Source organism: Paenibacillus sp. UNC496MF, from assembly GCF_900113915.1.
GTDB classification, from domain to species: domain Bacteria; phylum Bacillota; class Bacilli; order Paenibacillales; family Paenibacillaceae; genus Paenibacillus_Z; species Paenibacillus_Z artemisiicola.
The window spans coordinates 944693-1001203 of sequence record NZ_FORE01000004.1; the positions used below are offsets into that span (position 1 = coordinate 944693).

Below are 56511 nucleotides of genomic sequence, written 5' to 3' on the forward strand. Positions count from 1 at the left end.
GTTCGCTGGACGAACGGGAGCGGCGAGCCGCGAAGCTGCTCGCGGAGTAATCTTCTCGATCCTTGCGGTCCTGAAACGCAGCGCATGGCGCTTCGCGTTAACCGGCTGCGTCCGGCTTGCAGCCGGTTTGCGCGTTGTCGGGCCTTTCGATCCCGGCATCGGATTACCCAAGATTTTATTTCGTATTTTCTTCCATTCGGGGCCGCCGTCGTTTCCGGATGAATGGTACAATGTGATGGACCCGACAAAAACCAAGCGAAAGGAACGAAGCATGAGCGAATCCAATCAGGAGTATATCGTCATCTCCGGCGCGAGGGAAAACAATCTCAAAAACGTCTCCTTGCGCATCCCGAAGCGGCAAATTTCCATTTTCACCGGCGTATCCGGCTCCGGCAAGTCGTCGATCGTCTTCGATACGATCGCCGCGGAATCCACGCGCCTGCTGAACGAGAACTTCAGCATGTTCGTGCGCACGTTCCTGCCCCGCGTTCCGCAGCCGGATACGGACGCGATCGAGAACCTGAGCATGGCCGTCATCGTCGACCAGAAACGGCTCGGCGGCGGATCCCACTCCACGATGGGCACGATTACCGACATTTCGCCCATCCTCCGCCTGCTCTTCTCCCGCGTGGGCCAGCCCCGCGTGGGACCGGTGAATCTGTTCTCGTTCAACGATCCCCAAGGCATGTGCCCCGAGTGCAACGGCCTCGGACGCCGGCTCGGCGTCGACCTGGACAAGGCGGTGGACCTGTCCAAGTCGCTCAGCGAAGGCGCGCTCCTGCTGCCGGGCTATACGGTGGACGGCTGGGATTGGAACATGATCGTGCAGTCGGGCTTCGATCCCGCCAAGAAGCTGAGCGACTATTCGGAAGCGGAAATGGATGAGCTGCTCTACGCCAAAGCGAAAAAAGTCGAGACGCAGTTCGCCGGGAAACCCGTCAACATCACGGTGGAAGGCATCATCGAGAAGTTTACCAACAAGTACATCAAGCAGGACGTGAAGACGAAATCCGAGCGCACCCAGCAAACCGTGGCGCCGTTCATCTCCGAGGGCCCCTGCGCGAGCTGCCGCGGCGCGCGGCTCAGCCAGGCGGCGCTCGGCTGCCGAATCAACGGCTTGAACATCGCGGAGATGTCCGCCATGGAAGTCGGCCGGCTCATCCGCGCCGTGCGGGAAATCGCGGACCCGGTCGCCGCGCCGATCGTGAAATCGCTGGCGGAGCGCTTGCAGCATCTCGTCGACATCGGCCTCGATTATTTGACGCTGGACCGCGAGACGGACACGCTATCCGGCGGCGAGTCGCAGCGCGTCAAGATGGTGAAGCATCTGAGCGGCAGTCTCGTGGACGTGACGTACATCTTCGACGAGCCGAGCGTCGGCCTGCATCCCCGCGACGTGCACCGGCTGAACGACCTGCTGCGCAAGCTGCGCGACAAGGGCAACACCGTCATCGTCGTCGAGCACGATCCCGACGTCATCAAGGTGGCGGACCATATCGTCGACGTCGGGCCGCACGCCGGCAGCCGCGGCGGCAATATCGTGTACGAAGGGAGCCTCCAGGGCTTATTGGAGGCGGATACGCTGACGGGCACCCACATGAAGCGGCCGCTTCGGCTGAAGCAGGATTGCAGGCGGCCGGCCGGCAAGCTGTCCGTCAAGGACGCCCGGCTGCATAACCTCCGGAACGTCAGCGTGGACATCCCGACGGGCGTGCTGACCGTCGTGACGGGCGTCGCGGGCTCGGGCAAGAGCACGCTGATCAACGACGTGTTCCTCGGCCAGCACCCGGACGCCATCGTCATCGACCAATCGGCGATCGGCGTGTCGACGCGCTCGAATCCGGCAACCTATACGGGCATCATGGACGACGTGCGCAAGGCGTTCGCTTCCGCGAACAAGGTGAACCAAGGCTTGTTCAGCTTCAATTCCAAGGGCGCCTGCGAGAACTGCCAAGGGCTCGGCGTGGTGTACACGGACCTTGCGTTCCTCGACAGCGTGAAGCTGCCGTGCGAAGCATGCGGAGGCAGACGGTTCAAGGAAGAGGTGCTCGCGTACAAGCTGAACGGCAAGTCCATCGCCGACGTGCTGGAAATGACGGTGGAGCAGGCGCGCGAGTTCTTCCAGCTGAAAGAAGTCGTGCGCAAGCTTCAGGCGATGAGCGACGTGGGGCTGAACTACATCACGCTCGGCCAGCCGCTCAGCACGCTCTCGGGCGGGGAATGCCAGCGCATCAAGCTCGCGAGCGAGCTGCACAAGAAGGGCAGCATCTACGTGATGGACGAGCCGACGACCGGCTTGCACATGTCGGATATCGGGCTGCTGCAGGCCATCATGGACCGGCTCGTCGACGCCGGCAATACGGTCATCGTCATCGAGCACAACCTCGACGTGATCAGCCAAGCGGATTGGATCATCGACATGGGTCCGGACGGCGGCAGCAGGGGCGGCCAGGTCGTGTTCGAGGGCCCGCCGTCCGAGATCGTCCGCGCGGAGCATTCAATCACGGGACGTTACTTAAGCGCAGAATAAGCTTCATCCGAAGTTCCTCCGAACGCCATAGCAGCATACGCCAAAGAGCCCGCGACCGGAAGGAAGCTGGGCTCTTTGGCGTTGTCGCCGGGAGGCCGGCACGACCCTTTTCTCCGCTAAGCGCAAGTTCTAACCGCCTGTGATGGCCCCTTTAAGAGCTCGTCAAATTTCCCTCGTTCTGAATGATCGGATGCACGCGCACGTCGACCTGCAGCCGGGGCAAATAGTCGGTGCGCCAATGCTTGAGGCGATCCCGGGGGATGAGATTGCGGAATTCCTGGCCGATGCCCAGAATGTCCGATTCGCTCTTGCGCAGCTTCGCGAACATCCGCTGCATGCGTTCGGCCGTCTGCCGTTCGAGCTCCCTCCCGATGAGCGCCGCCGAAGAATCGCCTTTCTTCTCCAGCACCGACACCCGGATCGTCATGTCGAGGATCACGCCGGGCTGGCCGTTGACGAACGTACCCTTCATGCGAACGGCGTCCTGCAGGATCAGGACGCTGGCGCTGTTCATGACCTCGATGCGGCCTTGCGCGCTTTCTTCGTTGAACATATTGGCGAGCAGCGTCTCGTCCAGATCGATGCGGCCGACCATTTTGCCGCTGCATAAGATGGCGGAGCCGTCATAGTCGAACGTGCCGCTCTCGCCGCTTTTGAAGATGGGAATCGCCACGTCGCGGGTGTACGAGTGGATGCTGCGGTACACCTCCCATACGCGCGTCAAGGCCATCTGCGGATTCCATCCCGCGTTCTTCTCGATGCTGTCGTAGATGGCCGTCGCCGTCGGCTTGAACGAATTCACCATGAACGCGAACAGGGACTCGAGCGGTTCGTCGCTGATGACGAGCAGCGCCTTGGCCGATATGTGGTCGTTGCGCATAAAGTTGTCAATGCTCTCCTTCATGCCCGCTTCCGCGTAGCTTCGTTCCATGATGATCACCTTGACCTCGGGCAAGTCGACGTCGCTCGTCATCTTGGCGCTGATCGCATCCACGGCCTCCGTGATCGTATGCCCGTAATCCGACACGACTTTGAGCTGGAGCCCGTCCTTGACCGGATCGGGGAATTGCAAATACACATGGTAGAGACCTGCTTGCTTCGCAATGCCCATGCAGACGGGCAGCGCCCGATGATTGATGTCCCGGGTATCCCAGCAGCCCGTCAACAGGCCGAGGACGAGCAGCGGGACGGCGACGGCCGGCAGGAGACGCGGCGCGATCGGCTTCATGCGGGCACCTTCGCCCGGAATCGGAGGCCCAGCAGCAAGGTCGAGAGCGGCAGCAGGATCAGGACGTAGAACCGGAGGAACGCGTTCCAGGCGAAAATATTTTGTACGGTGCGCCAATCCGGAATGCAGAGGCACGAGACGAACGCAGCCGCCAGCAGCGCAAGCAAAATATAGACCGGCTTGAAGGCGGGGAACCAGCGATGCACGATCCGAACCGGTTGCCAGAGCGATACGGCGACGTAGAGCATCGTGAAATTCGCGAGGCCGAACAAGAAGAAGATCGTCACCTTGTCGAAGACCAGCCAGCTGTAATAGATCGAATCCAGCGCGACGGAATACGGGAAATCGAACGTCGACGACGTGGCTTGGCCGAACGTCAGGAGGGGAATGTACACCGCGAAAAAAAAGAACGGGAACAGCAGGGCGGACGCCAAGTAAATCCGGCTTTTCTTGAAGGTCGAATGGGGCTTCACGAAGCCCAGGAACGAAAAGCCGGCGGCGACCGGGTGCAGGCTTTGCCAATAATGCATGTCGGAGACGAAGGAGAAATCGTTCCGGAGCGGGAACATGTACCGCCAGTCGACGTTCTGAAACGACACCGCGAAGATGAACAGGATGACCGGCAGGCAGAAGAAGCTTAACAGGATGCCGGTCCGCAGCAGCGTTTCCAGTCCCTTGGACGCGATATAGCCGGAGACGGCCAAAAAGAGCGCCGCCAGCGCCCAGATCGGGGTCTTCGACAAAAAGACGACGATGACGACTTCGGCCAGAATCCGCACGACCAGCACGACGGTGACGGACAAGTAGAGGGCGAGCGGCACCAGGATCAGGAAAGCCACGGGTTTGCCCGCGCGGAAGAAGAGGCCGACGATGTCCTTGTCTCCCGAATAGCCGAGCCCTTTCATATAGACCGCGATCGCCAGCAGATGGATCCCGTAATTCAAGAGGATCTCCACCCAATGGCCTTCGCCCGCGCTGACGATGATGTCGCGGGGATACAGAAAGAAAATCAGGCCCAGATGAATGAGGATATACAACACGAAGATTTGCCAGCTTCTATCCATGATCGGTTGCGTTCCTTGTTTTATACAGGCTGACGTAAGGGACCCCGTACGTCGTCAAGCTCGCCAAGTAGGCGCAAACCAAAGCCAAGCCTTCCAGAATGCCCATCACGCCGAACAGCGCGGCCAGCACCACGATCATATACTTGGCGCTGCGCAGCGCGATCGTTTGCGGCAGCCCGACGATGGTCGAATTCGCGATCGTAACCGCCGCCAGAATGATGATGAGAATGTTGCTGACCAGCTTGGCCTGCACCACCGCCTGGCCCAGGATGATGCCGCCGACCATCGTGATCGTCGGCCCGATGCGCTGCGGCAAGCGGGCGCTGGCTTCGATGATGAGCTCGAGAATGATGAGCATCAGCACGATCTCGAGGAAGACCGGGTACGGGATGCCTTCCCGGGATTGCGCGATGGATACGGCCAGCTCGATGCGAAGCACCTCGGGGTTCACGGAGACGAGCGCGACGTACAGCGCCGGCAGGATCAGCGTGGCCATGACGCCGACGAATCGCACGCTGCGCATGAACACCATGAGCGGCACGGTCATGTTCCGGTCGCTCTCCAGAAAGAAGGCGTCGAGGATCAGCCCGGGAAGCACGAACGCGATCGGGAACTGGTCCAGCAGCAGGACGGCTCTTCCATCCCGCAAGTAACGGGCCGTCTCCTCCGGAAGCTCGGTTTGGGTGAAATTCGATAGCGTTCGCCACGCATTGAAGCCCATGTACCTCGCCAGACCTTGCAAGTTGCGAACGCAGCGGTTCCGGTTGGATTCGATTTGATGCTTGACCTTGGCGATGAAGGCCGGGTCGGCCTTGCCGTCGTAATAGAGCAGCGACAGCGACGTCGTCTCTTCGCTTCCGATGACGTACGTATGGACCCGAAGCTTCTCCGATTGCACTTGCTTGCGAAGAATGCCGATATTGGCGTGCGAATCTTCGATGAACGCGTTAAACGAGCCGTGCAGCACGTTCTCGGTCGTCGGCTGATCGACCTGGCGGTCCAGCTTCTTCGGAACCGGATCCGCGATGACGCAAGCGGCGTCGTCTTCGAAGCAGATGAGCAGCTTGCCCTTCAGGATGGCGCCGATCGCTTCGCCTTCGTCCGCGAGACCGGGCTTGACGTCCCCGAGCGAGGCTTTGAGCCGGTCCAGGCTCATTCGGGCGAGGGAGGCGGATTCGCAGTGCTGCTGCAGGCCGATTTTCGTGCTCGGCACGTCGATGAGGGACTTGAACCCGACGAGCACGGCGGGAGCATCCGACAAATAGGCGGGAATCGCGAAAAAGTCATTGTCGTGCTCGAACGTTTTGCTTAGCCGTTGCACCAGGCTTGTCATGATCCGTTCCTCCCGGCTGGATGAATATCCCTTATCTTCGCCATCGCGGAATGGGAATATGCAATGCCGGCAGTCGGGGGAATGCCGGACGTCAAGAGGCCGACGGTTTGTCCGCCCGGTTCATCCGGCTTCGCACGCTGCCGATCGTCCACAGCAGGAGCGGAATCCCGAACAAAAACACCGGGTAGGCGACGGTCTTCCAGAAGTGCGGGAAATTCACTTGGGACTCGTCGACGCTGCGCGGAAACAGGGCGACGGCCAGGACGAGCGCGGCGACGATCCCGAGCAGGCGGCGACGCTTCTTGATCCGGAACAACTGCGCCGTCCCGTAGCTCGTGATGAACAGGTAGAGGCCGAGCTTGACGAAGACCGTGAAGCTCATGCCGACGACCAGGAAGATGTCGAGATTCTGCACGAATTCCATCACGGAGATGTACTGGCTGAGCGAGTAGACGGGATATTGCAGCTTGGCCGGGACGCTGCTGCCGAGCATCATGATCGTATCCATCACGGTGTTCAGCAGCACGAGCGCCGCGAGTCCCACGCCCCACAAGCCGGAGGCGACCGCCTTCCGTTTATTGCCGATGAACGCGATCAGCATCACGATCATGACCGATTCGCACATGAAGGAGGCCGCGGGCGAGATGCCGGCTAGCACCGGCATCAGCCCTTCGGCGGGCATAAGCGGCAGCAGGCGGTCCGCGTGGAGATCCTTCAGGGAAAGGATGCGGAACAGAATGACGTTGAAGACGATGATGGGACCGATGACTTCGCTGCACCGCCCGACGATCTGGATGCCGCCGTCCACCGCATAGACAATGACGAGCAGCATGAGCAAGAGGATGACCCATAACGGCGTCTTGTCGAACAAAGCCGTATGCACGAAATCGCCGTATTCGCGCAGCACGATGCCGGTGACGGCGATCCACAACAGCAGATAGGCGAAGACGATCGCTTTGCCGAGCCACCTGCCGATGATTTTCGGTACGTATTCGACGAACGTGTCGTTCGGATAGAGCAGACTCAGCTTGGCCGCGACGAAGGTAGCGAGCAGGGCCGCGCCCCCCGCCAGCAGGGCGGCCAGCGGGGAGCCTTGACGGGCGGCCCGGAACGTCGGGGAGATCACGAGCATGACCGTCATCCCGGACTCCATCGAAAACAACAGCCAAAATAATTGATAATTCGTCAGCTTCATTTCGAGCTCCTTACGGTTTATTCGGAGGCGGCCCTTGCAAGCCGATGCGCCGGATCTTGACGCGCGAATGAACGGTGATTTTCGCGTGTGCGAACGCTTGCTCCCAATGCGCGTCCAGCCGTTCCCACGCCTCGGGATGCTGACGGTTCACGGCTTGCCCGAAGTGAAACACATCGACGCCCAGCTCCTTTTGCGCTTTCCGGATGACGGCAGCTTGGTCCTCTTCGACGCGGCGGTTCAATTGGGCTTCGAAGGCGCGCAACGCCTCGGGTTTGCGGAGATCCGCTTCCGGAAGACTTTCCAGAATGACGCCGCTGCCCTTCAAGGTGACGTCGATGTCGACTCGATCGTCATGGACCGCGGTCCGGATGTCGCTGCCCAGCCGAGTGATGTTCGTATTGAACGCGCCTTGTCCGATCGGCGCGCTTGCCGTAATCGGGATTCGCTCCGTTTCGCCCGTGATCCATAACCGATAGGCGGACTCCATCCGGTTAAGATAGCCGGCCAGCCCCTGTTTTCGGTTCAGCACGGCCCTGCCGTAGATTTGCATCGTTTTTTTGCGCAGCTTCGCATCGTAGACGACTTCGACGGCAGGCAGCGTGGGTCCGCTGCCCGGGACGTTCTCCTCGATCAGAATCTCCAGGAGCGAATTGCCGGTCGTCTTGCCGATGATATGGCGGATCTTGGACAGCGCGATCGCGGGCATGTTCTCGAGCGGATAGGATACCTGCATGAAGTCGAGCGCGGTTCCGCCCTTCACGACCCAAATATCGGATTTGAGCCGGCTGTCGGGATCCCGGGTGACCGAGTCCATGAGATCGGCGATCCCGGACTTCGCCATCTTCTCGCCGAAGTAGATATTATTGCGATGTCCGCGGGTGATTCTTCGGGACAGCTTCAACTGTTGGTCCAGGAGGCATTCGGACACCGTTTTTCCGGTGCCCGTCTCGACCAAGTAGGACGGCTTGTTTCCGCCTCCGGCATCCCCGGACTGCTTCGGAAGCATGAATTGCCCGATGAGCAGCAGCGATCCGTCCTCCAGCCGGTCGACGCCGGACCCGAGCTCGAACAAGCGGTCGTTCAGTTCGCGGCGATCCCAGCATCCCGTCAGCGGAAGCAGAAGAAGAACCGCCAGCCAGCCGAATCGTAAACGTCGCATATTACCTCCTTAGGGGCTTGCCGCGGAGAATCGCCTTGAACGAATTCAGCTTCAACCTGGGCGCCCGAATGAGCACGTCTTTGATTTGGTCCGGCCGGAACGGGGCGATGGGGGACAGATAGGGAACGCCGAACGATTCCAATCGGGCCATGTGGACCAAGATGACGAGCGTGCCCAAGGCGATGCCGTACAGCCCGAGCGCCCCGGAAATGATGAGCAGCGGAAACCGAAGGATCCGGAACGGGATGCTCATGTTGTACCGGGGTATGGCGAAGGACGCGATGCCGGTAATCGAGACGATGATGACCATCGGCGCGGACACGATGCCCGCCTTGACCGCGGCTTCCCCGATGACGAGGGCGCCGACGATGCTGACGGCGGAGCCGACGGCTTTGGGCAGCCGGACGCCGGCTTCGCGCAAGCCCTCGAACAGGAATTCCATCAGCAGCGCTTCGATGACGCCGGGAAACGGCACGCCTTCGCGCGCGGAGGTAATGTTCGGCAAGAAGTTCGTCGGCAGCAGCTGCGGATGGAACGTCGTCACGGCTACGTACAGGGACGGCAAGTACAAGGACACGACGAACAGGATGTACCGGGTCCAGCGCACGAGCGTCGCGTACAGAAACCGTTCATAGTAATCCTCGGCCGCTTGAAAGGCCGTCCAGAACGTAATCGGCAAAATCAAGACTTGCGGCGCCCCGTCGGTCAGGATCGCGATCTTGCCTTCCATCAGATTCGCCGCCACGATATCCGGGCGTTCCGTGTTGATGGTCTGCGGAAAGGGGCTGAACGATTGGTCCTCGATGAATTCTTCGATATAGCCGGTTTCCAGCACGGCTTCCGTCCGCACGCCGTCCAAGCGCCGCATGACGAGCTCGAGCAGCTCCGGACGGACTTGTCCTTCCACGTACGCGATCACGACGTTCGTCTTGGTCATCGTGCCGAACTTGATCGGTTTCAGCTTGAGCTGCGGCGTTTGGATCCGTCTGCGGATCAGGCTCGTATTGACTTGAAGCGTCTCGGTGAAGCTCTCCCGCGGGCCGCGAATGGCCATCTCGCTGGCCGGCTCGTCGACGGCGCGGTGCTCCCAGCCGGACGAATCGAGCAGGAGCGCTTCGGACTCCCCTTGGATGAACACGGCCAGATGCGCCTGCAGAATCGATTCGGTAATTTCCCGCAGGCTGCTCTCGCCGCGAATCGGCCGCACGACGGAGAAATGCTCCTTCACGGTCGGATGATCGACCGCCGGTTTGGCGCCGGAATGCGCCTTCTCCAAGACCCAGGATTGAAACAGCGGCGATTGGAAGACGTTCTTGTCGATCAGGCCGTCAACATAGACCATCAGAATCGCGCAAGCGTCCGACAGCTCGACCCGTTGATAGACGATATCGTAGCAATGCGCGAAGAGCTGCCGCAGCAGCGCCTCGTTCTCGTCCAAGCCGGCGCCGATCGTTTCCCGAGGATAGACGACGGGATTCCGCGAAGCGCGCATGTCCGCACGACCCCCTTAACCTTTTCCATATAATCCTTCCTTCCGCCAAATTTATGCAACGCGCATCGCCGCCCGTCCCGCGGCTTCGGCGGCGTATATTTCCGGAAGATCGAAGTCATGATACAGGCGAATAAGCGGTACGATATCGGAAGGCAAAGGAGAAGGAAGCATGGGAAAACTCGACGGAAAAGCAGCGCTCATTACGGGGGGCAGCAGCGGCATCGGATTGACGACCGCCAAATTGTTCATCGCGGAAGGCGCGAAGGTCGCGATCACGGGACGGAACCCGGCGACGCTGAGCGCGGCGGCGGCGGAGCTCGGCCCGAACGCCCTCGCGGTGCAGGCGGAGGCGGCCGATCCCGCCGGCATGGAACGGGCGGCGGCCCAAACCGTCGAAGCGTTCGGCCGCTTGGACATCGTCTACGCGAATGCCGGCATCTCTTCGGCTACCCCGCTCGGAGGCACGGAGGTATCGGTATTCGAGAACGTGCTCCGGATCAACGTGACCGGGAGCTTCGTTACGGTGCAGGCGGCGCTGCCGCATCTGAAGGAAGGCGCGTCGGTCATCTTGACCGGCTCCACGCGCGCGACGGACGGCACGCCGACGCGCGCCGCCTACGCGGCGAGCAAAGGGGCCATCAGCAGCATGGCGCGCGTGTTCGTCGCCGAGCTGTCGCCGCGGGGCATCCGCGTGAACACGGTGGTGCCGGGGGCGACGCGCACCCCGATCTGGAACAAGTCGACGGCCGAAGAGACCGCCCGGCTGGAAGCCGCGCAGGCGCGCACCATTCCGCTGAACCGGATGGGCGACCCGGACGAAATCGCGCTCGCCGTCCTGTTCCTGGCGTCCGACGATTCCTCCTTCGTTCAAGGCGCGGAGATCACCGTCGACGGAGGAGCCCGTTCGGCGCCGCTCGGAGCGCCGGTCTATCGGCAGTGAGCGGATCGTAAAAAACGGCTATAATCGTTCTTTCGCTTGCCGCCGAGCATCCGCGCATGCGTTAATATAGATGTCGGCCGACGAAATCTTCGCGAAAGGAGATGATCCCATTGATCACGCATACGGAGGTGATTTCCGCCTAACGGCGGAAGTCGCCATCAGGAGGGAGGCCATGCGGCCTCCCTTTTATTGCATCGCCTAGTCGACGGATGGATCCGTTTTCATTTATAGTAAGCATAGGCGCGCGTTTGCGCGATAAAGCATGAATCACGATGACGACGAGAGGGGGAAGGAAACGTGAACAACTTGTTTTCCGGCGGCGGTACGACGGGCGAAACGATGAAGGAGGTTTACGTTGACCTACAAAAACGGAAAAGATGTGCTTCCCCCTAATCTATTGGAGGAGCTTCAGCGCTATATTCAAGGCGAACTGCTGTATATCCCGAAGCCGGACAACGAGCGCGCGGCATGGGGAGAGAAGAGCGGCTCGCGCGTGCTGATCGCGCGGCGCAACGAGGAAATCTACCGGTGCTACAGGGACGGCAGCACCGTGCGCGAACTTGAACGGCGGTATCACTTGTCCGGCGAAAGCATTCGCAAAATCATCTCCGCGATGCGATAGCTCGTCGCGAGATAGGCGCAGAACGGCAGCCCGAGACGGGCTGCCGTTTTTTTGCATGCAGGGGCCGTTAACGCGCCGTTCGTCAAGCGGCGCTTGCGGACACGAATGCCGCGGCCGCATGCCGGCTAACCTTCGTTTCGAATCGGTCTGCCGCTCCCGCGCAACCGGTTTCCTGAATAAGGGCGGAACCGCAAGCAAATACTGCGTAGAGTTCCTAAAAATGGATTGGCGTCTGGAGGTAAGGATGGAACAGCGGAAGATACGGCTCGCGCCTTCGGTTACCCGGAACGTGGACGCGCTGCGCCGCGAGTTTGCGGATAACGACCATATCAGCTTCCACTTGTTCGAGTCCGGCGCGGGCGAAGCCTCGGCCGCCTTGGCGTACTTGAGCGTCTTGGTCGATCAATCAAGGCTGCATCAGCATATCCTTCCTTGGCTCAGCGAGCGCGCGGGCGCGGCCGGAGCGTCCGCCGCCTCGCTGGCCGAGTCGGCCCGCGCGCAAGGCATCGAAGGAACGGTATCGGATCTGACGGAAGCCGTGCGCTTCATCGCGAATGCCGGCATCGTGCTGTTCATCGAGGGCAGGACGGACGCGCTCGGGATGGCATTGCCGGGGTACGGGAAGCGGGCGCTCGAGGAGCCGGTGCTGGAAGTGAACGTGCGGGGACCACGGACCGGCTTCATCGAGGACCTCGATACGAATCTGGGCTTGGTGTACCGCCGGCTGAAGACGCCGAAGCTGAAGGCCAAATCGTTCGTCGTCGGGGAGGAAAGCCGGACGGACGTCGCGGTGCTGTATCTTGCGGACCAGGCGGACCCCGAGGTGCTGCGCGAGGTCGAGCGAAGGCTGGCTTCCATCCGCCAGAACGTCGTGGTCGACAGCGCGCAGATCGAGGAGTGGATTCAAGACAGCCCGTATTCGCCGTTCTCGCAAATCCTGAATACGGAACGGCCCGACCGGGTCGCGACGGCGCTGAATCAGGGGAAGATCGCCATCCTGACGGACGGCAGCCCGAACGCGCTGCTGGCGCCGTCCGCGTTCACGGATTTCCTGCATCCGAGCGAGGACTTGTACGAGAAGTTTTACTTCGCCAATTTTTTGCGCCTTTTGCGGCTGCTCACGCTGTTCATTTCGCTGTTTCTGCCGTCCATCTACGTCGCGCTGACCACGTTTCACCTGGAGATGATTCCGACGCCGCTGATGCTGACGTTCCTCTCGACGAAAGCGGGCATTCCGCTGCCGACGTTCCTCGAAGCGCTGCTGATGGAGATCGCCTTCGAGGTGCTGCGGGAGGCGAGCCTGCGGCTGCCGCGGGCGATCGGCCAGTCCGTGAGCATCGTCGGGGCGCTCATCATCGGGGAAGCCGCCGTGCAATCGGGCATCGTCTCGAAACCGGTGGTCATCGTCGTCGCGATGACCGGCATCGCGTCCTTTACGATCCCGTCCTTCAGCACGGCCATCACGCTGCGGCTGCTGCGGTTTCCGCTGATCATGATCGCGGCGTGGACCGGCGTGCTCGGGATATCGCTCTGCATGTTCGCCGTCGTGCTGCACCTCTGTTCCTTGACGTCCTTCGGCACGCCGTACTTGCCGACGTTGGAATGGAAGCGCTGGAAGGACTTCGTCAGCCGGCACGTGATGCTGCCGATCAAGCACCGCCCGCTGTCCCGAAGCGAGGCCGCGCCGGCGGAGAGGGAAGAATCCGATCATGAGGAAGCTTAGACGGACGCTGCTGGGGATCCTGCTGGCAGCGCTGCTTGCCGGCTGTTCGCCGGATATTCAGGAGATCAGCGATATCGCGCTCGTCATGCTGACGGCGATCGATTACGACGCGAAGAAGCAGGAATACGTCTTTACGGTCAATTGCCTCAACGCCTCGACGAACAGCACCCAGAATACGCGAAAGCTGGAATGGGTGGCCAGTTCGACCGGCAAATCGATTTTCGAAGCCGCCCGCAATTTACGCAGCCACGCGGGGAAGGTCCTTATCTGGCAGCACGACAAATTTTTTCTCGTCGGCGAGAGCGCAGCCCGGCATTCGTTGTACGAGGTCGTGGATTTTCTGACGCGGTCCCGCGATATCCGGCTGTCCAGCTACCTGATCATCGGCGAAGGGAGCGCGGCGGATATGATGCGGTCCACGTCCGAATCCGGCGATCTGATCTCGAACGAAATCGTCGGCAAAATCAAAAACGAAAAATACTGGGGCAAAAGCATGACGCTGACCATCAAGGATATCGCGAACGATTACATGAATCCGTACCGCGGGTTAGCTACCGGGAAACTGAGCAAATCGAAGACGCCGGACTCCGACCGGGACGTGCTCTTCCTGAATGGCGGCTCTGTCATTCATAAAGGAAAATTAGCGGGATGGATCTCGGGGAAGGACGTGCTTTCGCTCCATATCCTCCTCAAGAAGAAGGAGTGGGGGGATTTGCAGTTCTCGGAAACCGTACCGTTCCGATCCGCCAAGCTCAGCCTGCAGATGAAGGTGGACAAGCGCTCCATCCGCATGACGCAGACGCGCGGAAAACCGGGCTTCGACATTCGCATCCGCCTGTCCGGCTCGATCAAGAATTTGGACAAGCAGGTGAACGCGGCGGATCCGGCCGTTCTTCGGGAAATGGAGGAAACGACCGGCCGCTACGTCGAGCAGCAGCTGAGGAGCAGCATCCGCTTGTTTCAACGCGACTTGAAGATCGATCTCATCGGCCTGGCCGACATCGCGAGACGCTATCACCCGAACGCGTGGGAGGGGATGAAGGACGACTGGGTGACCGACATTTATCCCGCGATGCCGATTCGCGTCCGGGTGGACGTCGCGATTCCGACAATCGGCATGAGCGAAGCGCTGGGAGGAACGTAACATGACGTCCTATGCATTGGTTGCGGTTTTTTTGGCGGGAGCCTTCTGGATGTCCGCTCGGTTGTGGCATCGGCAGCTGCGGCGAGAAGCGTTCGTCGTCGTCCTGCTCTCGGTCGCCGCGGCAGGCTACATGATCCCCCCGGCCGGGCGCTTGATGCCGACGGCGTCGTCCCTGACCACATGGATGTACAAGCCGTTATACCATACCATATCGCGGCTGTTAGGCATCGAGGAGGTGATTCCGTAACGTGAACACGCAGCGTATCACGCCGTTCCAGTTGACTTGCCTCTGCTTTGCGTTTCTCTCCGGCTTTTCGACGCAGTATTTGCTGGAAGCGAAGGTGATCATGCAGGATGTGTGGATGGCCAACGAATTGGCCGTTTGCTGGGTGCTCGTCATCTTGAAAATCAATACGTACGTGCAGAACCAATACCCGCATCGGAACATGACCGAGATTATTGAAGTGCTTTACGGCAAATGGGTCGGCAAATTGGTGTTGGGCTACTATACGATCACCATGGTCGGACTCGCGACCCTCTCGCTTCGCTCGATCTCGCTCTTCTACACGACGGCCATCCTTCCGAATACGTCGCCGAAGCTGATCATGCTGCTCGTCTTGATCGTGACGACGTATGCCGCCTCGCTCGGGCTTAACGCGATCGCGCGTTCCGTGCTGGTCATTCTTCCGTTCTTCGCCGTGGCGATCCTGGTCATCTGCGTGTCCATCTATCGCAACGTGGACATGAACCCGTTCATGCCGCAATTCCGGCACGGATTCCCGATCATGGTCTTCGGCACGATGATGTCGTACGGGTTTCCGTTCGGCAAATCGGTCGTCATGTCCTACTTGTTCTCCGAGGTCACGGAGCAGAAGAAGCTGTTCAAAGCCTGCAGCATCGCCGTCGTCATGTCTTGCGTGTACTTGCTGCTGGCGACGTACCTCTCGTTGGGCAGCCTGGGCGAACACCTGTTCAAGGCGGCGACGTTTCCGTTCTTCTCCGCCATTCAACTGGTGAAATTCGGGGAATACATCGAACGCATCGAGATCACCATCATCGCGATTTGGACGATTTTGACGTTGTACGAAGTCATTACCGTCCAATACGTATTCGTGAAGATTTCGGGCCGGATTTTCGGGCTGAAGACGTTGAAGCCCCTTTATATTCCGGCCGGCGCGTTCATCTTCGGCGTCACGGTCAACAGCCTTCCGATCCCGGCGGCGCTGGTCGCGTACGATACCCGCATGCTTCCGGTCGTGAGTCTCGGATCGGCTTGCCTGCTGCCGCTCTGCAATTTGGGCATGACGCTGATCCGCAAGCGGAAGGCACCCGTTCCGCAGACGTGATCCGGGAGGTGGGCCGGTTCCTCTTTGTACGGGCGCTTCCGGTAGCGAACGCCGTCCGGTGCCGGGAAGCGCCCTGCGTCTTATGAAAGCCGCGGTTGCCGCGGCTTTTTTGCGTTTCGGCAAGCGGGCACCGTGCCATCGAATCTTCATGCAAGAAAGCCTTTCCACGCATCCGGGATTCGCGTATACTAGCCCTGAAAGCGAGGAGAGGAAAACAATGGCGAAAGAACTGATTATCGGGGATGCCCGGCATGAGCTGGCCAACACGCGCCGCATCCTGGAGCGATTGCCCGAGGAACAGCTGGAGTGGAGGCCGCACGCGAAGTCGATGACGCTCGGCGGCTTGACCACGCACCTGATCAACTTGCTGAACTGGCAGGTCGCGATGATTGAAGGCCCGGAACTCGATCTGGCGACCGTGCCGCGCCGGCGGGAAGCGCTGACCCGCGTCGCGGACGTTCTGGCGGAATTCGACGCGAATGCCGCCAAGCTCGAGCAGCTGCTGGCCGACAGCGACGAGCAGTCGCTCGGCGAGGAATGGACGCTGCGTAGCGGCGACCGGATCATCATGCGCCGGCCGCGGGCGCTCGCGCTTCGCACCATCGGATTCAGCCACATGATCCACCACCGGGCGCAGCTCGGCGTGTATCTGCGGCTGCTCGACATTCCGGTGCCCGGCTTCTACGGGCCGTCGGCGGACGAGCAGGTCCAATAAAGCAGGATTCGCGGCGCGCAGCCGCAGCCGGCGATTCTTGCGTGCGCCTGACGGCAAAGGCCCGAGACATGGATCTCGGGTTTTTTGCCGTTGCGCCGGCGCATGGGCGGGGAAGCCGCTTCGAAAAATCATGACAAAGAATTTGATCAGGAAATCGGCCGAAACGGCGGCGAAGCGACGTCCGATTCGCACAGGGCGGCGGGGCGAGGAGCCGGGAAGGAAGCGACGGCCTTAACGCGTCATGAGACAGACAAGCCGCCGCGGGAATCACGGCTTTTTCGGGTTCGCAGGCCAGCGAAAGGGGAGCGCGCGAACGGACGGAAGAGAATCGCCGGTTGACAAACGATTGAACTAGCTTTATTTTGTTTAATAGTGGATTAAATAATTATAGGATATTTTAATCCGCCGACGCGGGCCGGAGCATTCCGGTCTTCGCCAAGCCATTGAAGGGGGCTGGCCGAGCCTTGACGGAACGCCATGAAGAAGGGAAGGCGCTGGACCTGCGGCTGACGCGCGTCATCCGCAATATGGTCAGCGAGTTCTACGGAAGCCTGGAGAGCGAAATTCGCGGCTACGGGCTTAGTTTGGAGACGTTCCGCATCTTGGAATTTCTCTACAGCAAGGGTCCGCATCCGGTACAGAAAATAAGCGATACCTTCGCGATCCCGAGCGGAAGCATTACCTACGTCGTCGATAAGCTGGAGAAGCAGGGGTACGTGGAGCGGCAGCCGATTCCGGGCGATCGGCGGAAGACGAACGTCGCCTTGACCGGGGAAGGACGCAGTTACTTCGATACGATTTTCCCCAAGCACGTCGCGACCATCACCGATCATCTGTCCGACGCGACGGACGAGGAGAAGCGCGAGCTGATTCGCGTGCTGAAAAAAATCGGCTACGGGATCCAGCAGCGAAGAAACGGCGCAATCGGCGACGGCGCGGCTTCGAACGGATCGCATCTGGACAATGGACAACATGGGAGGACTTAACGTGGAAATCGGAATCGATTCTTTTGTGGAAACCACGCCGGACCCGAAGACGGGCCGAATGATGAGCCACGCGCAGCGATTGCGCGAGGTGGTGGAAGAGATCGTGCAGGCGGACAAGGTCGGATTGGATATCTTCGGCGTCGGCGAGCACCATCGGAAGGAGTTCGCGGATTCCGCGTCGGCCATGGTGCTGGCCGCCGCCGCCCCGATGACCGAGAACATCCGGCTGACAAGCTCGGTGACGGTGCTCTCCGCGGCGGATCCGGTACGCGTCTTCCAGCAGTTCGCCACGCTGGACGGCATCTCGAACGGACGGGCGGAGATCATCGTCGGCCGCGGCTCGCTGGTCGACGCGTTTCCGCTATTCGGCTACGATCTGGACGATTATGAAGAGCTGTTCGAAGAGAAACTGGAGCTGCTGCTCAAAATCAGGGACGCCGAGCGCGTCACCTGGAGAGGCGGACATCGTCCGGCGTTCACGAATCTGGGGGTGTATCCGCGTCCGGTGCAGGACCCGCTGCCGGTCTGGATCGGCAGCGGCGGGAATCCGGAGTCGGCCATTCGCGCCGGCGTGCTCGGTCTGCCGCTCGTCTTGGCGATCATCGGCGGCGATCCGCTGAAGTTCGCGCCGGTCGTGCAGCTCTACAAGAACGCGGCGGCCCGCGCGGGACACGATCCGTCGAAGCTGCGCGTCGCGCTGCATTCCCTCGGGTTCGTCGCGGAGAGCGACTCGCTGGCGGCCGACCAGTATTACCCGCCGACCAAAGCGTCGATGGATTATTTCGGCGGCGAGCGCGGCTGGGGCACGTACAGCCGGGCCTACTTCGATGCTTCGCGCGGACCCGAAGGCTCCTTGTACGTCGGCGATCCTCGGACGGTGGCCGATAAGATCCTGTTCATGAGCGAGCAGCTCGGCTTCTCGCGGTTCTTCCTGCATTTGCCGACCGGCACGATGCCGCACGACCAGGTCATGAACGCCATTCGTTTAATGGGCACCGAAGTCGCGCCGCGCGTTCGGGAGAAGCTCGCCCGGAAAGGCTGACCGACGCTTCCGGCTGCGGTGACCGGACGAGCTTCGTGGATTGGAGGATTTTAACGGGATCGGCCGCTTGACTTTGTATCTACTAGAAGGTAGAATGCAACCATGACCAACAATAAAAACACGGCGGAGTTGATTCTCGATACGGCTCAAGCCCTCGTGCAAGAGGTCGGATTCAACGGATTCAGCTACGCGCATATCGCTAGCAAAATCGGCATTCGCACGGCGAGCATTCACTACCACTTCCCGAACAAGGAAGATCTGGGAGAAGCGCTTATCGCCAGATACCACAGAGAGTTCCTCGCCGAAATTGCCCGAATCGACGCGGAGTCGTTGAACAACCTACGCAAGATGCGCAGCTACGTGGCGATCTTCGGCATCCCGGTCGATACGTACTGCACGTGCTTGAGCGTCATGCTGTCGTCCGATTTGGCCACCTTGTCGGAGCAGGTCCGCGAGAAGCTCGCCGCGTTTTTCACGTCGAACCTGGCGTGGGTGGAGCGCGTGCTGGAAGAAGGACGCCGCGAAGGGCATTTGCGCTTCGAGGGCGCCGCGAACGTCCGGGCGCATCAGATTTTGGCGTCGCTTCAGGGGGCGCAGCTGCTCGCAAGAAGCTTTCGGGACGCGAATCGGTTCAGCATGATCGCCGAAAGCCTCCTATCCGCTTTGACGTAACGGGCGAAGCGGATTCTTTTTTCCTCTGTAGTCTACCTTTTAATAGATAGATGAAATGCAAAACGAACAATCGGAGGTGTACCCGATGTTGTACGAGCTGCGAATGTACGACGTGACGCCGGGCAAGATGCCGGCGCTTCTCGACCGGTTCCGCGATCATGCGGTCGACTTGTTCCGGAAGCACGGAATGACGATCACGCAATTCTGGCAGGACGCGGACGAAGCCCGCAACCGGCTGTATTATGTCGTCGAGCATCCCGACATGGAAGCGCGCGACGCGAATTACGAGCGTTTCCGCAACGATCCCGAATGGCTCGAAGTCAGACGGACGTCCGAGCTGGACGGCCCCCTTATTCAGAAGCAGGAAAGTCTCTTCATGCATCAAGCGTCCTTTTTCCACCAATCCTAACGATAGAACGGAGCCATCTACATGAAAACATTGATCATCGTCACGCATCCGAATCTCGAGGCCTCCAACTGGAACAAAGCGTGGGTCGAGGAGCTGAAGAAGCAGTCCGACATCACGATTCACGACCTGTACAAGGAATACCCGGACGAACGCATCGACGTGCAGCGGGAGCAGCGGCTCGTCGAAGCGCATGACCGGATTATCTTCCAATACCCGCTGTACTGGTACAGCACGCCGCCGCTGCTCAAGAAATGGTTCGACGCCGTGCTCTTGTACAATTGGGCGTACGGTCCGGAGGCGGACAAGACGACCGGCAAGCAAATCGGGGTCGCGATCTCGACGTACGGCACGGCGGAATCGTACCAGCCGACGGGCTCCAACCGCTACACGCTGGATCAAATTCTGGCGCCGGTTCAAGCGCTTGCCCGGTTCATCAGCGCCGTCTATCTGCCGCACTTCGCGGTGAACGACACGTCCGACGTGACCCCGGAACGCCTCGCGCAAAGCAGCAAAGACTATGTGCGCCATCTGATGACGGTTCAGCCGGCGGCGGAGGCCTAATATGAACGGGAACGTAACGATCGACGTTTATATGGATACCGTCTGTCCCTGGTGCCGAATGGGGGCGGCAAGCCTGAACGCCGCGCTCGGGGAGCTGCCCGAAGGGACGACCGCCACGGTCCGTTATCATGCCTATCAGCTGAATCCCGGCATTCGCCCGGAAGGCGAGGACTACCGGAAGGTGATGATCGCCCGATTGGGCGGAACGGCGCAATTCGAAGCGAGAATGAAGCAATACAACGAGACCGGAGCTCATTTCGGTTTGCGGTACAACATGGATTTGGTGAAGGTAACGCCGAACACGACGCTGTCGCATCAATTGATCGCCTTGACGCCCGCGGACCGGCAATCGGAATTGATCGACCGCTTATACACGGCTTATTTCGAACAAGGCGTTGATCTCGGCGACGCGGACGAGCTTGCGGAAATCGCGCGGGCGGCCGGCATCACGGACGATCCCGCGGCGCTCAAGGCCCGATTGCTCGAGGGCGAAGGACTGGAGCACGTGGAGGCGGGTCAGCGCAGCGCGCGGAAGCTCGGCATCCGAGGCGTGCCGTACTACATCATCAACGAGAAGACGGCCTTAACGGGGCTGCAGTCGCCCGCCGATCTGCTGCGCGCCTTCGGGCGGCCGTAAGCGGATCGCGAACGTTGCCGGCCGCGAAAGCATCGAGATTCCCGATTGCTCCATACTAACACGAACCGAATGGAGGACATTCATCATGCCGATCGTTAATATCCAAGTCACCCGCGAAGGCAGCACGCCCGAGCGCGATTCCGTCACCGCGGAGGAAAAGGCCGCGCTCATCAAAGGCGTCAGCGAATTGCTCCGCGACGTGCTGAACAAGCCCCTGGAATCGACCTTCGTCGTCATCGAAGAGGTCGACACCGACAATTGGGGCTGGGGCGGACTTCCCGCGCTGGAATATCGCCGGAAGCTCGCCGCGAAGAAGGAAGCGGGCGAAGGCTGACGAGCGGTTTATGAGGCCTCGCCGCCCATTCAGTCCAACCGTTAACGGTTGAACAACAAGAAGCGTACCCGCATGCCAAGAGCCGCGTTCTCGTCGAACGCGGCTCTTGGCATGCGGGATTTTGGACGAAGGGGCATCCGGGATCTATCCTTAGACGCCTGCATAACAACGATCTCGGTTTGGCACGCTAACACGGGTTGCCGAACCCGGTCCGGTTACCGAACGTCGTTTAAGCCACCGCAAGCCCCACAACCGTACGTTCATCAGAGGAGGAAACGAACGATCATGGCAGCGAATTTAGGCGCGCACGAAACCATGGAGCTTCACGAACTGCTGGCCGCATCCGTATCGGACATCAACACCATGAGGCTGTACCGGCCGCACATCCAAGACCAGCGGCTGGCGCAGATCGCGGACAAGCAGCTCCAATTCGCCATCCAATCCTATAATCACTGCGTTCAAGCGGTTCAGCAGCTCGCCGGCGCGCAGCAGGGCATGTACGCCGCCCCGCCGGCGGCCCCGTACGGCATGCCGCGGAACGCCGCGCCCGTATACGGGCTCGACCATCCGGTTCCGCTGAGCCCGGACAATCGGATCGACGACCGCGACGTCGCATTCGCTTTATTGAATCTTCATAAAGCCGGCGCGACCATGAAGATCATTGCCGCGCTCGAATGCGCGAACCCGCAGCTGCGCGCCAACCTGCAGCAAGGCGCGGTCAATTGTTCCGAGCAAGCCTACGAGATCTGGCAGTACATGAATCAGGCGGGCTACTATCAAGTGCCGACGATGAAGGAGATCACGACGGAGACGACGCTGAACGCGTACCAGCCCGCGGCGGGCTTGAATCCCATGGGCATGGGCATGACGGGCGGCATGAGTCCTTCCCCGATGATGAACGGCGGCATGCACGTACCTCCGATGAACGGCGGGATGCCGCAATAAGCAGCCGGACGAAGCGATCGGAAGCCGTTCAAGCTTCCGATCCGCGTCCGCTCGACCGCCTTCGCCGCCATTCGGCCAAGTTCGCAACAAGTCCGCGCCCGGCGCGGGCTTTTTTTATTTTTCGGCGCATCAGGTTCTAATCCGGAATATCCGCCCGATTCGCGCTTATCGGCGACGGCTCGCCCTGCGGCGGCACGGGCTTGCCATAGGCACGCGTACCTCAAACCGGCATATAGTATAGAGGCGCCGGGTTAGGCGCTTACATGGCTAACGCGCAATGATGAGCGAAAATGAGGTGGGACGATGCAATCTTGCGAAATCGCGTATTTCTCGGCGGAGTTCGGACTTGATGAATCCTTGCCGATTTACTCGGGCGGTCTTGGCATATTGGCGGGCGACCATATAAAGGCAGCGGCAGATTTGAACGTAACGCTTACGGGCGTTGGCATATTTTACGGCAATGGGTATTTCCGGCAGCGCATCGACGAGGGCGGCGCGCAGCAGCATCTCTATCCCGCGGTCGATCCGGAGGCCAGCGTCTATCGGGTGCGGCCCGTGCGGGACGACAACGGCCGGCCGATCGTCATCGAGGTTCCGCTGGGCGGCAGGAAGGTGCATGCCAAGGCGTGGTCCGTTCGGCTCGGCTCCGTCACGCTCTACCTGCTGAGCACGGACGTCGAATCGAACGGCGAGGCGGACCGGCGGTTGACCGACACGCTGTATCCCGCCGATCACGACATCCGGATCTGTCAAGAAATGCTCCTCGGCATCGGCGGCACGAGGCTGCTTGCGGCGCTCGGCATCCGGCCGGACGTCTGGCATATGAACGAAGGGCACTGCGCGTTCCTGACGCTGGAGCGCATCCGCATGCTTTCCGCGGAAGACGTGCCGTTCGAGACGGCGCTCGAAGCGGTCAAAGCCAGCACCGTCTTTACGACGCACACGCCGGTACCGGCCGGACACGACGTCTTCTCCTTCGACCAGATGGACCGTTATTTCGGCGACTATTACTGGCAGCTCGGGACGGACCGCGAGCGGATCCTGTCGCTTGGCCGCGCGGACGGCGCGTTCAACATGACGCGTCTGGCCGTCAGCACCTCGTCGAGGGTGAACGGCGTGAGCAAGCTTCACGGCGACGTGACGCGGGAGCTGTTCCGCCGGTGGATGCCGCATATTCCGAAGCCGGACGTTCCCGTCGACTCGGTCACGAACGGCATTCATATCGGGACCTGGCTGGCAACCGGGATGAAGGAACTGTTCGACCGGTATCTGCCGTCCGACTGGACCGTTCGGACGGCAGATCCGGAGACGTGGCGAGCCGTCCGCGATATTCCGCATCAAGAGCTGTGGGCGGCGCATCAACAGGCGAAGGCGAGCCTTATCGCGGCGTTCGGCCTGCCGCTCGACGCGTCGGGCGAAGGGCCGCTGGTCATCGGGTTTGCCAGACGGTTCGCGACCTATAAGCGGGCGTTGCTGATCTTCAGCGACCCGGACCGGCTCGCGCGCCTGCTGGGCGACGCGCGGCGTCCCGTGTGCCTGGTGTTCTCGGGCAAAGCGCATCCCGCGGACGGACCGGGACGGGAGCTGATCCGCAGGATCGTGCATTTGTCCCGCGAGGACCGGTTCAAGGGCCGCGTCCACCTGATCGAGGACTACGCGATGGATCGCGCGAAGAAGCTCGTCCAAGGCGTCGACGTCTGGCTCAACACGCCGACGAAGCCGATGGAAGCTAGCGGCACGAGCGGGCAAAAGGCCGCCCTGAACGGCGTGCTCAATTGCAGCGTCCTGGACGGTTGGTGGGTCGAAGGCTACAACGGGCGGAACGGCTGGGCCATCGAGAGCGCGGCGGACGCCGACGCGGAGCTCCAGGCGGCGCGGGACAGCGAAGCGCTCTATCGGCTGCTGGAGGAAGAGATCGTGCCGCTGTATTACAAGCGGGGCGAACGGAAGATCCCGATGGACTGGGTGAACCTCATGAAGGAGTCGATCTGTTCGCTCGCGCCCGTCTTCAACACCCACCGGATGGTGGACGAATACCGGAATCGGGTGTATATTCCCGCGAGCGCGAGGGGAAAGCGGTTCGCCGCGGACGGGTTCGAGGTCGCGTCAAGGGTAGCCGCCTACAAGCAGTTCATTCGCAGCCAGTGGCCCGGCGTCCATGTGCGGAAAGTGGACCTTCTGGCCGACAACAGCAGCCGGATCGGCCTGAACAAATCGGCGTTCCGCGCCGAAATCGGGCTTGGCGCGATCTGGCATAAGGACGTCCGCGTGGAAGCGGTCGGCTCGGACGGCAGGCAAGGCATCTGGAAGGCGAGGCTGGATCCGGTCCAGCAGCTGGCCAAGGGAATCTACGTTTACGAGGGGTCGAGTCCCGACGTCGCGATCGACATCTGGAAGGCGAACGTCAACGTGCGGGTCACGCCGGTCAGCCCGGATTTCGCGAACGAATTCGAGATGGAGCTCTCCGCCTGGGGGTAAAGCGAATCGAGGCGGACAGCATCGATTACGATAATAAGACGCAAGTTTTAGCGCGCCTTCCCGCGATGAAGCCGGCACCTCGCCGTCATCGATCGCGGGGAGGCGCTTTTTTTGCAGCCGTGCCGGCCTATTCGTACCGCTGCCGGTTTCGATGGCGTTTTCTTGACCGTTTGTTCCAGATATGCTACATTGGCTGCAACGGAAAGGGGACCGAACCATGGCACGGACGAAAGAATTCGATCAAGACGCCGTCATCGAGAAAGCGATGCGGCTCTTCTGGGAGCAGGGCTACGAGAAGACGTCCATGAAGGATTTGGTCGCGCACATGGGGATTCATAAAGGCAGCATGTACGATACCTTCGGCGACAAGCAAGCGTTGTACTTCAAAGCCTTGGACCGCTACGCCGACATGACCGAACAGGCCGTTCTGGCGCGCGTCGCCGAGGCTCGTTCCGCCAAGGAAGCCATTCGGATGCTCTTGGAAGCGACCCTTCAAGCGGATCAACCGCATCCGGACGGCTGCTTCATCGTCAATACGGCGGTCGAGCTGGCCAAGCACGACCCGGAAGCGAAGGAACGCGTGCTCCGCAACTGGAGCCGGACGGAGCAGTGGTTCCGCGACCTGATCGCGCGCGGCCGGCAATCCGGCGAACTCGGCGACGCGCTGGATACCGAAGGGTTGGCTTCTTCGCTGATGAACGCCTACATCGGCCTGACCGTCATGGCGAAGACCGTAACGGACCGCGCTAAATTGCGCGCGATTATCGACATGCACATGAAAATGCTGGATTAAAGCGAAAGGATCATGGCGGTAAGCCGTGATCCTTTTTTGCGCGGGCCGCGAATTCGATCGCGGGGCCGCGCGTCGCAGCGGTGAATCCGAGAGGGTTCATCAAGCCGAAGAAGGCGGTTAATTCGCCGGGCTTCCGGGTAAATTATCGGGGTTGATTCGAATTCCCACTCAGACTCAGATTCAGATTCAGATAATCGAACGCCGGAGGGATTAGATGAGGAACTATGTGACAACGATCGCGCTGGTCGGCACGCTCGCCGGCATGATCGCGGCATCCGGTACCGCCGCGCATGCCGGCGCCAGCGAAGCGGCCGGGAAAATCCGCCCGTTCAACGCCGGCGACGCGGCGATGGCGCTGAAGACGTTGAACGGCTTTTATAAACCGGCGCTGGCCGGACAATTCCCGGGCGAGGCGAGCGGATTGACAATCGGGGCCAGCACGCGCCAGAACGTCATCGGCAAGATCGGCCAACCGGACAAGACGAGAACGAACGCGGACGGGTTCGACTTGTATCACGCGGAGATGGGGCATCCCGGCTATGCCATCGCCTACAAGCTGAACAAGGTTCGGGAAATGCGCTACTTCGGCACGCAGGTCGAACGGCAAACGAACATCGGCGGGATATCGAAGAAACTGCTGTTCGGCAAATGGGGCAAGCCTTCCGGCTCGGTCGCCATCCGGAACGGTTCGCTGGTCCAGCAAAAAATCACCTACAACCGCGGCAAGTACAAGCTTGCGTTTATCTTCAACAGCAGCACGAACCTCGACCATATTAACCTGCTCAAACGTTGATCGTCCGAGTCGGGAAGGACCATGGCGGCGCGAAGGGGGAAACCCTCGCGCCGTTTTTTTTGTCGTTGCGCCCACGAATAGAAATCGCCCGGCGGTTGGAACTTAATGCAAGGCAGGCTATCCACAACACGACCTAATCGATTGGAGCGCTTGATTCATGAGGGACAACTTCCGCAAGCGAATGACGATGATTTTGGCGCTGGCCATGGGCTTGACGAGCTTCGGGACGATTGCCGTCGCCCAGCTGCCGTCCGATGCGACGCCTATTCATAAGGCAATGGCCGGCGGGCGTAAGGAGACGGCGGCCATTCGGCCGTTTCGCGTGCATGTTCCCGATGCGGAGCTGGCCGACCTGCGCAGGCGCATTCTGGCGACCCGGTGGCCGGACAAGGAAACGGTATCCGACCAATCGCAAGGCGTGCAGCTCGCCACCATCCAGGCGCTCGCGCATTACTGGGCCGCGGATTACGATTGGCGTAAATTCGAGAACCGGCTGAATACGATTCCGCAATTCGTCACGACGATCGACGGCGAAGACATTCACTTCATCCACGTGCGCTCGAAGCATAAAGGCGCGCTGCCGATCATCCTCACGCATGGCTGGCCGGGCTCGTTCATCGAGATGCTGAAAATCATCGGGCCGCTGACGGACCCGACGGCGTACGGCGGCAAAGCGGAGGATGCGTTCGATGTCGTGATACCGTCCATTCCCGGCTACGGATTTTCCTCCAAACCGACGACGACCGGCTGGGATCCCGACCGCATCGCCCGCGCGTGGGACGTGCTCATGAAGCGTCTGGGCTACGACAAGTACGTGGCGCAGGGCGGGGATTGGGGAGCCATCATCACGGACTTGATGGGCGTGCAGCAGCCGAAAGGCTTGCTCGGCATTCATTCCAACATGCCGGGAACCGTGCCGGTTCACATCCATCAAGCCCTGACATGCCGCAGTCCGATGCCCTCCGGACTATCAGAAGACGAGCAGCGCGCGTGGAACGAGCTGGCTTACGTCTACGGTCACATCGGCTACGCCGAGCTCATGGGCACGCGTCCGCAAACCTTGACCGGACTGGCCGATTCGCCCGTCGGGCTGGCCGCCTTCATGCTCGATCACGACGCGAAGAGCCTGGAGCTGATCAGCCGGGCGTTCGCCGGACAGCCCGAGGGACTGTCGCGGGACGACGCGCTCGACAACATCACGATGTACTGGCTGACGAATACGCCGATCTCCTCGGCTCGCCTCTACTGGGAGAACAAGCATCCCTTTTTTACCGCGAAGGGCGTCAAGATCCCGGCCGCGATCAGCGTCTTCCCCGACGAGCTCTATCAAGCCCCGGAGAGCTGGGCCAAGCAGGCGTACCCGAATCTAATCTACTTCAGCAGGGTGAATAAAGGCGGGCATTTCGCGGCATGGGAACAGCCGGCTTTGTTTACGGAAGAGCTGCGGGCGGCGTTCAGGCCGCTGCGCAAGGGGACGAACGGTTAGACGGTTGCGGCAGGGAACGTAAAGCGGTCGTTAACAAATGTAATACGATTGCAATGTTGCGTTCATCCTGCCATAACGAAACAAGCCTATACTAGAACTCGACCCCCTTTTTAAAATAAACACGTTGGCCCGCGGTTTTTGCCGCGGGTCTCTTTTTTTTTGTTTCTGGAACGCGCGATCCGGTCCTAAGGTTTTTTTGGTTTTGCCAAGTCGAGCGAACTGGAGATTTGCGTTCGTTATCTAGGAGACCAAATTATTAATAACGTTAAGTTCTTTTGGTTAACATAATAATTGTTATGTAATTCAATATTCGTTTGACGCTCCCCGGCCATAGATCCGCGATTCCGATGGTTTATGTCATTAAATAATCTTTCTCTCCAGCCCCGCCCATCGTTTAAGGGAAACTTTACTTTCTGCCGCTTTTTTCTTAATGAGTCTGCCTTAGGCTATAAGCAAGAAGGACGGGAGGGATTCGGCCATGAGGTTTTGGAGTTCGCTGCGCCGCAGGGATGCGCCGGCAGCCTGGGCGTTTTTGGCGCCGAGCTTGATCGGGTTCGCGCTGTTCTATTTGATCCCGTTTGCCATGAGCGTGTTCGATTCCTTCCTGGCCGGGCCGGATGGCGGCCATTTCGCCGGGCTGGCCAATTACCGCGAATTGCTCGCGAGCGGCTCGTTCCGCAAGGCGGCGGCCAATACGTTCTTCTTCAGCGCGGTAAGCGTGCCGCTCAACCTTGCGCTGTCGCTGACGCTCGCCCTGCTGCTGAACCGCGGCAGCTACCTGCGCCGATGGCTGCGAACCGCCTATGTGCTGCCGCTCGTGGTGCCGGTGGCGTCCGTCGTCCTGATTTGGCAGATCCTGCTGGACTGGAACGGCGCCTTGAACGCTTGGCTCGCGTGGTTCGGCTTCGATCGCGTCGATTGGATGAAGTCGGCTGCCGCCCGCTACGCGGTGATCGCTTTCTACCTGTGGAAGAACGTCGGCTACACCATCATTCTGTTCCTGGCGGGGCTGCAGCAGATTCCGCAAGATTATTACGAGACCGCCCGGATCGAGGGAGCGGGCCGCCTTCGCCAGTTCGGCAGCGTGACGCTGGTGTATCTGACCTCCACGACGTTCTTCGTCGTCGTCGTATCGATCATGAACTCGTTCAAGGTGTTCCGGGAGACGTACCTGATCGCCGGCGAATATCCGCATGACAGCATCTATATGCTGCAGCACTACATGAACAACATGTTCATGTCGATGGACCCGCAGAAGCTGACGGCGGGCGCGACGCTGATGGCCGCGTGCTTCCTGCTGATCGTGCTGGGATTGTTCGCGCTGGAACGGCGATACCGGCGGTTCATGGACTAGCCTTCGGCGATTGGCGCGGGAGTTGATTAGCAATTTTTGGAAGTCGCTGGAACGGAGGTGGAACACGTTCATGTCCGCGCTTAAGATCGCGCAAAAAGGCGCGCTAACGCTCATACTGGGAGCCGTCGCGCTGTTGATGCTGTTCCCCGTCGTCCTCACGTGCGCCGATTCGTTCATGACCGGCATGGAGATCGGCATCGACTACGGCTCCGTCGGGCAGACGGAAGCGGGGCAGCCGGGAAGGGAAGCGCCCTTCGCGAACGTGAAGCTGGTGCCGGATCAAGCGTCGCTGGAGCAATACCGCAAACTATTGATCGATACCCCGGATTACTTGAAGCTCTTCTGGAATTCGGCGGGGCTGGTCGCGCCGATCATCGCGGGGCAGACCGCCGTCGCCGCTTGCGCCGCCTATGCGCTGGCCAAGCTGCGGTTTCGCGGTCGCGATCCGCTGTTTCTCGCGTACCTGCTGACGATGCTGATGCCGTTCCAGGTCACGCTGGTGCCCAATTATATCATGGCGGATAAGCTGGGACTGATGAACAGCCGGGGCGCCATCATCCTGCCGGGCATCTTCGCGGCGTTCGGCGTGTTCATGCTCCGGCAATTCATGCTGCACATCCCCTATGCCTACATCGAAGCGGCGAAGATCGACGGCGCCGGCCATGTCCGGATTTTCCGTACGATTATCCTCCCGATGGTGAAGCCGGGCATCGCCGCGCTCGTCATTCTGCTATTCGTGGATTATTGGAACATGGTGGAGCAGCCGCTCGTTTTTTTGCAGGATCCGTTCAAGCAGCCGCTGTCCGTCTTCCTGGCGCAGCTGAGCGCGGACAAAGGAATCGCGTTCGCCGCCTCGGTCGTCTATATGGCGCCGATGGTGCTGCTGTTCCTGTACGCGGAAACGTATTTCATCGAGGGCGTCCAATTGTCGGGCATCAAGGGGTAGCCGGTCATCGGCCAAACTGTGCAGAGGAGTAGAACGGAAGATGCGAGAGGAAACGGCCGACCGCGGGCGCAAACGAACGATTCGTTTGCTGTTTCTCGCCGGAACGGGATTGTTGTTGTTTTTTACCTTTTTCAGCCATACGCTGCTGTCGTTCACCCTGCCGAAGGTGACCGCGGAGGAAGCGGCAAGCGGAAGCCTCGCGTTCGCGCTCGAGGGCAGCGGCACGGTCCAGCCCGTAACGGTCGCGTCGCTGGCGAATCCTGCCGGCTGGAAAGTGCGGGACATTCTTGTCCGGGAAGGGGATCGGGTGAAGAAAGGCCAGACGCTGATCACCTACGACGCTTCGGCGGCCGAGCAAGAGCTGGCGGACGAGACGGCCCTGCTCGCAAAGATGAAGCTCGAACTAGAGAGCGCGCAAGACCGCTACATACAGCTCGCGAGGGATGGCGATCCCTTCCAGATTCGCGGCGCGAAGCGCGACATCGACGCGCAGAAGCTCGACCTGGCGACGCAGGAGCGGAAGTTGGGCGGACTTCGGAAGAAACTGGACGACGAGCGGAAGCTGACGGCGCCGTACGACGGCACGATCACGGCTCTGCATGCCGTGGAAGGCTCGGCGCCCGGCGGAGAGCCGGATGCGGTTATGGCCGGCAGCGGCCAGGGGTTCCGGTTCGAGCTCGCCGTGGATGCGGCGCTCGCGTCCGACCTCGGCGTCGCGCTCGGGCAGCGGATCGACGTCGCCGTCGCCGCGTCGGGCCGGCCGCCGCGAACCGTGAAAGGGACCGTGGCCGAGCTCGCCGATACCGGACCGCGGGCGGACGTTTCGTCCGGCGAGGCCGCGGCGGCGATCCCGCAAAAGCGGCTGCGGATTCAGCTTGCCGACCCCGGGCTGAAAGGAGGTGAGCAGGCGCATCTCCGGCTGGAGAAGCGTTCGAGCGAAGAAGGATGGATCGTATCCGGCGGCGCCGTTCACCGGGACCGCGACGGAGACTATGTCTTTCGGATCGAAGAGCGGCGGGGCGCGCTCGGCAACGTCTATATCGCGCGCAAGGTCCCGCTGAAGGAAAGCCGGTCGAACGGCACGGAGACGATGATTCGATCGGATACGATTTACGAGCACGACCTGATCATCCAAGCGAGCAGCGAGCCCCTGCAGGACGGCGACCGCGTACGGCTGCAATAGCCGCGCGCCGCGGCGGGGCATCGAATGGGAGGAATGAACGCATGAACAAATGGCTGATCCTATGCGCGGCCGGTCTGCTGGCCATGGCCGCGACCGGCTGCGCCTCCGGAGACGAAGGGTCCGAACCCGCAGCCGGCAGCGAGCAAGGCACCGCGAAGGGGAAGACCGCGCTGAAGCTGGCGATTCAGAAGCAGAGCGACTATTACGCGGCGCTGGAGAAAGGGTTCGAAGCGAAATATCCGGCGATCGACGTGCAAATCAAAGCCTACGGCCAGGAATACCAAAAAACGGCCAACACGGAGCTGTTGGCCGGGAAAGGCGCGGATCTCTACGAGATCGACAGTCTGCCGATCCGGGATTACCAGGACAAAAAAACGTTCGTGAATCTGGATGACCGGCTGGCGCAGGAGAAGGAGCTCGATCGCGACGATCTGGAAACGAACATCCTGCAGGCGGTCAAGCTGGACGGCGGCACCTATGCCGTTCCCGCCGGATTTTCCTTGCGGGCGTTCATCGGCGACGGCGACGCGCTGCAGACTCAAAGTTACGACGAACGGAAGTGGACTTGGACCGATTTCGCGGCGTTCGCGCGGCAGGCGATCGAACGGGAGCAAGCAAGCGGCAAGGAACGCCGGTACGCCATGACCGATTATACGCCGGACATGCTGCTGCAAGAAATGTTCATCGACAATTACCCGGCCTTCGTGGATCCCGCTGCCCGCAAAGCGAGCTTCGACGGACCGGAATTCACGGCGATGATGAAGCAGATCAAGCAGATGTACGACGATCGCGTCATGAGCGCGGATCCGGCGGCGTCCGGCAAGCAATTGTTCTACTCGGCGGTCCTGCAATCGCCGGCCGACTTCATTAACGGGCCTTACGCGCTGTTCGCCAATCCCGTGCTGGTACAGAAGCCGCATGCGGCGGGCCAGCCGGACGGCATGCGGATCATCCCGCAGGGCCAGCTCGCCGTCAACGCCAAATCGCCGGTCCAAGACAAGGCATGGGCGTTCATCGCGTACGCCTTGTCCAAGGAAGCGCAATCGCTGCCGGCCAGACCGGGCATGTCGCTGCTCAAATCGGTGAACGCGGCGCAGCTCGACGAGCTGCGGCGGCAGGCGAAGGCCGGGACGTACAAGCTGCCCGGCGGGAAGGCCGTCGACGTCCCGGACGAGCGATTCGCGCAGTACGCGCAGCTGATGGACACGGCGACGAATTACGCCCTGCCGGACAGCCAACTGATGAACATCGTCAGCGAAGAAGCGATCACCTACTTCGGCGGGCAAAAGTCCGCGGAAGAAGCGGCGAAGCTGATTCAGAACCGGGTGACGACCTATCTTAACGAATAAGCGCCTCGCCGAAGTAGAGCGTATGGCCCTGGTCGTCCTCGATCACGAATTCCCTCGTGCCCCATGCGGTCTCTTGCACGTCCCGCGCCAGGCGCACGCCCCGGGCTTTCAGCGACGCAGCCAGGGACGCGGCATCGTCCGTCGCGAAGTAGAGATGGAAGTGCTCGCCCTCGCGCGTGTAAGCGATGGACGGGTCCGGCTCATCGACCAGCTTGAGGTGGAACTCCTGGTTGCCGGCACGAATGCCGGCATAGAAGTCCCCGTGCCGGAAGGCCAGCTCCATGCCGGCCCGAGCCGTGTAGAAGCGGATGGATGCCTCGAGATCCGTCGTGCGCAGCTGTGTGGTAATGCCGGTTACGCGCATTGTTTTTTCCTCCTATCGGACGGCGAATCGCCGCCGGGATTTGTCCGTCTTCATGACACCATCATCATACCATCGAAGCCGCATCGATTGCGGCTTTTTGCATGCCTGAAAGGAAAATTTTGTCCGACTCCGAATTAGTACCGTATGCGAACGGAAAACAAAGGCCCGCTTGACGGGCTGGATGCGATGAGACTGCCGCTGCTGCGGTATTGCCGGCGGTTGACGGGATGCGGCTGGGACGCGGAGGACCTCGCGCAGGACGCGATTCTTAGGCTGCTCGGCGTGTTCGCGAATCGGCCGGCGCAGGAAGTAAGCTTCCGGTATGCGTGCCGGACCGCCGTATCGGCTTTCGGCGCGTAAATGTTTTCGGTCGGGCTGTATGGGTTGGGATTCCCGGATCGTTTAGTAAGGGGACGGACAGTAACCCTTGAGGAGGAAATGGAAATGGCGAACAAGGCATTGTTGAAACGGATCGAATGCGCGTATTTGCCGGTCAAGGACGTGGCCGCGTCGGCGGCGTGGTACGAGCGCGTGCTCGGCTTGAAGCTCCGCTCCCCGATCGAACCTGGCCGCGGGGCGATTATGATCATGGACAGCGGCCAATGGTTGTTCCTGCTGCCCTGCGGCGAAGGCCATCCGCTGCGCTTCGAGACGACCGGCTGGACGGAGGACGGCTCGCCGTTCGAGATGTTTCCGATCTGCTTCGAAACGGACGATATCCGGGGCATGTACGAAGCGTTGCGGCAGGCTGGCGCCTGGATGGAGGAGACGGTCCGCGACGAAGGAAGCTGCGGCTTGCAGCTGAACTTCAAGGATCCGGACGGCAACAAGTTTCAGGTGTGGCAGCTGCCGGTCGCGGCCGGCGTTCCAACGCCGTAATTCGACAATGGAAGACGAGGCTGCCGAGTCGGCAGCCGTTCTTTCGCGGGCGAGAGCGTCGGTCAGCGAGATGCCCCCGCGGATCGGTTGACCGTTCGATGCGTGACTAAGGGTACTACCGGGCGTAGTACCCTTATTCGGCATGCGGCTAAGAAAGTAGGCACTGAGCAGCCTCCGGCCTACGGCGTACAATGGCGCTATAGGGAGGAGGGGACAGCCATGAACAAGAAGATATCCGCGTCGGACGCGGACGCCATCATCCTTCTGATCGACGGGGAATGTCCGCTCTGCCATTGGCTGGCGCGCTTCGTCGTCAAGCGCGATGCCGCGGGACGGTTTCGGTTCGCCGCGCTCGATTCGGCCGCGGGGAGACGGTTATTGGCGGAAGCCGGACGTCATGCCGCCGATGGGAATACAGACGAAGGGCATGCAGCCGAAAAACGCGCAGCCGCCACGAATGGCGGCCGTTCGATGGCATCCGAGCCGAATCGACGCGGCCGCGCCGCCGCCGGGCCGGCAGACTCCTTCGTCATGATCGCGAACGGGCGCTGCGACGTCAAATCCGGCGCGGCGCTTCGCGTTCTGCGCGAGCTCGACGGGCCGTGGCCGCTGCTGTACGTCGCAATCCTGATTCCCGCGTTCATCCGCGACCGCGCGTACGATTTCGTCGCGCGCCGTCGCTATCGCTGGTTTGGCCGGGACGGGCTTGGCTGCGCGCTGCCCGATTCGAATCTGCGCGGCAGGCTGATCGAAGACGGGGAGGGGGACCAGCCATGAGCAGGCGCGGCGGTAGGCGTCGCGCGCCAGCTCGGGCAGAAAGGCTGGCCCGACACGGCCATTCCGGCTCAGGATCGCGCGTGGCCGTCTTTCGCAGGCTGGTTGTAGGAGAAGCCGAGCCCAACATCCAGATTCTGGTTGACGCTGTTCGAAAGCCCGTGATATAGTGTCCTTATTCCAGATCCCGAACGAAGGATCGAGCAAAGGAGGTCTTCCCAATGGCAAACCCTATCGCCGCGATTCCAACCAACCGCATAGGCTTGAAACCATTGGCTGACCCTGCCGTGCGTATGCATTGATTCCCCTGTATACCTCGCTCCAGGCGGTTGCGCCTGGAGCTTTTTATTGTTTTCTCCAGGTCCCCGCCTGCACGGCCACGGTTCAGCCGCGACTGCCAACGACAGAAAGGGGTTCTCCGCATCATGCCGCAAAACCGAACGCGCATGCCGAAACCGTCAAAACCTTCAATGCCGCCAATGCCGCCAAAACCATCCATGACCTGGCTTTTCCGCTACTTGCGGCCCGTCAAATGGCGGATGCTCGCGCTGCTGCTCCTGCTGCTCGCGACGACCGCGCTGCAGCTCGTGAATCCGCAAATCGTCCAACGGTTCATCGACCGGGCGACCGGCTCGGGGAGCGTCTCCGGCCTGCTGTCGCTGGCGGGACTGTATCTCGTCGTCGCCGTATGCAACCAACTGTTCACGGTCTCGGTCGACTACCTGGGGAACGACGTCTCCTGGCGGGCGACCAACCGAATTCGCGCCGACCTGCTCAAGCACGTCTTGCGGCTCGACATGCGATTCCATAACGTCAAGTCGCCGGGCGAGATGATCGAACGCATCGACGGCGACGTGACCCACATGTCGAACTTCTTCGCCATGTTCATCGCCAAAATCGTGGGCAGCTTCGTCCTGCTCGCGGGCATACTCGGCTACATGTACGTCTACAATTGGCCGATCGCCGCGACGATGACGGTCTTTACCGTCCTGTCCGTCGGCGTCATGTTCCGCCTCCGCGACATCGGCGTAAGCGCCTCCCAAACGGAGCGTCAAGCGAACGCCGCCCTGTACGGCCTGATCGAGGAGCGGATCGCGGGCATCGAGGACGTGCAGGCGAACGGCGGCGTGCCGCGGCTCATGAACCGCTATCACCGCGCGATGCGCGCGGTCTTCCTCGCCGGCCGCAAGGCTTGGATGCGCCGCGTGCTGCCGTGGAACGTCACGGTCGTCTTGTTCACGATCGCCGTGACCGTGGTGCTGATGCTGAGCGTTCGCATGTATGTGCAGGGGCAGATCACGCTCGGCATGCTGTTCCTCTTCTTCCAGTACACGCAAATGCTGAACGATCCGATCGAGCAGCTCGGCGATCAGCTGCAGGAATTCCAGAAAGCGAAGTCCGGCATGCGCCGCGCCCAAGAGCTGCTCGCGCTGCGAAGCGAGATCGCGGAAGGCGGGCAGGACGACCTGCCGCAAGGCCCGCTGTCCGTAGCGTTCGAGCACGTGAGCTTCGGCTACAACGCGGACCAGCGGATCCTGCACGACATCACCTTTCGCTTGAAGCCGGGCGAACGGCTCGGCCTCATCGGACGGACCGGGAGCGGCAAGTCGAGCATCAGCCGGCTGCTGCTCCGGCTGTATAACTTGGACGGCGGCGTCATCCGGGTCGGCGGCACGGATATCCGCGACTTGAAGCTGGCGTCGCTCTATCGCAGAGTCGGCATGGTCACGCAGGACGTGCAGCTGTTCGACGGCACCCTTCGCGACAACCTGACGTTGTTCAACCCGCAGCTCGCGGACGACGCGATTCTCGAGACGACCGAGCGGCTCGGGCTTCGTCCGTGGATCGAGGCGATGCCGGGCGGGCTGGACGCGCGCCTCGCCGCCGGCGGCGCTTCGCTCTCCGCGGGGGAGGCGCAGCTGTTCGCGCTGACGCGGGTGTTCCTGACTCAGCCGAGCCTGGTCATCCTCGACGAGCCGTCCTCGCGGCTGGACGCCGCGACGGAGGCGATTCTGCAGAAGGCCGTGGACCAGCTGCTGGAGCGGTGCACGGGCATCGTGATCGCCCACCGGCTGGCTACGCTCGACCGCGTCGACAAGATCATGGTGCTGCGCCAGGGCCGCATCGTCGAGTTCGGCGCGCGCTCGAGCTTGGCGCAAGATCCGGCATCGGAATACGCCCGGCTGCTGAGAGCCGACCGACAGGAGGAATTGGCATGACCGTCACGCAATTCGTGGTGCGATTGTTTTGCTATAACCCCATGCTCTATGTGATCAACGGCTTGTTGTGGGGCATTTTCCACGCGATGCCCGTCGGCATCGGACTCGGGATGAAATGGTTCTTCGACCGCACGACGACCCAGTCCCACGACTATCTCTGGCTCGCGATCCCGCTTATCGTCGTCGCGTTGATCCGCTTCTCCCGCGTCGGCATGTTTTTCGCCGCTTTCTACGAGTGGGTGACGTACATCTATCACCTGCAGGCCATCCTGCGCCGCAACATGCTGGCCGGCATCATGCGCTGGCCCGGACGCAACCTGCCGACCTCGCCCGGGGACGCGATGACCCGGTTCCGGGAAGACGTGGACGAAGTCGTCGAATACGTCGAATCCTGGGTCGACTTCTGGGGCCGCTTGATCTACGCGACGGCCTGCATCGTGATCATGACCCGCATCAATTGGCAGATCACGCTGGTCGCCATTCTCCCGCTCGTCGTCGTCACGCTGCTCAACAATCTGTCCGGCAACCGGGCGCGGCGGTATTCGCGGTTGAACCGGGAAGCGACCGGCCGAATTACGGGCTTCATCGCGGAGACGTTCGGCGCCGTGCAGGCGGTAAAGCTCGGACGGGCGGAGGACCACGTGCTGAACCGGTTCCTCGAGCTGAACGAGAGCCGGCGGAAGGCGGCCCTGCGGGACAATCTGTTCAAGCAATGGATGCGCTCGATGAACCAGCACGTGCTCACCGTCTGCACCGGCGTTATCCTGCTGATGTGCGCCGCGGAGATGAAGGCGGGCCGCTTTACCGTCGGGGATTTCGCGCTCTTCACGTCCTATCTGACCACGTTCTCGTTCAGCGTCTCGCTGTTCGGCTACATGGTCTTCCAGCACAAACGTCTGCGCGTGGCGCTCGACCGGATGCGGAGGCTGTTCCGCCCCGGCGAGGAGGATCGCGTCATCGAGCATAGCCCGATCCACCTGTACGCGGATCCCCCGGAGGTGGAAGATCCGGCCGTGAACGAAGGCGACCGCTTGCAGCGTCTGGAGGTTCAAGGGCTGACCTACACGTATCCGAATTCGGACAACGGCATCCGCGACGTCGGCTTCCGCCTGGAACGCGGCAAATTCCTCGTCGTCACCGGCCGGATCGGCTCGGGCAAATCGACGCTCGTCCGCACGCTCCTCGGCCTGCTGCCGAAGTCGGAAGGCAGCATCCGGTGGAACGGCCGGCTGATCGAGGATCCGGCCGCGTTCCTCAAGCCGCCCCGGACGTCGTATACGCCGCAAGTGCCGCGGCTGTTCAGCGATACGCTGGGCGAGAACATCACGCAGGGCGCTCCCGTCCCGCCGGAAGCGCTGGAACGCGCCATTCGGCTGGCCGTCATGGAGCAGGACCTCCGCACGCTGGAGAACGGGCTCGAGACGTTCGTCGGTCCCCGCGGCGTCATGCTCTCCGGCGGACAGATCCAGCGAGCCGCCACCGCCCGGATGCTCCTGACGCAATCGGACGTCTTTCTCTTCGACGACCTGTCGAGCGCGCTCGACGTCGAGACGGAGAAACTCCTGTGGGAGCGGCTGTTCAAGGAACGGGACGTGACCTGCATCGCGGTGTCCCATCGCCGGGCGGCGCTGGCGCGCGCCGATCACATCCTCGTGCTGAAGGACGGACGGATCGAAGCCGAAGGCACGCTGGCCGAGCTGCTCGCGACGAGCGCGGAGATGCGGCTGCTGTGGCAAGGCGAGGAAACGAAAGCGGACGCCGAGGAAGAAGAAGCCGAGCAGCCGGCATGAGGCGGCTGTTCGAATCGCCCGCGCGGGGCACGGCCCCTGCAATCGAACAGAGGCAGCCGAACGTTATCGTCGGCTGCCTCTGTTCATTGCGGCGGGAAACCAGTCCTGTCGCCGTCATCAACGCTAACATCATCGCTTGCATTACCGCTAGCATTTCGGCTAGCATTTCGGCTAGCATTACCGCTAGCATTTCGGACTCGATGATGAATGCCGACCTATCCTCTATTCCTTCTAAATGATTATAGAAATTCGTCTCCGCGGAACGCGGCAAGCGAGCCGATGAACAGCGCGGACAAGAGGACGAACACGCCCATGCACAGGTAGGACGAGACGCGTTGGGCGCGCGGCGAGATCGTGATGCCCCAGCTGATGAGGAACGCCCATAGGCCGTTGCTGAAGTGAAACACGGCGCACAACGCGCCGACGATGTAGAGGACGAAGAAGACGGGATTCGACACGATCTCGTGCAGCCTGGCGCCCAATTCTTCATGCGTCACGTTGCCCAAGTAGACTTGCAGCCGAATCTGAAAGAAATGCCAAAACACGAAAATGAACGTCAGGACGCCGGTGATCCGCTGCAGCACGAAGGCCCGATTGCGTCCGTACGCATATTGCCCCGCGTTCAGATTCGACTGGTACGCCATATAGAGCCCGTAAATCCCGTGGAATAATATCGGGAGGTAGATGCCGATGATTTCAAGCGCGGCCACGAAAGGCAGGCTGTTGATGACCTGCACGGCCCTCGCGAACCCTTCCGGCCCGCGCTCGAAGGACTGAAAGTTGGCCGTGGCGTGCACGAATAGGAAGCCGCCGAGCGGGATGACGCCCAGCAGGGAATGAAGTTTGCGCCAATGGTACGAGTGGTTTGCCATTTTGGATGCCCTCATTTCGATGTCTGTTGTCCGGTCGATCCGGTTCCTGCCGCGAACGGCGGCGGAGAAGCGAAGAGCCTCAGTTTATCCGGATTGCGGACGATATAAATGCCGCGGACCGAAGAGCCTTCGGCATGCAGCAGCACGACGGAGTCGACGCGCGCCCCCGAATAGACGACGATCCCGGTCTGGCCGTTCACGCCGCCGAATTCGAACCGAATGCCGTCCTCGAGGCGAAGCGACTTCCGGTAGTAACCGATCAGGAATTTGGAGACGGCGTCGCGCGCGGCGATCGGGTGAGCGGCGGCGAAGACGTTGCCGCCGCCGTCCGAGACGAGCACGACGTCGTCGGCCAGCATGGAGACGACCGTCTCCGTGTTGTCCCGCTCGAGCGCCGCGACGAATTGTCGGATCCAAGCCGCCTTGGCGGGTTCGGCGACGACCGGCTGCTCCTCGCCGAGCGCCATTTTCCTCTTCGCGCGGCTGTACAGCTTGCGGCAATTGACCTCGCTTTTGCCGATGATTTCGGCGATGCCGGCGTACTCGATGGCGAGCGCCTCGCGCAGCACGAACACCGCCCGCTCGGCGGGGGAGAGCTTCTCCAGCAGGACGAGCGTCGCATAGGAGAGCAGCTCGTCTTGCAGGATAAAATCGAGCGGCTCGTCCTCCGAGGTAGGGACGGGTTCGGGAAGCCATTCCCCGAAATACCGCTCCCGCCGTCTGCGCGCGAATTTGTACAGGTCGCGGCAACGATTGACGACCATTTTGCATAAATACGCCTTCGGATCGTCGGCCGCGCTCGCCTGGTTCGCGCCGCAGACCTTCAGAAACACGTCCTGCACCGCGTCTTCCGCGTCGGACCACGAGCCGGTCATCTGGTAAGCCAGCGTCAGCAGCAGTCCGTTATAGGTCTTGAACAGTTCCTCCATGTGAGCCAACTCCGTTTCCGGTCATGCCGTCCATCATTTGGCAAGCATGCTTGCCATTTCCCGCGTATAGGTTTTGATTTTCCAGCCCAATTTACCCGTAATCACCAGATCGAGTCCCCATTTGTTCACCCAGGTCAGGCCCTTGTCGGGACCCAGCCCGATGCAGAACGTCTTCATATAGCTCTCGTGCACCGGCGCTTGGCGGCCTTCGAGATCCGCCAGCAGCACTTTGGCGAGTCTGGCCGCTTGGGGGATCGCTTCCTTGCACGTCATGCCGTCGGCTTGCCCGCCCAGGGCGACGATTCGGGCGCAGTCGCCGATGGCGTAGACGCCCGGCAAATCTTTGACCCGGTAGCTCGCATCCACGATCGCGGCGCCTTCCGCCGTGAGCGGCAAGCCGAGCGCGCGCAGCATCGGATTGGGCTCCAGCCCGAGCGTCCAGATGCAGAGGCCGACGCGGCGCTCGTCGCCGCCCTTCAGCGTTAAGACGCCGTCGATCTCCTTGACGACGCGTTTCTCGTGCAGAACGTCGACCCCCAGCTCCCGGAGGTAGTGCTCCAGCTTCTGCCCGACCTTGGCGGGGCCGTCGAGGAACAGCCGCCAATGCGCGTTGTACAGTTCGACGGAGACGTCCCGCGGATCGAGACCGAGCCGCTCCGCATCCTTGCGGCCATGATGCGCCAACTCCGCCGCGGTCTCCATGCCGCTGATGCCCGCGCCCGCGATCGCGACGCGCATCAGGCGCGCGCGTTCGTCCGGGTCGGTTTCCGCCTTGGCCCGCTCCAAATTGGCCAGCCACGCGTTTCGAATCCGCCTCGCGTGCGCCAGCGAAGCGAGCGCGATGCCGCCCTGCGCGGGGGCCGGCTCGCGGACGACGCTGCCCGCCGCGACGACGAGCAGGTCGTAATCGATCTCCAGCTCCGCGCCCGAGGCGTCCCGATACGCAAGCTTCCGTTCCGCGGAACGAATCCGCGCGACGGTTCCCTGCACCAATTCCACCCCGTCGGGGAAGAGCGCGGTCAAGGGGACGCGAATGTCCTCGTCGGCGACGACCGGCCGAAACAGCAGCACTTTGCGCAGATGATATTGGTTTCGGTCGATGAGGACGAGACGGAGGGGATGGCTGCCCGACTGATCCCCGAACAGCTTGCGAATTTCCTTTACGGCATGAATGCCCGCGTATCCGGCGCCGATGACGACGCAAGTTTTCGTATTCATGTTCGCCCATCCTTTCTGCTTCTTTGCTAACAAGACGAGATAGCGGCGCATGCTGTGACGCCGACGGGGCGGCCAACGCGAAAAATCCCCTCGAGGGGATCTTCCGCGCTGGCCGCGTTACCATTCCGGGGCAAGCTTGACGGCCCGTTCCATCGCCGTCCGGACGATCGCTTGCGCGCGCTCGGGGCGATGCTCATGGCCTTCCACGTACAGCGCTTGGACGTCGTGAATCCCGATGATGCCGAGCACCATGTTCAGATAGGAATGGCTGTGGTCCATGACCGCCGTCGGCCCCGCGGAGTAAACCCCGCCGCTCGATTGGATATGCTGCGCTTTTTTATCGCGCAGCAGGCCTACCGGTCCGCCTTCCGCGTAACGGAACGTCCTGCCGACGATGACGAAGGCGTCGATAAACGCCTTGAGCCGGGGCGGAAGGCCCCAATTCCACATCGGGGAGACGAACGGGATGCCGCGGCGGCCGCCGCGCTGGCGCTGAACTGGCCGTCCGGCGCCTACAACGTCGTGGATGGCGATCCCGCGCCCGGCAAGGCGTGGCTGCGGGCGTACGCGGAGTGCCTCGGCGCGCCGGCACCGATAACGGAGACGGGCAGCGCGAGAGGCGAGCGCGGCGCGACGAACGCCAAAGCGCTGCGCCATGGCTGGAAGCCCAAGTTCGCCTCGTGGCGCGAAGGATTTCGTTGCACGCTGCGCGGGGAATCCGAAGCGAACGGTCAACGTAGAACATCGGGCTCAAATCGAAATCGTCACGTGTTGGACGTGACGCGTTCATCGTGCTGCTGCCGCAAAAGGAGGATCCGAAGCGAAACGGATCGTCCTTTTCGTCTTGTCGCGGAGGAACGCATACGCAGCGCATGGGCAGCCGAGCCATGGGATTTATAAATATCGTTATGGCGACCGCGCGGTTTTATAATTTGTTTAAACCGGCAAACAGGCATAGAATACGGACTATACGTCATCCAAGGCGCGCGCCGCAAGGAGGTACACGATGCCGGTTCAGCGAAGAATCGCTGGCGGACCGCGATAGTTAACGCAATTAATTCATGTCATTAATTATCGTCTTGGACCTGCCCTACTTGCCCATTTTTTGCATGCGCATCCCCCGCAGCGGCTAGCCATACTAACTACGAACCTCATTGCGACTGCCGAAGGGCAGCTGAAAGCATAAAGGAGCTCATGATCCATGAACCATTTGTTCAACGATTTTCATTTAAAAGGCATGGACTTGAAAAACCGCGTCGTCATGCCGCCGATGTGCCAATACGCCGTCACGGCCGAAGACGGAATCGCGAACGAGTGGCATTATGTGCACTACGTCAGCCGCGCGATCGGCGGCGCGGGTCTCGTCATCATCGAAATGACGGACATCGAGCCGGACGGCCGGATCACGAATTTCGACTTGGGCCTCTGGTCCGACGAGCACGTCGAGCCGCTTAAGCGGATCGTCGATGCCTGCCATCAATACGGCGCCAAAGTGGGCATTCAAATCGCGCACGCGGGCCGCAAAGCGGAAGACGCGGAGACGCCCGTCGCGCCGTCCGCGATTCCGTACGACGAGAAATCCAAAGTACCGCGGGAGCTCACGATCGACGAGACGAAGGCCTTGGTCGAGAAATTCCGCAAGGCCGCCGAACGCGCCGTCAAAGCCGGCATGGACACGATCGAGCTCCACGCCGCGCACGGTTATTTGATTCACGAGTTTCAATCCCCGTACACGAACAAACGAACGGACGCGTACGGCCGGGACAAGACGTTGTTCGGCCGCGAAGTGATTCAAGCCGTGAAGAGCGTCATGCCGGACGATATGCCGCTTATCATGCGCATTACGGCGCATGAATACGTAGAAGGCGGCTACGGCATCGAGGATAGCATCGCCTTCTCGAAGACGTACCGGGATGCCGGCGTGGACATGTTCCACGTAAGCTCCGGCGGCGAAGGCCCGATTCTGGCGCACGGCAGGCCGGGCACGCACGTCGCGTACCAAGTGCCGATGGCCAGAGCGATCAAGAACGCCCTGAACGTTCCGGTCATCGCCGTCGGCCGGTTGGACGAGCCGTCGCTCGCGAATGCCGTCATCGGCAACGAAGACGCGGATCTCGTGGGCGTCGGCCGCGGGATGCTGCGCAATCCGTATTGGACGCTCGAAGCGGCCGCCAAACTGGGCAAAGAAACGACGATCCCGGGCGTGTACGGCATCGGGTTCAAAGTTTGAACCGGTAACGGGGCGGCAGCCGGTCATCAGCCTTTTACGAAGCGGGGGATCTGCGCGGTTTTGAAGGCGAAGCCCGGCGGCGCATCCGTACTGCGCGAGGCGCTCGGGCAGGTGCTCGCGTTTTCGCGCGCCGAAGCGGGCAACGTCGCCTATACGCTCCATGAATCCGTGGAACGCGTACCGGTACCGGCTGAAGGGCTATGAAGCTTGAGCCGATAAGCACGACAACCCCATCGCCGAAAGGGCGATGGGGTTGTTCACGTTGCAGGCGGGTGCCGCCTTCACGGTTTCCTCGGGCGATGCCGGGCGTTAGCAAGCCGGGAGCCTGGATCGGAAGATTCATGATGGACCGCGGACTAGAGGTTTCGGTCCAACAGCAAGCCGAGCTGCTTCGCCACCGCGCCGACCGGTTCCGACAGCCCGCCGGCCAGCCACGATTCGACGAGCCCGACGATCGCCGTGCCGAGAAAACGCAGTACGATCTCCTTGCTCAATCCCTCGTTGACGCCTTGCGCGACATCCACGTAATGCTCCAGCCGCCGGGTCACATAGTCCAAGAACCGGCTGCGGAACGAAGCGGCTTCCCGGCTCCGCAGCATCGCGGCGAAAAACGCTTTATTCCGCTCGAAGTAACCGAACCAGGCGAGACTGCCTTCGGCAAAGCTCGCTTTCTCCGCCGCTTCGCAAATGATCCTTAGGGCCTCGATATGTTCCATCACGAGCCGGTCCAGCAGGTCATACTTATCCTGATAGTGAAGATAAATCGTCCTCCGTCCGACGTTGGCCTTGTCCGAAATATCTTGCATCGTGATGTGCTCGAATTGCTTATCGGCCATCAACGCGACGAGCGCGGTCTTGATGGCCTCCCGCGATTTCGCGACTCTTCGGTCGACGCTTGCCATCGTTTCCCTCCTGCCGGTTGCCCACTCCGCGCAATGTGACGCGGTTTGCGCATTAATGCTCCGTTCCTCTGCATCTGATCCTTGAAGCGTCCCCGTATCCGACTATAATCATACACAGATGCGCAATACGACATCCACATGCATACGCTGCGGCCACGGCTGCTTAAGAAAGGAAGGATTCGAATGGATCTGGGACTGCACGGAAAAAACGCGATCGTCACGGGGGCGAGCGCCGGGATCGGACTGGCCTGCTCGAAAGCCCTGTATGAAGAAGGGGTCTCCGTCGTGATGGTGGCGCGGGATCGGGATCGCCTGCGGGAGGCCGCGGATGCGATACGTTCGGCTCGGCCGGCGGGAGGAGCGGCGCGCCTCGTTCCGGTCCCGGGCGACATGACGAAGCCGGAAACCGCGCGGCTGGCGGTCCATGCGGCGATCGAGGCGTTCGGACGCGTCGATATCTTGATCAATAACGCGGGGAACGCGCATTTCGGCCCGTTCTTCGAGCTGCCGGACGAAGCGTTCTGGGAAACGTGGCAGCTGAAGCTGCTCGGCTACATGCGAATGGTGAAGGAGGCGGCGCCGCACATGATCCGGCAGCGGGATGGACGCATCGTGAACATCGTCGGCATCGCCGGACGGACGCCGAGCCCCGGCTACCTGCCCGGCAGCACCTCGAACGCGGCCTTGTTGAATTTCACGAAAGGCATCTCCGGCGAGCTGGCCGCTTCCAATGTCCGGATCAACGCGATTTCGCCCGGAGCCACGGAGACCGAGCGGGCGGTAAGGTTCACCCGGCAGCAAGCGGACGAGAAGGGCATCGGCGTCGAGGCGCAAAAGGCGGCCATGAGCGCGGCCATTCCGCTCAAACGCCTGGTCGACCCGGCCGAAATCGCGGCCATGGCGCTGCTGCTCGTCTCCGACCGGGTGCCGTCCGTCACGGGCTCGGAATTCATCGTCGACGGCGGTCAATCGCCCGGCGTCTGACGGGTGACGCTCGTTTCCTGCGGCGCGAACCGGCGTGCCGCCGTAGAAAGGAATGAAGGCGCCGAAGCGGGCACCTTCGAAGCATCCAAACAAACAGGCTAGCCCCTTTAGGCCGGCTGTTTGTTGGGCCGTGTCGCGGCTTGATGATGGCCGGGATAGCGTGTATAGTTACAGGCACACGCGTCGGGCGCCGGAACGGCCAACGTGCCAACGAAATCATCATCAAGGTTGCAAAGGGGATTGAAGGATGACCGAATTTTGGGAAGCGAGCTTTATCGAACATCAGACGATGTGGGGCTTCGAGCACGCCGACTCGGCCGTTCTGGCCAAGGACTTCTTCCTGGAACGAAACGCGAAGGAAATCTTGATACCGGGCATCGGCTACGGCAGAAACGCGAACATCTTCCTCGCTAACGGCATTGAAGTCACCGGGATCGAAATCTCGCATACCGCGATCGATCTGGCGCGTGAGCACGGGCTGAACATTCCGATTTTTCATGGCTCGGTGGCCGAGATGCCGTTTGAGCCCAAACAATACGACGGGATCTTTTCGTATGCCCTGATCCATTTGTTGAACCGAGAAGAACGGGCGAAGTTCATTCAAGACTGCTTCGATCAATTAAAGCCGAACGGCTCTATGCTGTTCGTGACGATCTCCAAAGCGGCGCCCATGTTCGGCAAGGGGATCCCGCTCGGCAAGGACTATTTCGAAATCAGGGAAGGGGTCAAGATGTTCTTTTACGACGCCGATTCCATACGCGAAGAATTCGGAAGCTATGGACTGATCGGGATGGCGGACGTCATCGAGCCGCATAAGAACGCGGAAGCCAAACCGCCGTTCCCGTTCACCTTGATTACCTGTCAAAAAAGTTCGTCGACACGGTAGCGGTTGCTAGGTCAAGCTCGCCCGGCAGAGCTTGAACCGCCGCGTCAAAAAGGCATGCCTCCGCGGGGCATGCCTTTTGACGCGCTTCGGACGGACGCGTTTGGGATCAAGCTTGATAATCGGCGTTCATCGTGACGTCTTTCCATTCTTCCATGGTTTGCAGGAGCGCCGTATATTTGCCCCTCACGGTATGGTACGCTTCGGCGCCGAGCAGCAATCGCAGCGGCGGCGCCTCGGACTCCGCGACTTGAAGGATGGCTTGCGGGTTCGCTGCCGTGGTTGGCTCCGCTGACGAATGGCGCGATGAGCGCCTCGTACTCCCTGATGGCGGAGGCAGTCTTCGCGGCCGAGCGGCCGGACCAATCCGTGCGGAAATTGCCGGGCTCGATCAGCGTCACGCGGATTCCAAACGGCGCCGCCTCCTTGGCCAAGCTTTCCGAGATGCCTTCGACCGCGTATTTCGTCGCGTCATAATACCCCACGCCCGGGAACGAGGCCAAGCCGCCAATGGACGAAATATTGATGATATGGCCGGAGCGTTGGCCGCGCAAATAAGGCAGGACGGCGTTCGTCGTATGCATGAGCCCCCAGAAATTCACGTCGAACAACTTCCGGGTCTCGTCCTCGGCGGCTTCTTCGATCGAGCTGAAATAGCCGATGCCGGCGTTGTTGACAAGCACGTCGATCCGGCCGGCAACCGGGATTTTAAGAAGAGCGATTTCGAATGGCTCGGCGTCATCGCCTGCTTGAAGAACAGCGGCATGCCCGTCAAGCAGATCCGGCAATATATCGAATGGGGCATGGAAGGCGACGATACGCTGAAGCAGCGTCTCGGCGTGTTCGAAACCCACCGCAACGCGGTGCTGGAGAAAATCGCGGAACTGCAAGGGTATATGAACAAAATCGATGATAAGATTCGGTACTACAAGACCGCCATCGCGCATGGCACAACGGCCGTGCATGCCGAAACGGACTGCGTATTCACCGAGGCGCCGTAACAACAGCGGCGCAGCGGCTGCGTCAGGCAGGATGCGACTGCGACGAATTGAAGATGATAAGCGCAAATTGGAAGCCGGCCCCTCGCCGGTTTCCTTTACGAAAGAAGGGAGAGGAAAGGAATGGCTCCGAAGCATATCGTATCCGCGGCAACGATCGTCTTAAACGGGCATGGGGAGATCCTGTTGATCAAAGGACCGAAGCGAGGCTGGGAAATGCCGGGAGGACAGGTCGAGGAAGGCGAATCGTTAAGAGACGCGGCGATCCGGGAAATCTCGGAAGAAAGCGGGATCGAGATCGAAATCACAAAGTTTTGCGGCGTTTTCCAGAATGTAAGCGCTTGTATCTGTAATATGCTGTTCCTGGGAAGGCCTGTCGGAGGCGATTTAACGAGGACGCCCGAGTCGTTGGAGGTTGGATTTTTTCCGATCGAGACCGCCCTGCGCATGGTCGAATGGGGGAATTTCAAGCAGCGAATCGAGCTGTGTTTGAACGAAGAACGTCATCCCTTTTATGTCGAATTCTCCATTCCGCTGAGGGATTGCTAGCGCGACGTACTTCCCTTTCCGGCATCGCGGCGCATAGGCGCGGCCGAATCGGGACATCATGAAGCGAGGAATTCATGAACCGAATCCATCGTTCGCGGCTTCCGGCCGCATTGCATTGAACCGGCAAGAAAGGAAGCGGACCCATGGCCAAATTGATCGTCATCTACGAGAAACCCAAGGATGTCGAAGGCTTCGAAAAGCACTACTTCGGCATACATATGCCACTGGCCCGGAAATTCCCGAAACTGACCGGCGCGTCCGCGCTCCGCGTCGTGAGCGCCCAGAACACGGACCGGGAGCCGTATCTGGTCGTCGAGGCCGAATTCGGAAGCGCCGATGATCTCCGCGCGGCGCTGGCTAGCGCGGAAGGACAGGCGGTGACCGAAGACGTCGCCAATCTGATTCCTTTCCTGCATCGTCCGCCCGTCATCCTGATCGCGGAATGATCGGCCCCTCGCGAACCCCGGCTGCCAAACGCTTGTCCGCAGCAATCCTAAAAGACCGGCCCGTTCGATCCCCAAGGGGAGCAGCGGGCCGGTCTTTTGTCGATTTATGACTAGCCTTGTATGCTCGTCTGTCATCCGCGGATTGGACGGAAAGCGGCGATCGGACATGCGTGCGGCCGCCGAACTAACGACCTCGTCTCGCGCACAACAAAAGGAACCGGCTTCATCGGCGGTTCCGGCTGTCGATTTTACAGCACCCGCCGCAAATAGCGCATTGCCTCTACCAAGACCGCCGGCAATAGCAGCAAGCCGGCAAACCGCTTGCCGATGCCGCTTCGCCGCAGGCAGAGCAGAGCTTCGATCCCAATCATGGCCATTGTTGCGTACATGACCGTATCGATGACCGGCACGAGCAGCAGGTAAGCCGCGTACGCGCCGCCCGGCCGAATCGCGATCAGCAGGAGAGGCAAGGCGAGCAGCGGCCCGCCCAGCTTGACGTTGAACGGCCAGCCCTTCCGGTACGCCAACAGCTCGAACAGTCCGACTCCGGCGAACAATACCGCATAAATACTCGCATAGACGGCGTTCACGCGATGCCGGCGCGCTTCAAGGCTTCCAGCGTAATCGTCTTGGCGGCCGTTCCGCTGCCGTCCACGTTCGCGGCGAACACCCAGTCGTTCTTCCCGCGCTCGACGTAGCCCACGTACCAGCCGAGTCCCATGTCGGACAGGCGCGTGCCCGTCTTGCCGTGCACGGTGTAGTCGTCCTGATCGTTATCGATCATGATGCGCTTGACGGTCTTCATCGTCTGCTCCCGGAAAGGCAGCGTCTCCTCCACCAACGCTTCCATGAACTCGGCTTGCTCGGCCGCCGAGATCTTCAGCGAGCTGTCGAGCCAAAAGGTATCGATGCCGCCGCTGCTATCCATATTGCCGTAATCCATGCGCGTCAAGTAATCCTTCATCCGCCCGGCCCCGATGTCCCGGGCCATCGCCTGGTAGTACCAAATCGCGGATTCCCGCATGGCCGAAGCCAGCGAATGGTCCCGGTTCCACGCCTCGAACGGCCGCACGACGCCGTCCCACCGCTTCACGTCGTATTCGTCCCGCACCGCGCCCGTTTCGAGACCGATCAGCGCGTTCGGGACCTTGAACGAAGATTCCGGCGTGAAGCGTTGGACGCTGCGGCCGGGATTGCAGACGTAGACGCGATCCGTCTTCACGTTTTTGACGATCAACGTCCCCTGCACGTCATGGAATAACGATTCGCAGGGCAGCTTCGTTTCTTTCGGGGCGGCGTTCGCGGGACTGGCGGCGCTTCCGGTCGTGCCGGCGAACAACAGGGCGGCGAGCGCCCAAACGATTCGGTTCTTTTTCTTCCAGGTTTTCAAGTTGCATTCCTCCTCGGGCTTCTTCATAATGACGGTACGAATGGACGGGTGTCGACAACACCGAGTATAAAGGAACGCGCGGCCGGGCCGCATCGCCGTTTTCGGCGACTGTACCCGTACAGCCGGCGGGAAGGAGGGTATGCGAAGATGCTGTACGAAGCGATCGTGAACCGGTATCTGCAGGAGATGAAGAACGGGACGCGGCGTCCGGGGGACAAGCTGCCGTCCATCCGGGAAGCGGCGGAGACGTTCGGCTGCAGCCGGAATACGGTGATTCGGGCGTACGAGGAGCTTGCGAATCGGCATCGGATCTATTCCGTACCCCAGAGCGGCTACTATGTCGCGCACCGGAGCCCTGCGTGCGAAGGAGCCGGGGACGCGGCGGAGAATCAAGACGTCATTGATTTCGCATGGGCCGGACCGGACCGCCGCGCGATGCCGTTCCGAGACTTCCAGCATTGCATGAACGAGGCGATCGAGCGCTACCGGGAGAACATGTTCACCTATTCCGAAGAGCAAGGACTCGCTTCGCTGCGGCTGCAGCTGGCCCGGCATCTGCGCGATTTGCAGGTGTTCACGGTCCCCGAGCGCGTCTGCGTCGTGACCGGCTCGCAGCAGGCGCTGCATTTGCTGGTGTGGCTGCCGTTTCCGAACGGCAAGCGGAACATCGTCGTGGAACAACCGGTGCACGCCGGCATGATCGAATCGCTTCGCGGCTACGGGGGAGAGGTGCACGGCATCCCGTACGGGGAAGGCGGCATGGATCTCGACCGGCTGGAAGCGCTGTTCCGGGACGGGGACGTCAAGTGCTTCTATACCGTCTCGCGGTTCCATAATCCGACCGGGCACAGCCATACCAACGAGGCGCGCAAACGAATGGCGGAGCTCGCGCAGCGGTATGACGTGTATATCATCGAGGACGATTACATGGGCGATCTGGACGGCGATTCCAGAAACGATCCCATGTTCGCCTACGATGCGTCCGGCCGGGTCATTTACGTCAAAAGCTTCTCCAAAGTCATGCTTCCCGGCCTGCGCCTCGGGCTGGCCGTGCTGCCCGACGAGCTGCGAGAGCCTTTCCTGCGGGCGAAGGCCGCGGCCGACGTGCATTCGCCTCTGCTGACGCAAGGAGCGCTCGAGGTCTACCTCGAGAGCGGCATGTTCGCCGCCCACATTGGCCGGATGCGCGACATCTACCGTCGCAAAGCGGTGCTGCTGCGTGAAGCCTATCGCAAGCATTTGCCGCCGGGAACCGCATATACCGGATCGTCCTCCGGCTTCTATTCCACGATCAAGCTGCCGGCTCCGCTTCGCGCGCAGGCCGCGGCCGATCGCCTGCTGCGGCTCGGCGTGCGGGTCGATCCGGCGGAACGCATGTATTTGCCGGCGTTCCGGCAGGAGGATGTCTTTCGGCTGAGCGTCTCGCAGGTGGACGAAACGCTCATCGAGCCCGGCGTTCTACGGATCGGAGAGGGGATACGAGAACTGCTCCGCCAGCGGACGGAAGTGAGGTTCGTGGAACGGGGATAGGGGCGAATAGGCTGAATCCGCGAAAAATAAGGGATTCGGCTTTTTCGTTACCGGTTTAAATTGACAAGCCGAAGCGTTCGCTATATTATATGCTATAGCATGTACATGTGCCGATAATCAAACCGGCAACCAACGCGAGGTATCCTATGGAACTATTCGAGCTCACCGGATTTCTGATCCACCGGACGGATATGAAATTAACGAACTACTTCATCAAGCAGCTGAAGCAATACGAAGTGACGCCCGAACAATTCGGGATCATCAGCGTGCTGGACGGCGACCGCGCGATGGCGCAGAAAGATATTGCCGAGGCCATCGACCGGGATCAAACCACCGTCGTGCGGATGATCGCGTCGCTCGAGAAGAAAGGCATGGTCAAACGGCTGCCAAACAGCCATGACAAGCGTTCCCATGACCTGTATCTGAGCGACAAAGGCATGCGCCTGAAAATGAACCTTGTCTCCGCGGTCAAGGAAGCGCACGACCATATCACCCGGAATTTTTGCCGGGATGAACTTGCGCGGCTTCATGCGGCGCTTCATAAACTCTATCAAAGCGTGAAGGAGGATTAGCTTTTCGCATCACATACATGCTATAGCATGCAGATCATTCCGCGCCAGTACCGATCCACTTAAACGAAAGAGAGTGATTCCAATCGACACCGCGGTTATCATTGTTCAAGCATTGTTGGGAATTTTCTTCATCTTCACGGGCGCGACGATCAGTTCCGGCAAGATGGCCGATCAGTTCACACGTCTGGGCCTGCCGTCCGTCTTCAATCTTCTGACCGGTTCCATCGAGCTTGCCGGGGCTGCCGGCATGATCGTCGGCATCTGGTTCCCGATCGCGGCGCTGCTAGCCGGACTGCTGCTCGGTTCGACCATGCTGGTCGCGGCATTCATGCTGGTCGCGCTGGCAAGAGATCCTTTTGCAAAAGCGCTTCCGGCCCTCATTTTGTGCATCCTGTCCTATGCGGTTGCGGCCGCGGTTTACATGCTATAGCATGTTGTTTGTTCGTATCATGACATCATCAACAATTTGGATCCATCCGTTGATTTATCGGCTAAACGCGACGAATCAACCATTGATGGATAGAATCCGTGCTCTATAATAATAGACGAGAGTCGGTTAATCAAATCGGTTTGCTTATGTCATGCCATTTCATGCCTAACAGGAGGGTAATCGATGATTCATGCACACGCACGCGCCGTATTCGGCCCGGAAGGTCCGTTTCAACTGACCACGATCGAACGGAGGGAGTTGAAGCCGCACGATGTCCTCATCGAAATCAAATACGCCGGCATCTGCCATTCCGATATCCACACCGCCCGCGGCGAATGGGGACCGGTTCAATATCCCCTCGTTCCGGGGCACGAAATCGCCGGCATCGTCGCGCAGGTCGGTTCGGACGTCGCCAAGCATGCCGTCGGCGACCGCGTGGGGGTAGGCTGCATGGTCGACTCGTGCGGCGATTGCGCGAGCTGCCGCAAAGGCGAGGAACAATATTGCCTTCAAGGGAACACCGGCACCTACGCGTCGACCGACCGGTACGGGCACTATACGCAAGGCGGCTACTCCACGCACATCGTGGTCACCGAAGACTTCGTGGTGCGCATTCCGGACGCCATCGAGCTGAGCGCCGCCGCTCCGCTGCTGTGCGCCGGCATTACGACGTATTCGCCGCTGCGCCACTGGGGCGCCGCTCCCGGCCGAAAGATCGCGGTCGTCGGGCTCGGCGGTCTCGGTCACATGGCCGTGAAGCTTGCGCATGCGATGGGGGCGGAGGTCACGGTCTTATCCCAAACCTTGAATAAGCGGGAAGACGGCTTGAAGCTTGGCGCGGATCATTATTATGCGACGAACGATCCGAAGACGTTCGCCGACTTGGCCGGTACGTTCGATCTGATCGTGAATACGGTGAGCGCCAAGATCGATATGAGCGCTTATCTCTCGCTGCTTGCGGTAGACGGTACGCTCGTCAACGTCGGCGCGCCCCCGGAGGCGCTGCCCGTTCAGGTATTCTCGCTGATCCCTTACCGCCGTTCCTTTGCCGGCTCGTCCATCGGAGGCATTCGCGAAACCCAGGAAATGCTGGATTTCTGTGCCGAGCACGGCATCGCGCCCGAAATCGAGCTGATTGCCGCCAGCGGGATCGACGAAGCCTGGGCGCGGGTATTGGCTTCGGACGTTCGGTATCGGTTTGTCATCGACATCGGCACGATGGGGAAGGAATAACGCACATCGCGATTCAAGAACGGTTTGACGGCAAGGCGGTCGATTGGCTGGAGCAGGTCAGCGACGAGCAATATGAAGGTTGAGCTTCGGTCGCGTAACCAGAAGATATCGCCCAGGGCTGCCGGTACTAACCGGCGGCCCACCGGTCTTTATCTGGATTTTCCCTTTGTCCTTCATAATCAAAGCGATATTTCCTTGTCCTTCGTATCAGACTAACGCATGCGAGCTGTCGGCGCGGACAGGGGAAGACGCAACCACCAGAGGAGGAATGGCACCATGATCACCCAGGAAGCCGATGCCTTGATCATCGGGTTCGGCAAAGGCGGAAAAACGCTCGCGCCTTTCTTGGCCAAGCAGGGCTGGCGCGTCATCGTCGTCGAGCAGTCGCCGGCCATGTACGGAGGCACCTGCATCAATATCGGCTGCATTCCGACGAAGTCGCTCGTGCATGGCGCGGAGATCGCCGCATCCCGGGGGGATGTCGAATTCGCGGAGAAGGAACGCGCCTTCGAAGCAGCATGGCGGACGAAGGAAGAGCTGGTGTCGTTCCTGCGGGGCAAAAATCGCGATAACGTCGCCGGGCATCCCGGTATCCGATTGATTACCGGACAAGCTTCTTTCGTCTCGCCTCACGAGGTGATCGTCACGATGCAAGCGGACGAAGCGGTTACGATCAGAGCCGACCGAATTTTCATCAATACCGGTGCCGTACCGGCCATGCCCGCCGTCGAAGGCGACAGCCGGCGTCTCTACAACAGCACCACGCTTCTCGGCTTGAACAAGCTGCCGCGCCGCATGGCCATTGTCGGCAGCGGCTTTATCGGCTTGGAGTTCGCGTCGATGTACGCCAACTTCGGCACGGAGGTCACCGTGATCGAGCGGAGTCCGGAGCTCCTGAAACGGGAAGATGCGGACGTGCGGGAAGCCGTTCGGCAGGCGCTTGAAGCCTTGGGCGTTCGCTTCATGTTCTCCAGCCGCGTGGAGCGCATCCACGACGATGCATCGGCCGCGGTCCTGTCGATCCGGGATGAAGCGGGCGATTCCCGCTCCTTGGAAGCCGACGTCGTTCTCTTCGCGACGGGCAGGCAACCGAATACCGCTTCGCTGGCGCTGGAACGGGCGGGCGTCCGCGTGACGGAGAAAGGGTTCATCGCCGTCGACGATACCCTGCGCACGAACGTGCCGCATATTTGGGCGATCGGTGACGTCAACGGCGGACCGCAGTTTACGTATATCTCGTTGGACGATTATCGCATCATCCGCAATCACTTGTTCGGGGACGGCTCCCGTTCGCGGCAGGATCGCCGCCACGTCCCGATCTCCGTCTTCATCACGCCGGTATTCGCGAAGGTCGGCATGACCGAAGAGGAAGCCGCAAAGGCGGGCTTTCGGGTCAAAGTCGCGAAATTACCGCTTACGGCTTCGCCGCGCGCGCGGATTCTGCAGCAGACGATCGGCTTTTATAAAGCCGTCGTCGATGAAGAAACCGGCCGCATTCTTGGCGCTGCCCTGTTCGGCGCGGAAGCCGGGGAGATCATCAATGTGATCGCGCTCGCGATGGATACGGAACAGACGTACGAATCGCTTCGGGACCGCATCTACACGCATCCGAGCATGACCGAGACGTTGAACGATTTATTCGCGCAGCTATAAGCGGCAAAAACACCGTCCATTCCCGGCAATGCCGGTTGTGGACGGTGTTTTTCTTCGCATTGGATCGGGCGCGGATTATTTCGCCGCCGCTTTCGCCGAGTAGACGTTGATATGGTCGATGTGCGCGATTTTGCCTTTGACGACCGTGCCGGGGCCGACGAATTTCAGCTCGTACGCCGCGGAAGGGCGGTAGACGTAGATTTTGTCCGTGCCGTTCCAGCGCACTTCCTTCGGCATGCCGAGCGTCTTGATGACGGATGCGAACGTCAGGGACTTGATGCCGACCGACTGGTCGACGGATTGGCCGAAGTTGCGCAGGTCGTAGATCACGCCCGCTTTGTTCACGCCGAACCCGAACGCGCCGCGGCCCATGCCGAAGTTGTAGAACTCGTAATGGTTGCCTTTCTGGCTGCCGCCCGTATCCGGCGTGCCCCATTTGTAATGGACCGCGGAGATCGGCGTTTTGCCGGCGATGGCCTGCAGACCCGGAATCTGTCCTTTTTTCGCCAAGTCGTAAATCGACTTGATGTAGGCGCTGCCGGTTTCCGCTTTCAGGCTCGACGCGATGGAGGCGCTCGCCGCTTGCGCCGCGTTGGCTTGAGGGCCGGCCGCGAACGTGACGGCGCCAGCCGTGATGAGTCCTGCGAGGGCGAGCTTGCCCCATGTTTTCCAAGCCGGTGTAGTCGTTGCTGCGTTCTTCATCTATATTCACCTCTTCGTAGTAGTGGGGGATAAGGGACGTTGTCGGCTTACATGCTCATCTTACCTTGGGCGCCCGCCAAGTGCGTTACAAAAGCGTAACGAAAAAGTAACAACAAAGTAACGACGGTTCGGGACGCGAAGAGCGAAGCGGGAGCCGCCCGCGCTTTCCGGATTTCGTGCCGCATTGTTCATGGAATCTTCAAAGGCACGATGAGCGCATGCCGAGGGAATGGATACACTAAAAGTAACGAATCGTTCTGCAAGCGCTTCATGTCCGCCGTGTTCAGCATCGCGCGGATCGATCCCGTCGACTAACGGAACAGGCGGTGAGCCTATGCTTTTTGGCTTTGACAAGCGAAAGAAAAAGCATTCTCAAACGGATGGAGCCGTGGCGCCTCCCGGCGACGCGCGGATCGACGCCGACGTCGAAGCGGCACGCGAGACCGAGCAAACGGAAGCGGAAGCGCCGGCGAGGAACTATTGGAACGCGGGCGTGACCGTTCAC

General features: G+C 60.8%; 58 protein-coding genes and 1 pseudogene (1 of these 59 running past the window's edge). 43 read left to right on the top strand and 16 right to left on the bottom strand.

The features are described from left to right. Nucleotides 1–271 precede the first annotated feature (271 nt). The gene (locus BMZ79_RS04200; RefSeq protein ID WP_090636800.1) at nucleotides 272–2530 is read left to right on the top strand and encodes an ATP-binding cassette domain-containing protein; all 2259 of its coding nucleotides are present in this window, start codon (nucleotides 272–274) and stop codon (nucleotides 2528–2530) included. A 151-nt stretch (nucleotides 2531–2681) separates the two neighbouring features. Here BMZ79_RS04200 and BMZ79_RS04205 read toward each other — a convergent pair whose 3' ends face one another. The 6 genes from BMZ79_RS04205 to BMZ79_RS04230 form a co-directional block, all read right to left on the bottom strand. Further along, a complete protein-coding gene (locus BMZ79_RS04205) occupies nucleotides 2682–3758 on the bottom strand; it encodes a Ger(x)C family spore germination protein (protein ID WP_090636802.1) in 1077 nt (358 codons plus the stop codon). Then, nucleotides 3755–4822: a GerAB/ArcD/ProY family transporter gene (locus BMZ79_RS04210; RefSeq protein ID WP_090636804.1), complete on the bottom strand. Its 1068-nt coding sequence runs from the start codon at nucleotides 4820–4822 to the stop codon at nucleotides 3755–3757. Before BMZ79_RS04210 ends, BMZ79_RS04205 begins: the two co-directional genes overlap by 4 nt. Then, nucleotides 4815–6155, bottom strand: coding sequence for a spore germination protein (locus BMZ79_RS04215; RefSeq protein WP_090636806.1), 1341 nt, complete (start codon nucleotides 6153–6155; stop codon nucleotides 4815–4817). Before BMZ79_RS04215 ends, BMZ79_RS04210 begins: the two co-directional genes overlap by 8 nt. A gap of 91 nt (nucleotides 6156–6246) precedes the next feature. Further along, nucleotides 6247–7350: a GerAB/ArcD/ProY family transporter gene (locus BMZ79_RS04220; protein ID WP_090636808.1), complete on the bottom strand. Its 1104-nt coding sequence runs from the start codon at nucleotides 7348–7350 to the stop codon at nucleotides 6247–6249. 10 nt (nucleotides 7351–7360) lie between these two features. Further along, nucleotides 7361–8509: a Ger(x)C family spore germination protein gene (locus tag BMZ79_RS04225; protein WP_090636810.1), complete on the bottom strand. Its 1149-nt coding sequence runs from the start codon at nucleotides 8507–8509 to the stop codon at nucleotides 7361–7363. 1 nt (nucleotide 8510) lies between these two features. Continuing rightward, entirely contained in the window at nucleotides 8511–10001 is a 1491-nt protein-coding gene (locus BMZ79_RS04230) for a spore germination protein (protein WP_090636812.1), read from the bottom strand. 169 nt (nucleotides 10002–10170) lie between these two features. On the opposite strand from BMZ79_RS04230, the gene BMZ79_RS04235 reads away from it, so the two are divergent. The 24 genes and pseudogenes from BMZ79_RS04235 (at nucleotide 10171) to BMZ79_RS04350 (ending at nucleotide 32459) form a co-directional block, all read left to right on the top strand. Continuing rightward, a complete protein-coding gene (locus tag BMZ79_RS04235) occupies nucleotides 10171–10941 on the top strand; it encodes a glucose 1-dehydrogenase (protein WP_090636814.1) in 771 nt (256 codons plus the stop codon). Nucleotides 10942–11296: 355 nt separating this feature from the next. Then, nucleotides 11297–11563 carry a CD3324 family protein gene (locus BMZ79_RS04240; RefSeq protein ID WP_090636816.1) on the top strand — a complete coding sequence of 89 codons (267 nt, stop codon included), beginning with the start codon at nucleotides 11297–11299 and terminating at the stop codon, nucleotides 11561–11563. A 244-nt stretch (nucleotides 11564–11807) separates the two neighbouring features. Beyond that, nucleotides 11808–13286, top strand: coding sequence for a spore germination protein (locus tag BMZ79_RS04245; RefSeq protein WP_177222003.1), 1479 nt, complete (start codon nucleotides 11808–11810; stop codon nucleotides 13284–13286). Further along, nucleotides 13273–14430, top strand: coding sequence for a Ger(x)C family spore germination protein (locus BMZ79_RS04250; RefSeq protein WP_090636820.1), 1158 nt, complete (start codon nucleotides 13273–13275; stop codon nucleotides 14428–14430). Before BMZ79_RS04245 ends, BMZ79_RS04250 begins: the two co-directional genes overlap by 14 nt. 49 nt (nucleotides 14431–14479) lie before the next feature. Then, complete coding sequence (locus BMZ79_RS04255) at nucleotides 14480–14677, top strand: hypothetical protein (RefSeq protein ID WP_177222004.1); 198 nt, start codon at nucleotides 14480–14482, stop codon at nucleotides 14675–14677. A 1-nt stretch (nucleotide 14678) separates the two neighbouring features. Beyond that, a complete protein-coding gene (locus BMZ79_RS04260; protein WP_090636824.1) occupies nucleotides 14679–15776 on the top strand; it encodes a GerAB/ArcD/ProY family transporter in 1098 nt (365 codons plus the stop codon). Between the two features lie 217 nt (nucleotides 15777–15993). Then, nucleotides 15994–16491 (top strand): DinB family protein, encoded by a 498-nt coding sequence (locus BMZ79_RS04265; protein ID WP_090636826.1) that lies wholly within the window; start codon nucleotides 15994–15996, stop codon nucleotides 16489–16491. A 102-nt stretch (nucleotides 16492–16593) separates the two neighbouring features. Beyond that, nucleotides 16594–16683, top strand: a pseudogene (locus BMZ79_RS35560) (stress-induced protein, KGG, repeat-containing protein); the annotation flags it as partial. Between the two features lie 272 nt (nucleotides 16684–16955). Further along, nucleotides 16956–17477, top strand: coding sequence for a MarR family winged helix-turn-helix transcriptional regulator (locus tag BMZ79_RS04275; protein WP_090636828.1), 522 nt, complete (start codon nucleotides 16956–16958; stop codon nucleotides 17475–17477). Between the two features lies 1 nt (nucleotide 17478). Further along, nucleotides 17479–18519 (top strand): Atu2307/SP_0267 family LLM class monooxygenase, encoded by a 1041-nt coding sequence (locus BMZ79_RS04280; RefSeq protein WP_090636830.1) that lies wholly within the window; start codon nucleotides 17479–17481, stop codon nucleotides 18517–18519. A 102-nt stretch (nucleotides 18520–18621) separates the two neighbouring features. Further along, nucleotides 18622–19191, top strand: coding sequence for a TetR/AcrR family transcriptional regulator (locus tag BMZ79_RS04285; RefSeq protein ID WP_090636832.1), 570 nt, complete (start codon nucleotides 18622–18624; stop codon nucleotides 19189–19191). A 55-nt stretch (nucleotides 19192–19246) separates the two neighbouring features. Then, nucleotides 19247–19600 (top strand): NIPSNAP family protein, encoded by a 354-nt coding sequence (locus BMZ79_RS04290; RefSeq protein WP_256252541.1) that lies wholly within the window; start codon nucleotides 19247–19249, stop codon nucleotides 19598–19600. Nucleotides 19601–19621: 21 nt separating this feature from the next. After that, nucleotides 19622–20161, top strand: a complete 540-nt coding sequence (locus tag BMZ79_RS04295; RefSeq protein ID WP_090636834.1) for an NAD(P)H-dependent oxidoreductase — start codon at nucleotides 19622–19624, stop codon at nucleotides 20159–20161. Nucleotide 20162: 1 nt separating this feature from the next. Further along, nucleotides 20163–20798: a DsbA family oxidoreductase gene (locus BMZ79_RS04300; protein WP_090636836.1), complete on the top strand. Its 636-nt coding sequence runs from the start codon at nucleotides 20163–20165 to the stop codon at nucleotides 20796–20798. Between the two features lie 85 nt (nucleotides 20799–20883). Then, nucleotides 20884–21132, top strand: a complete 249-nt coding sequence (locus BMZ79_RS04305; protein WP_090636838.1) for a tautomerase family protein — start codon at nucleotides 20884–20886, stop codon at nucleotides 21130–21132. Nucleotides 21133–21417: 285 nt separating this feature from the next. Further along, nucleotides 21418–22077, top strand: coding sequence for a spore coat protein (locus tag BMZ79_RS04310; protein WP_090636840.1), 660 nt, complete (start codon nucleotides 21418–21420; stop codon nucleotides 22075–22077). Nucleotides 22078–22380: 303 nt separating this feature from the next. After that, nucleotides 22381–24555, top strand: a complete 2175-nt coding sequence (gene glgP / locus BMZ79_RS04315) for an alpha-glucan family phosphorylase (protein ID WP_090636842.1) — start codon at nucleotides 22381–22383, stop codon at nucleotides 24553–24555. 217 nt (nucleotides 24556–24772) lie between these two features. Continuing rightward, nucleotides 24773–25348 (top strand): TetR/AcrR family transcriptional regulator, encoded by a 576-nt coding sequence (locus BMZ79_RS04320; RefSeq protein ID WP_090636844.1) that lies wholly within the window; start codon nucleotides 24773–24775, stop codon nucleotides 25346–25348. A gap of 214 nt (nucleotides 25349–25562) precedes the next feature. Then, entirely contained in the window at nucleotides 25563–26141 is a 579-nt protein-coding gene (locus BMZ79_RS04325; protein WP_090636846.1) for a YjgB family protein, read from the top strand. A 157-nt stretch (nucleotides 26142–26298) separates the two neighbouring features. Beyond that, nucleotides 26299–27627 (top strand): epoxide hydrolase family protein, encoded by a 1329-nt coding sequence (locus BMZ79_RS04330; RefSeq protein WP_090636848.1) that lies wholly within the window; start codon nucleotides 26299–26301, stop codon nucleotides 27625–27627. Between the two features lie 478 nt (nucleotides 27628–28105). Next, a complete protein-coding gene (locus tag BMZ79_RS04335; RefSeq protein ID WP_090636850.1) occupies nucleotides 28106–28981 on the top strand; it encodes a carbohydrate ABC transporter permease in 876 nt (291 codons plus the stop codon). Between the two features lie 70 nt (nucleotides 28982–29051). Continuing rightward, entirely contained in the window at nucleotides 29052–29927 is an 876-nt protein-coding gene (locus BMZ79_RS04340; RefSeq protein WP_090636852.1) for a carbohydrate ABC transporter permease, read from the top strand. A gap of 40 nt (nucleotides 29928–29967) precedes the next feature. Continuing rightward, nucleotides 29968–31110 (top strand): efflux RND transporter periplasmic adaptor subunit, encoded by a 1143-nt coding sequence (locus tag BMZ79_RS04345; RefSeq protein ID WP_090636854.1) that lies wholly within the window; start codon nucleotides 29968–29970, stop codon nucleotides 31108–31110. Nucleotides 31111–31151: 41 nt separating this feature from the next. Continuing rightward, on the top strand, nucleotides 31152–32459 hold the full coding sequence (locus BMZ79_RS04350; RefSeq protein ID WP_090636856.1) for an ABC transporter substrate-binding protein: 1308 nt from the start codon (nucleotides 31152–31154) through the stop codon (nucleotides 32457–32459). Here BMZ79_RS04350 and BMZ79_RS04355 read toward each other — a convergent pair. Then, nucleotides 32449–32823: a VOC family protein gene (locus tag BMZ79_RS04355; protein ID WP_090636858.1), complete on the bottom strand. Its 375-nt coding sequence runs from the start codon at nucleotides 32821–32823 to the stop codon at nucleotides 32449–32451. The genes BMZ79_RS04350 and BMZ79_RS04355 overlap by 11 nt on opposite strands. Nucleotides 32824–32967: 144 nt before the next feature. On the opposite strand from BMZ79_RS04355, the gene BMZ79_RS04360 reads away from it, so the two are divergent. From BMZ79_RS04360 to BMZ79_RS04380, 5 genes are all read left to right on the top strand, one after another. Next, complete coding sequence (locus tag BMZ79_RS04360) at nucleotides 32968–33183, top strand: sigma factor (protein ID WP_090636860.1); 216 nt, start codon at nucleotides 32968–32970, stop codon at nucleotides 33181–33183. 84 nt (nucleotides 33184–33267) lie between these two features. Then, a complete protein-coding gene (locus BMZ79_RS04365) occupies nucleotides 33268–33702 on the top strand; it encodes a VOC family protein (protein WP_090636861.1) in 435 nt (144 codons plus the stop codon). A gap of 219 nt (nucleotides 33703–33921) precedes the next feature. Further along, complete coding sequence (locus tag BMZ79_RS04370; protein ID WP_090636863.1) at nucleotides 33922–34479, top strand: thiol-disulfide oxidoreductase DCC family protein; 558 nt, start codon at nucleotides 33922–33924, stop codon at nucleotides 34477–34479. Between the two features lie 494 nt (nucleotides 34480–34973). Next, nucleotides 34974–36695: an ABC transporter ATP-binding protein gene (locus tag BMZ79_RS04375; RefSeq protein ID WP_256252542.1), complete on the top strand. Its 1722-nt coding sequence runs from the start codon at nucleotides 34974–34976 to the stop codon at nucleotides 36693–36695. Next, nucleotides 36692–38485 carry an ABC transporter ATP-binding protein gene (locus BMZ79_RS04380; RefSeq protein ID WP_090636867.1) on the top strand — a complete coding sequence of 598 codons (1794 nt, stop codon included), beginning with the start codon at nucleotides 36692–36694 and terminating at the stop codon, nucleotides 38483–38485. Before BMZ79_RS04375 ends, BMZ79_RS04380 begins: the two co-directional genes overlap by 4 nt. A 239-nt stretch (nucleotides 38486–38724) precedes the next feature. On the opposite strand, the gene BMZ79_RS04390 is transcribed toward BMZ79_RS04380, so the two are convergent. The 4 genes from BMZ79_RS04390 to BMZ79_RS04405 all read right to left on the bottom strand — a co-directional run bounded on the left by BMZ79_RS04390 (nucleotide 38725) and on the right by BMZ79_RS04405 (nucleotide 41954). Further along, on the bottom strand, nucleotides 38725–39357 hold the full coding sequence (locus BMZ79_RS04390; RefSeq protein WP_090636871.1) for a succinate dehydrogenase cytochrome b558 subunit: 633 nt from the start codon (nucleotides 39355–39357) through the stop codon (nucleotides 38725–38727). An 11-nt stretch (nucleotides 39358–39368) separates the two neighbouring features. Further along, on the bottom strand, nucleotides 39369–40286 hold the full coding sequence (sigJ, locus tag BMZ79_RS04395; RefSeq protein ID WP_090636873.1) for an RNA polymerase sigma factor SigJ: 918 nt from the start codon (nucleotides 40284–40286) through the stop codon (nucleotides 39369–39371). A 33-nt stretch (nucleotides 40287–40319) separates the two neighbouring features. Then, complete coding sequence (locus BMZ79_RS04400; RefSeq protein WP_090636875.1) at nucleotides 40320–41504, bottom strand: NAD(P)/FAD-dependent oxidoreductase; 1185 nt, start codon at nucleotides 41502–41504, stop codon at nucleotides 40320–40322. A 117-nt stretch (nucleotides 41505–41621) separates the two neighbouring features. Next, on the bottom strand, nucleotides 41622–41954 hold the full coding sequence (locus tag BMZ79_RS04405; RefSeq protein ID WP_090636877.1) for an FMN-dependent NADH-azoreductase: 333 nt from the start codon (nucleotides 41952–41954) through the stop codon (nucleotides 41622–41624). Nucleotides 41955–42705: 751 nt separating this feature from the next. Here BMZ79_RS04405 and BMZ79_RS04415 point away from each other — a divergent pair. Next, entirely contained in the window at nucleotides 42706–43734 is a 1029-nt protein-coding gene (locus BMZ79_RS04415) for an NADH:flavin oxidoreductase/NADH oxidase (protein ID WP_090636880.1), read from the top strand. Between the two features lie 60 nt (nucleotides 43735–43794). Further along, nucleotides 43795–43938, top strand: a complete 144-nt coding sequence (locus BMZ79_RS34145; protein WP_177222006.1) for a putative quinol monooxygenase — start codon at nucleotides 43795–43797, stop codon at nucleotides 43936–43938. Between the two features lie 152 nt (nucleotides 43939–44090). Here BMZ79_RS34145 and BMZ79_RS04420 read toward each other — a convergent pair whose 3' ends face one another. Next, the gene (locus tag BMZ79_RS04420) at nucleotides 44091–44636 is read right to left on the bottom strand and encodes a TetR/AcrR family transcriptional regulator (protein WP_090636882.1); all 546 of its coding nucleotides are present in this window, start codon (nucleotides 44634–44636) and stop codon (nucleotides 44091–44093) included. Nucleotides 44637–44819: 183 nt separating this feature from the next. Here BMZ79_RS04420 and BMZ79_RS04425 point away from each other — a divergent pair, with 183 nt between their 5' ends. Both BMZ79_RS04425 and BMZ79_RS04430 read left to right on the top strand, forming a co-directional pair. Next, nucleotides 44820–45620 (top strand): SDR family oxidoreductase, encoded by an 801-nt coding sequence (locus tag BMZ79_RS04425; RefSeq protein WP_218154648.1) that lies wholly within the window; start codon nucleotides 44820–44822, stop codon nucleotides 45618–45620. Nucleotides 45621–45867: 247 nt separating this feature from the next. Continuing rightward, the gene (locus BMZ79_RS04430) at nucleotides 45868–46506 is read left to right on the top strand and encodes a class I SAM-dependent methyltransferase (protein ID WP_090636883.1); all 639 of its coding nucleotides are present in this window, start codon (nucleotides 45868–45870) and stop codon (nucleotides 46504–46506) included. Nucleotides 46507–46550: 44 nt separating this feature from the next. Here BMZ79_RS04430 and BMZ79_RS04435 read toward each other — a convergent pair whose 3' ends face one another. Further along, a complete protein-coding gene (locus BMZ79_RS04435) occupies nucleotides 46551–47186 on the bottom strand; it encodes an SDR family NAD(P)-dependent oxidoreductase (protein WP_256252544.1) in 636 nt (211 codons plus the stop codon). Here BMZ79_RS04435 and BMZ79_RS34995 point away from each other — a divergent pair. The 3 genes from BMZ79_RS34995 (at nucleotide 47082) to BMZ79_RS04445 (ending at nucleotide 48496) form a co-directional block, all read left to right on the top strand. After that, complete coding sequence (locus BMZ79_RS34995; protein ID WP_256252545.1) at nucleotides 47082–47504, top strand: MerR family transcriptional regulator; 423 nt, start codon at nucleotides 47082–47084, stop codon at nucleotides 47502–47504. The genes BMZ79_RS04435 and BMZ79_RS34995 overlap by 105 nt on opposite strands. Nucleotides 47505–47624: 120 nt before the next feature. After that, nucleotides 47625–48050: an NUDIX hydrolase gene (locus BMZ79_RS04440; RefSeq protein WP_090636885.1), complete on the top strand. Its 426-nt coding sequence runs from the start codon at nucleotides 47625–47627 to the stop codon at nucleotides 48048–48050. A 143-nt stretch (nucleotides 48051–48193) separates the two neighbouring features. Next, the gene (locus tag BMZ79_RS04445) at nucleotides 48194–48496 is read left to right on the top strand and encodes an EthD family reductase (protein WP_090636887.1); all 303 of its coding nucleotides are present in this window, start codon (nucleotides 48194–48196) and stop codon (nucleotides 48494–48496) included. Nucleotides 48497–48744: 248 nt separating this feature from the next. Here the strand turns inward: BMZ79_RS04445 and BMZ79_RS04450 are convergent, their stop codons facing one another. Further along, on the bottom strand, nucleotides 48745–49053 hold the full coding sequence (locus BMZ79_RS04450) for a hypothetical protein (protein ID WP_256252546.1): 309 nt from the start codon (nucleotides 49051–49053) through the stop codon (nucleotides 48745–48747). Nucleotides 49054–49082: 29 nt separating this feature from the next. Then, nucleotides 49083–49886 (bottom strand): class D beta-lactamase, encoded by an 804-nt coding sequence (blaOXA, locus tag BMZ79_RS04455; RefSeq protein ID WP_256252547.1) that lies wholly within the window; start codon nucleotides 49884–49886, stop codon nucleotides 49083–49085. 147 nt (nucleotides 49887–50033) lie between these two features. Here blaOXA and BMZ79_RS04460 point away from each other — a divergent pair, with 147 nt between their 5' ends. The 5 genes from BMZ79_RS04460 (at nucleotide 50034) to BMZ79_RS04485 (ending at nucleotide 55304) form a co-directional block, all read left to right on the top strand. After that, on the top strand, nucleotides 50034–51416 hold the full coding sequence (locus BMZ79_RS04460; protein ID WP_090636893.1) for an aminotransferase-like domain-containing protein: 1383 nt from the start codon (nucleotides 50034–50036) through the stop codon (nucleotides 51414–51416). A 146-nt stretch (nucleotides 51417–51562) separates the two neighbouring features. Then, entirely contained in the window at nucleotides 51563–51988 is a 426-nt protein-coding gene (locus tag BMZ79_RS04465) for a MarR family winged helix-turn-helix transcriptional regulator (RefSeq protein ID WP_090636895.1), read from the top strand. Between the two features lie 76 nt (nucleotides 51989–52064). After that, nucleotides 52065–52418: a DoxX family protein gene (locus BMZ79_RS04470; RefSeq protein ID WP_371263630.1), complete on the top strand. Its 354-nt coding sequence runs from the start codon at nucleotides 52065–52067 to the stop codon at nucleotides 52416–52418. Between the two features lie 183 nt (nucleotides 52419–52601). Further along, entirely contained in the window at nucleotides 52602–53651 is a 1050-nt protein-coding gene (locus BMZ79_RS04475) for an NAD(P)-dependent alcohol dehydrogenase (protein WP_090636897.1), read from the top strand. A gap of 276 nt (nucleotides 53652–53927) precedes the next feature. Beyond that, on the top strand, nucleotides 53928–55304 hold the full coding sequence (locus BMZ79_RS04485) for an FAD-dependent oxidoreductase (protein WP_090636899.1): 1377 nt from the start codon (nucleotides 53928–53930) through the stop codon (nucleotides 55302–55304). 75 nt (nucleotides 55305–55379) lie between these two features. On the opposite strand, the gene BMZ79_RS04490 is transcribed toward BMZ79_RS04485, so the two are convergent. Further along, nucleotides 55380–56006: a YjgB family protein gene (locus BMZ79_RS04490; protein WP_090636901.1), complete on the bottom strand. Its 627-nt coding sequence runs from the start codon at nucleotides 56004–56006 to the stop codon at nucleotides 55380–55382. 388 nt (nucleotides 56007–56394) lie between these two features. Between BMZ79_RS04490 and BMZ79_RS04495 the strand changes: the two genes are divergently transcribed. Next, nucleotides 56395–56511: the 5' portion of a DnaJ family domain-containing protein gene (locus BMZ79_RS04495; protein WP_177222007.1), read on the top strand. Its footprint extends 345 nt past the window's final position; only the first 117 of its 462 coding nucleotides appear in the window; its start codon is at nucleotides 56395–56397; its stop codon lies beyond the right edge, outside the window.

Excerpts from the sequence above, each read along its gene's own strand:
- BMZ79_RS04320 (WP_090636844.1), top strand. The coding sequence starts at position 24,773 with ATGGCACGGACGAAAGAATTCGATCAAGACGCCGTCATCGAGAAAGCG.
- BMZ79_RS04245 (WP_177222003.1), top strand. The coding sequence starts at position 11,808 with ATGGAACAGCGGAAGATACGGCTCGCGCCTTCGGTTACCCGGAACGTG.
- BMZ79_RS04335 (WP_090636850.1), top strand. The coding sequence starts at position 28,106 with ATGAGGTTTTGGAGTTCGCTGCGCCGCAGGGATGCGCCGGCAGCCTGG.
- BMZ79_RS04425 (WP_218154648.1), top strand. The coding sequence starts at position 44,820 with ATGGATCTGGGACTGCACGGAAAAAACGCGATCGTCACGGGGGCGAGC.
- BMZ79_RS04380 (WP_090636867.1), top strand. The coding sequence starts at position 36,692 with ATGACCGTCACGCAATTCGTGGTGCGATTGTTTTGCTATAACCCCATG.
- BMZ79_RS04295 (WP_090636834.1), top strand. The coding sequence starts at position 19,622 with ATGAAAACATTGATCATCGTCACGCATCCGAATCTCGAGGCCTCCAAC.
- BMZ79_RS04430 (WP_090636883.1), top strand. The coding sequence starts at position 45,868 with ATGACCGAATTTTGGGAAGCGAGCTTTATCGAACATCAGACGATGTGG.
- BMZ79_RS04290 (WP_256252541.1), top strand. The coding sequence starts at position 19,247 with ATGCAAAACGAACAATCGGAGGTGTACCCGATGTTGTACGAGCTGCGA.
- BMZ79_RS04355 (WP_090636858.1), bottom strand. The coding sequence starts at position 32,823 with ATGCGCGTAACCGGCATTACCACACAGCTGCGCACGACGGATCTCGAG.
- BMZ79_RS04390 (WP_090636871.1), bottom strand. The coding sequence starts at position 39,357 with ATGGCAAACCACTCGTACCATTGGCGCAAACTTCATTCCCTGCTGGGC.
- BMZ79_RS04325 (WP_090636846.1), top strand. The coding sequence starts at position 25,563 with ATGAGGAACTATGTGACAACGATCGCGCTGGTCGGCACGCTCGCCGGC.
- BMZ79_RS04300 (WP_090636836.1), top strand. The coding sequence starts at position 20,163 with ATGAACGGGAACGTAACGATCGACGTTTATATGGATACCGTCTGTCCC.
- BMZ79_RS04330 (WP_090636848.1), top strand. The coding sequence starts at position 26,299 with ATGAGGGACAACTTCCGCAAGCGAATGACGATGATTTTGGCGCTGGCC.
- BMZ79_RS04445 (WP_090636887.1), top strand. The coding sequence starts at position 48,194 with ATGGCCAAATTGATCGTCATCTACGAGAAACCCAAGGATGTCGAAGGC.
- BMZ79_RS04465 (WP_090636895.1), top strand. The coding sequence starts at position 51,563 with ATGGAACTATTCGAGCTCACCGGATTTCTGATCCACCGGACGGATATG.
- BMZ79_RS04375 (WP_256252542.1), top strand. The coding sequence starts at position 34,974 with ATGACCTGGCTTTTCCGCTACTTGCGGCCCGTCAAATGGCGGATGCTC.
- BMZ79_RS04250 (WP_090636820.1), top strand. The coding sequence starts at position 13,273 with ATGAGGAAGCTTAGACGGACGCTGCTGGGGATCCTGCTGGCAGCGCTG.
- BMZ79_RS04475 (WP_090636897.1), top strand. The coding sequence starts at position 52,602 with ATGATTCATGCACACGCACGCGCCGTATTCGGCCCGGAAGGTCCGTTT.
- glgP (WP_090636842.1), top strand. The coding sequence starts at position 22,381 with ATGCAATCTTGCGAAATCGCGTATTTCTCGGCGGAGTTCGGACTTGAT.
- BMZ79_RS04230 (WP_090636812.1), bottom strand. The coding sequence starts at position 10,001 with ATGCGCGCTTCGCGGAATCCCGTCGTCTATCCTCGGGAAACGATCGGC.
- BMZ79_RS04210 (WP_090636804.1), bottom strand. The coding sequence starts at position 4,822 with ATGGATAGAAGCTGGCAAATCTTCGTGTTGTATATCCTCATTCATCTG.
- BMZ79_RS04215 (WP_090636806.1), bottom strand. The coding sequence starts at position 6,155 with ATGACAAGCCTGGTGCAACGGCTAAGCAAAACGTTCGAGCACGACAAT.
- BMZ79_RS04370 (WP_090636863.1), top strand. The coding sequence starts at position 33,922 with ATGAACAAGAAGATATCCGCGTCGGACGCGGACGCCATCATCCTTCTG.
- BMZ79_RS04225 (WP_090636810.1), bottom strand. The coding sequence starts at position 8,509 with ATGCGACGTTTACGATTCGGCTGGCTGGCGGTTCTTCTTCTGCTTCCG.
- BMZ79_RS04365 (WP_090636861.1), top strand. The coding sequence starts at position 33,268 with ATGGCGAACAAGGCATTGTTGAAACGGATCGAATGCGCGTATTTGCCG.
- BMZ79_RS04400 (WP_090636875.1), bottom strand. The coding sequence starts at position 41,504 with ATGAATACGAAAACTTGCGTCGTCATCGGCGCCGGATACGCGGGCATT.
- BMZ79_RS04200 (WP_090636800.1), top strand. The coding sequence starts at position 272 with ATGAGCGAATCCAATCAGGAGTATATCGTCATCTCCGGCGCGAGGGAA.
- BMZ79_RS04205 (WP_090636802.1), bottom strand. The coding sequence starts at position 3,758 with ATGAAGCCGATCGCGCCGCGTCTCCTGCCGGCCGTCGCCGTCCCGCTG.
- BMZ79_RS04345 (WP_090636854.1), top strand. The coding sequence starts at position 29,968 with ATGCGAGAGGAAACGGCCGACCGCGGGCGCAAACGAACGATTCGTTTG.
- BMZ79_RS04310 (WP_090636840.1), top strand. The coding sequence starts at position 21,418 with ATGGCAGCGAATTTAGGCGCGCACGAAACCATGGAGCTTCACGAACTG.
- sigJ (WP_090636873.1), bottom strand. The coding sequence starts at position 40,286 with ATGGAGGAACTGTTCAAGACCTATAACGGACTGCTGCTGACGCTGGCT.
- BMZ79_RS04305 (WP_090636838.1), top strand. The coding sequence starts at position 20,884 with ATGCCGATCGTTAATATCCAAGTCACCCGCGAAGGCAGCACGCCCGAG.
- BMZ79_RS04490 (WP_090636901.1), bottom strand. The coding sequence starts at position 56,006 with ATGAAGAACGCAGCAACGACTACACCGGCTTGGAAAACATGGGGCAAG.
- BMZ79_RS04485 (WP_090636899.1), top strand. The coding sequence starts at position 53,928 with ATGATCACCCAGGAAGCCGATGCCTTGATCATCGGGTTCGGCAAAGGC.
- BMZ79_RS04265 (WP_090636826.1), top strand. The coding sequence starts at position 15,994 with ATGGCGAAAGAACTGATTATCGGGGATGCCCGGCATGAGCTGGCCAAC.
- BMZ79_RS04360 (WP_090636860.1), top strand. The coding sequence starts at position 32,968 with ATGCGAACGGAAAACAAAGGCCCGCTTGACGGGCTGGATGCGATGAGA.
- BMZ79_RS04415 (WP_090636880.1), top strand. The coding sequence starts at position 42,706 with ATGAACCATTTGTTCAACGATTTTCATTTAAAAGGCATGGACTTGAAA.
- BMZ79_RS04340 (WP_090636852.1), top strand. The coding sequence starts at position 29,052 with ATGTCCGCGCTTAAGATCGCGCAAAAAGGCGCGCTAACGCTCATACTG.
- BMZ79_RS04350 (WP_090636856.1), top strand. The coding sequence starts at position 31,152 with ATGAACAAATGGCTGATCCTATGCGCGGCCGGTCTGCTGGCCATGGCC.
- BMZ79_RS04405 (WP_090636877.1), bottom strand. The coding sequence starts at position 41,954 with ATGTGGAATTGGGGCCTTCCGCCCCGGCTCAAGGCGTTTATCGACGCC.
- BMZ79_RS04420 (WP_090636882.1), bottom strand. The coding sequence starts at position 44,636 with ATGGCAAGCGTCGACCGAAGAGTCGCGAAATCGCGGGAGGCCATCAAG.
- BMZ79_RS04255 (WP_177222004.1), top strand. The coding sequence starts at position 14,480 with ATGTCCGCTCGGTTGTGGCATCGGCAGCTGCGGCGAGAAGCGTTCGTC.
- BMZ79_RS34995 (WP_256252545.1), top strand. The coding sequence starts at position 47,082 with ATGCATGAGCCCCCAGAAATTCACGTCGAACAACTTCCGGGTCTCGTC.
- BMZ79_RS04235 (WP_090636814.1), top strand. The coding sequence starts at position 10,171 with ATGGGAAAACTCGACGGAAAAGCAGCGCTCATTACGGGGGGCAGCAGC.
- BMZ79_RS04220 (WP_090636808.1), bottom strand. The coding sequence starts at position 7,350 with ATGAAGCTGACGAATTATCAATTATTTTGGCTGTTGTTTTCGATGGAG.
- BMZ79_RS04460 (WP_090636893.1), top strand. The coding sequence starts at position 50,034 with ATGCTGTACGAAGCGATCGTGAACCGGTATCTGCAGGAGATGAAGAAC.
- BMZ79_RS04285 (WP_090636832.1), top strand. The coding sequence starts at position 18,622 with ATGACCAACAATAAAAACACGGCGGAGTTGATTCTCGATACGGCTCAA.
- BMZ79_RS04440 (WP_090636885.1), top strand. The coding sequence starts at position 47,625 with ATGGCTCCGAAGCATATCGTATCCGCGGCAACGATCGTCTTAAACGGG.